Annotated in this window: 55 protein-coding genes and 3 pseudogenes (2 of these 58 cut by a window edge); 56 read left to right on the top strand and 2 right to left on the bottom strand. The window is 39.5% G+C overall.

Annotated elements, in window-relative coordinates:
- The 45 genes and pseudogenes from ACHBIF_RS01915 to ACHBIF_RS01695 form a co-directional block, all read left to right on the top strand.
- Positions 1 to 1,601, top strand: the 3' portion of a protein-coding gene (locus ACHBIF_RS01915; RefSeq protein WP_394718292.1) for a phage tail tape measure protein. 1,258 nt of this gene lie to the left of the window's left edge; 1,601 of the gene's 2,859 nt are visible here — the last part of the coding sequence; the start codon falls outside the window, past its left edge; its stop codon occupies positions 1,599 to 1,601.
- On the top strand, positions 1,598 to 2,320 hold the full coding sequence (locus ACHBIF_RS01910) for a phage tail protein (protein WP_394718290.1): 723 nt from the start codon (positions 1,598 to 1,600) through the stop codon (positions 2,318 to 2,320). The genes ACHBIF_RS01915 and ACHBIF_RS01910 overlap by 4 nt, the downstream gene beginning before the upstream one ends.
- Before the next feature lies 1 nt (position 2,321).
- Complete coding sequence (locus ACHBIF_RS01905; protein WP_394718288.1) at positions 2,322 to 6,803, top strand: phage tail spike protein; 4,482 nt, start codon at positions 2,322 to 2,324, stop codon at positions 6,801 to 6,803.
- Positions 6,804 to 6,815: 12 nt separating this feature from the next.
- The gene (locus ACHBIF_RS01900; RefSeq protein WP_024412681.1) at positions 6,816 to 7,022 is read left to right on the top strand and encodes a hypothetical protein; all 207 of its coding nucleotides are present in this window, start codon (positions 6,816 to 6,818) and stop codon (positions 7,020 to 7,022) included.
- 5 nt (positions 7,023 to 7,027) lie between these two features.
- Entirely contained in the window at positions 7,028 to 7,396 is a 369-nt protein-coding gene (locus tag ACHBIF_RS01895; protein ID WP_024412680.1) for a hypothetical protein, read from the top strand.
- Positions 7,374 to 7,769: a holin family protein gene (locus ACHBIF_RS01890; protein WP_014636353.1), complete on the top strand. Its 396-nt coding sequence runs from the start codon at positions 7,374 to 7,376 to the stop codon at positions 7,767 to 7,769. Before ACHBIF_RS01895 ends, ACHBIF_RS01890 begins: the two co-directional genes overlap by 23 nt.
- 6 nt (positions 7,770 to 7,775) lie before the next feature.
- Complete coding sequence (locus ACHBIF_RS01885; protein ID WP_024412679.1) at positions 7,776 to 9,245, top strand: LysM peptidoglycan-binding domain-containing protein; 1,470 nt, start codon at positions 7,776 to 7,778, stop codon at positions 9,243 to 9,245.
- 223 nt (positions 9,246 to 9,468) lie between these two features.
- Positions 9,469 to 10,710: a recombinase family protein gene (locus tag ACHBIF_RS01880; protein WP_394718285.1), complete on the top strand. Its 1,242-nt coding sequence runs from the start codon at positions 9,469 to 9,471 to the stop codon at positions 10,708 to 10,710.
- Entirely contained in the window at positions 10,673 to 11,965 is a 1,293-nt protein-coding gene (locus ACHBIF_RS01875; protein WP_394718411.1) for a recombinase family protein, read from the top strand. Before ACHBIF_RS01880 ends, ACHBIF_RS01875 begins: the two co-directional genes overlap by 38 nt.
- 107 nt (positions 11,966 to 12,072) lie before the next feature.
- On the top strand, positions 12,073 to 12,624 hold the full coding sequence (locus ACHBIF_RS01870; RefSeq protein ID WP_394718283.1) for a GNAT family N-acetyltransferase: 552 nt from the start codon (positions 12,073 to 12,075) through the stop codon (positions 12,622 to 12,624).
- Between the two features lie 330 nt (positions 12,625 to 12,954).
- Complete coding sequence (locus ACHBIF_RS01865) at positions 12,955 to 13,128, top strand: hypothetical protein (RefSeq protein ID WP_394718281.1); 174 nt, start codon at positions 12,955 to 12,957, stop codon at positions 13,126 to 13,128.
- Positions 13,125 to 13,943, top strand: coding sequence for a replication initiator protein A (locus ACHBIF_RS01860; protein WP_394718279.1), 819 nt, complete (start codon positions 13,125 to 13,127; stop codon positions 13,941 to 13,943). The genes ACHBIF_RS01865 and ACHBIF_RS01860 overlap by 4 nt, the downstream gene beginning before the upstream one ends.
- 149 nt (positions 13,944 to 14,092) lie before the next feature.
- On the top strand, positions 14,093 to 15,448 hold the full coding sequence (gene dcm, locus ACHBIF_RS01855; RefSeq protein ID WP_044981094.1) for a DNA (cytosine-5-)-methyltransferase: 1,356 nt from the start codon (positions 14,093 to 14,095) through the stop codon (positions 15,446 to 15,448).
- Positions 15,432 to 15,860: a hypothetical protein gene (locus ACHBIF_RS01850; RefSeq protein ID WP_044981095.1), complete on the top strand. Its 429-nt coding sequence runs from the start codon at positions 15,432 to 15,434 to the stop codon at positions 15,858 to 15,860. Before dcm ends, ACHBIF_RS01850 begins: the two co-directional genes overlap by 17 nt.
- A gap of 10 nt (positions 15,861 to 15,870) precedes the next feature.
- Positions 15,871 to 16,254: a hypothetical protein gene (locus tag ACHBIF_RS01845; RefSeq protein ID WP_394718276.1), complete on the top strand. Its 384-nt coding sequence runs from the start codon at positions 15,871 to 15,873 to the stop codon at positions 16,252 to 16,254.
- Positions 16,255 to 16,262: 8 nt separating this feature from the next.
- Positions 16,263 to 16,496, top strand: a complete 234-nt coding sequence (locus tag ACHBIF_RS01840; protein WP_001005709.1) for a hypothetical protein — start codon at positions 16,263 to 16,265, stop codon at positions 16,494 to 16,496.
- Positions 16,497 to 16,498: 2 nt separating this feature from the next.
- Positions 16,499 to 17,083, top strand: a complete 585-nt coding sequence (locus ACHBIF_RS01835) for a CPBP family intramembrane glutamic endopeptidase (protein ID WP_394718272.1) — start codon at positions 16,499 to 16,501, stop codon at positions 17,081 to 17,083.
- A gap of 76 nt (positions 17,084 to 17,159) precedes the next feature.
- Positions 17,160 to 17,648, top strand: a complete 489-nt coding sequence (locus ACHBIF_RS01830; protein WP_394718270.1) for a hypothetical protein — start codon at positions 17,160 to 17,162, stop codon at positions 17,646 to 17,648.
- Complete coding sequence (locus tag ACHBIF_RS01825; RefSeq protein ID WP_394718268.1) at positions 17,648 to 19,465, top strand: VirD4-like conjugal transfer protein, CD1115 family; 1,818 nt, start codon at positions 17,648 to 17,650, stop codon at positions 19,463 to 19,465. Before ACHBIF_RS01830 ends, ACHBIF_RS01825 begins: the two co-directional genes overlap by 1 nt.
- A 17-nt stretch (positions 19,466 to 19,482) precedes the next feature.
- Positions 19,483 to 19,725 carry a hypothetical protein gene (locus ACHBIF_RS01820; RefSeq protein WP_001072182.1) on the top strand — a complete coding sequence of 81 codons (243 nt, stop codon included), beginning with the start codon at positions 19,483 to 19,485 and terminating at the stop codon, positions 19,723 to 19,725.
- A gap of 18 nt (positions 19,726 to 19,743) precedes the next feature.
- Positions 19,744 to 20,598 (top strand): conjugal transfer protein TrbL, encoded by an 855-nt coding sequence (locus ACHBIF_RS01815; protein WP_394718266.1) that lies wholly within the window; start codon positions 19,744 to 19,746, stop codon positions 20,596 to 20,598.
- Positions 20,599 to 20,788: 190 nt separating this feature from the next.
- On the top strand, positions 20,789 to 21,142 hold the full coding sequence (locus tag ACHBIF_RS01810; RefSeq protein WP_014636633.1) for a PrgI family protein: 354 nt from the start codon (positions 20,789 to 20,791) through the stop codon (positions 21,140 to 21,142).
- Complete coding sequence (locus ACHBIF_RS01805) at positions 21,099 to 23,450, top strand: VirB4-like conjugal transfer ATPase, CD1110 family (RefSeq protein ID WP_394718263.1); 2,352 nt, start codon at positions 21,099 to 21,101, stop codon at positions 23,448 to 23,450. The genes ACHBIF_RS01810 and ACHBIF_RS01805 overlap by 44 nt, the downstream gene beginning before the upstream one ends.
- A 1-nt stretch (position 23,451) precedes the next feature.
- Positions 23,452 to 26,253 carry a phage tail tip lysozyme gene (locus tag ACHBIF_RS01800; RefSeq protein ID WP_394718261.1) on the top strand — a complete coding sequence of 934 codons (2,802 nt, stop codon included), beginning with the start codon at positions 23,452 to 23,454 and terminating at the stop codon, positions 26,251 to 26,253.
- Between the two features lie 341 nt (positions 26,254 to 26,594).
- Entirely contained in the window at positions 26,595 to 27,230 is a 636-nt protein-coding gene (locus ACHBIF_RS01795; RefSeq protein WP_044684044.1) for a hypothetical protein, read from the top strand.
- Positions 27,231 to 27,389: 159 nt separating this feature from the next.
- A complete protein-coding gene (locus ACHBIF_RS01790) occupies positions 27,390 to 32,285 on the top strand; it encodes an SspB-related isopeptide-forming adhesin (RefSeq protein ID WP_394718258.1) in 4,896 nt (1,631 codons plus the stop codon).
- On the top strand, positions 32,286 to 32,477 hold the full coding sequence (locus ACHBIF_RS01785) for a calcium-binding protein (protein ID WP_011922455.1): 192 nt from the start codon (positions 32,286 to 32,288) through the stop codon (positions 32,475 to 32,477).
- Positions 32,461 to 33,012, top strand: a complete 552-nt coding sequence (locus ACHBIF_RS01780; RefSeq protein WP_012775120.1) for a hypothetical protein — start codon at positions 32,461 to 32,463, stop codon at positions 33,010 to 33,012. The genes ACHBIF_RS01785 and ACHBIF_RS01780 overlap by 17 nt, the downstream gene beginning before the upstream one ends.
- Positions 33,013 to 33,061: 49 nt before the next feature.
- Positions 33,062 to 39,901 carry an SNF2-related protein gene (locus ACHBIF_RS01775; RefSeq protein WP_394718255.1) on the top strand — a complete coding sequence of 2,280 codons (6,840 nt, stop codon included), beginning with the start codon at positions 33,062 to 33,064 and terminating at the stop codon, positions 39,899 to 39,901.
- A 69-nt stretch (positions 39,902 to 39,970) separates the two neighbouring features.
- Positions 39,971 to 40,270 (top strand): DUF5962 family protein, encoded by a 300-nt coding sequence (locus ACHBIF_RS01770; RefSeq protein WP_394718253.1) that lies wholly within the window; start codon positions 39,971 to 39,973, stop codon positions 40,268 to 40,270.
- Between the two features lie 13 nt (positions 40,271 to 40,283).
- On the top strand, positions 40,284 to 40,583 hold the full coding sequence (locus ACHBIF_RS01765; RefSeq protein ID WP_394718251.1) for a DUF5966 family protein: 300 nt from the start codon (positions 40,284 to 40,286) through the stop codon (positions 40,581 to 40,583).
- Positions 40,584 to 40,624: 41 nt separating this feature from the next.
- Entirely contained in the window at positions 40,625 to 41,662 is a 1,038-nt protein-coding gene (metK, locus tag ACHBIF_RS01760; RefSeq protein ID WP_394718249.1) for a methionine adenosyltransferase, read from the top strand.
- 32 nt (positions 41,663 to 41,694) lie between these two features.
- Positions 41,695 to 42,066 (top strand): hypothetical protein, encoded by a 372-nt coding sequence (locus tag ACHBIF_RS01755; RefSeq protein ID WP_394718247.1) that lies wholly within the window; start codon positions 41,695 to 41,697, stop codon positions 42,064 to 42,066.
- A 24-nt stretch (positions 42,067 to 42,090) separates the two neighbouring features.
- Positions 42,091 to 42,456, top strand: coding sequence for an HNH endonuclease signature motif containing protein (locus tag ACHBIF_RS01750; protein WP_394718245.1), 366 nt, complete (start codon positions 42,091 to 42,093; stop codon positions 42,454 to 42,456).
- 107 nt (positions 42,457 to 42,563) lie between these two features.
- Entirely contained in the window at positions 42,564 to 43,007 is a 444-nt protein-coding gene (locus tag ACHBIF_RS01745; protein WP_044762353.1) for a hypothetical protein, read from the top strand.
- A gap of 1 nt (position 43,008) precedes the next feature.
- Positions 43,009 to 43,707: pseudogene (locus ACHBIF_RS01740) on the top strand (hypothetical protein); the annotation flags it as partial.
- Positions 43,708 to 43,816: 109 nt separating this feature from the next.
- The gene (locus ACHBIF_RS01735; protein ID WP_394718243.1) at positions 43,817 to 44,248 is read left to right on the top strand and encodes a hypothetical protein; all 432 of its coding nucleotides are present in this window, start codon (positions 43,817 to 43,819) and stop codon (positions 44,246 to 44,248) included.
- Positions 44,248 to 45,549, top strand: a complete 1,302-nt coding sequence (locus ACHBIF_RS01730; RefSeq protein WP_394718241.1) for a hypothetical protein — start codon at positions 44,248 to 44,250, stop codon at positions 45,547 to 45,549. The genes ACHBIF_RS01735 and ACHBIF_RS01730 overlap by 1 nt, the downstream gene beginning before the upstream one ends.
- Positions 45,531 to 45,653: a hypothetical protein gene (locus ACHBIF_RS01725; protein WP_269088161.1), complete on the top strand. Its 123-nt coding sequence runs from the start codon at positions 45,531 to 45,533 to the stop codon at positions 45,651 to 45,653. The genes ACHBIF_RS01730 and ACHBIF_RS01725 overlap by 19 nt, the downstream gene beginning before the upstream one ends.
- 54 nt (positions 45,654 to 45,707) lie before the next feature.
- Positions 45,708 to 46,151: a hypothetical protein gene (locus tag ACHBIF_RS01720; RefSeq protein WP_394718239.1), complete on the top strand. Its 444-nt coding sequence runs from the start codon at positions 45,708 to 45,710 to the stop codon at positions 46,149 to 46,151.
- 1 nt (position 46,152) lies between these two features.
- Complete coding sequence (locus ACHBIF_RS01715; protein ID WP_394718237.1) at positions 46,153 to 47,502, top strand: hypothetical protein; 1,350 nt, start codon at positions 46,153 to 46,155, stop codon at positions 47,500 to 47,502.
- On the top strand, positions 47,484 to 47,882 hold the full coding sequence (locus tag ACHBIF_RS01710) for a hypothetical protein (RefSeq protein WP_394718235.1): 399 nt from the start codon (positions 47,484 to 47,486) through the stop codon (positions 47,880 to 47,882). The genes ACHBIF_RS01715 and ACHBIF_RS01710 overlap by 19 nt, the downstream gene beginning before the upstream one ends.
- A complete protein-coding gene (locus ACHBIF_RS01705; RefSeq protein ID WP_044693299.1) occupies positions 47,866 to 48,156 on the top strand; it encodes a hypothetical protein in 291 nt (96 codons plus the stop codon). Before ACHBIF_RS01710 ends, ACHBIF_RS01705 begins: the two co-directional genes overlap by 17 nt.
- A 59-nt stretch (positions 48,157 to 48,215) precedes the next feature.
- Positions 48,216 to 48,686 (top strand): annotated as a pseudogene (locus ACHBIF_RS01700) (phage terminase small subunit P27 family); the annotation flags it as partial.
- Positions 48,686 to 49,273: pseudogene (locus tag ACHBIF_RS01695) on the top strand (terminase large subunit domain-containing protein); the annotation flags it as partial. The pseudogenes ACHBIF_RS01700 and ACHBIF_RS01695, both read left to right, overlap by 1 nt.
- Before the next feature lie 28 nt (positions 49,274 to 49,301).
- On the opposite strand, the gene ACHBIF_RS01690 reads toward ACHBIF_RS01695, so the two are convergent.
- Positions 49,302 to 50,189, bottom strand: coding sequence for a tyrosine-type recombinase/integrase (locus ACHBIF_RS01690; RefSeq protein ID WP_394718233.1), 888 nt, complete (start codon positions 50,187 to 50,189; stop codon positions 49,302 to 49,304).
- Positions 50,190 to 50,281: 92 nt separating this feature from the next.
- Here ACHBIF_RS01690 and ACHBIF_RS01685 point away from each other — a divergent pair, with 92 nt between their 5' ends.
- A complete protein-coding gene (locus ACHBIF_RS01685; protein ID WP_394718231.1) occupies positions 50,282 to 50,749 on the top strand; it encodes a hypothetical protein in 468 nt (155 codons plus the stop codon).
- A 58-nt stretch (positions 50,750 to 50,807) separates the two neighbouring features.
- Positions 50,808 to 51,266: a hypothetical protein gene (locus ACHBIF_RS01680; protein WP_394718230.1), complete on the top strand. Its 459-nt coding sequence runs from the start codon at positions 50,808 to 50,810 to the stop codon at positions 51,264 to 51,266.
- On the opposite strand, the gene ACHBIF_RS01675 is transcribed toward ACHBIF_RS01680, so the two are convergent.
- A complete protein-coding gene (locus ACHBIF_RS01675) occupies positions 51,263 to 51,976 on the bottom strand; it encodes a methyltransferase domain-containing protein (RefSeq protein ID WP_394718228.1) in 714 nt (237 codons plus the stop codon). The two genes, ACHBIF_RS01680 and ACHBIF_RS01675, sit on opposite strands and share 4 nt — an antisense overlap.
- Before the next feature lie 131 nt (positions 51,977 to 52,107).
- On the opposite strand from ACHBIF_RS01675, the gene ACHBIF_RS01670 reads away from it, so the two are divergent.
- The 9 genes from ACHBIF_RS01670 to ACHBIF_RS01630 all read left to right on the top strand — a co-directional run.
- Complete coding sequence (locus ACHBIF_RS01670) at positions 52,108 to 52,746, top strand: peptidylprolyl isomerase (protein WP_394718226.1); 639 nt, start codon at positions 52,108 to 52,110, stop codon at positions 52,744 to 52,746.
- 39 nt (positions 52,747 to 52,785) lie between these two features.
- Positions 52,786 to 53,862: a DUF3991 domain-containing protein gene (locus ACHBIF_RS01665; protein ID WP_044980266.1), complete on the top strand. Its 1,077-nt coding sequence runs from the start codon at positions 52,786 to 52,788 to the stop codon at positions 53,860 to 53,862.
- Between the two features lie 53 nt (positions 53,863 to 53,915).
- Positions 53,916 to 54,143 carry a DUF5965 family protein gene (locus ACHBIF_RS01660; protein WP_012775533.1) on the top strand — a complete coding sequence of 76 codons (228 nt, stop codon included), beginning with the start codon at positions 53,916 to 53,918 and terminating at the stop codon, positions 54,141 to 54,143.
- Positions 54,140 to 54,529, top strand: coding sequence for a DUF5945 family protein (locus ACHBIF_RS01655; protein WP_024408868.1), 390 nt, complete (start codon positions 54,140 to 54,142; stop codon positions 54,527 to 54,529). Before ACHBIF_RS01660 ends, ACHBIF_RS01655 begins: the two co-directional genes overlap by 4 nt.
- Before the next feature lie 49 nt (positions 54,530 to 54,578).
- The gene (locus ACHBIF_RS01650) at positions 54,579 to 54,869 is read left to right on the top strand and encodes a hypothetical protein (RefSeq protein WP_394718223.1); all 291 of its coding nucleotides are present in this window, start codon (positions 54,579 to 54,581) and stop codon (positions 54,867 to 54,869) included.
- A 69-nt stretch (positions 54,870 to 54,938) separates the two neighbouring features.
- Positions 54,939 to 55,415 carry a type II toxin-antitoxin system antitoxin PezA gene (gene pezA / locus ACHBIF_RS01645; RefSeq protein WP_394718221.1) on the top strand — a complete coding sequence of 159 codons (477 nt, stop codon included), beginning with the start codon at positions 54,939 to 54,941 and terminating at the stop codon, positions 55,413 to 55,415.
- Positions 55,415 to 56,185: a type II toxin-antitoxin system toxin PezT gene (pezT, locus tag ACHBIF_RS01640; protein WP_394718219.1), complete on the top strand. Its 771-nt coding sequence runs from the start codon at positions 55,415 to 55,417 to the stop codon at positions 56,183 to 56,185. Before pezA ends, pezT begins: the two co-directional genes overlap by 1 nt.
- Before the next feature lie 44 nt (positions 56,186 to 56,229).
- Positions 56,230 to 57,390: a toll/interleukin-1 receptor domain-containing protein gene (locus ACHBIF_RS01635; RefSeq protein ID WP_394718217.1), complete on the top strand. Its 1,161-nt coding sequence runs from the start codon at positions 56,230 to 56,232 to the stop codon at positions 57,388 to 57,390.
- 29 nt (positions 57,391 to 57,419) lie between these two features.
- On the top strand, positions 57,420 to 57,671 hold the beginning of the coding sequence (locus ACHBIF_RS01630; protein WP_394718215.1) for an SIR2 family protein. The gene runs 1,155 nt beyond the window's last position; only the first 252 of its 1,407 coding nucleotides appear in the window; its start codon is at positions 57,420 to 57,422; its stop codon lies beyond the right edge, outside the window.

The raw sequence follows: 57,671 nt of genomic DNA, 5'->3' as shown, positions 1-57,671 counted from the left end.
AGTTAACCCTCCTTCAAATGGTAGAGGACGGCAATGAACTCTCTGGAGCCTTGGGACAAGCTGCAAGGGAATCAGACGGACTGGAAAACGTTCTGGGCAACTTAAGACAGTCTGGAACTAATGCTCTAGCAGCAATCGGTCAACCGATTCTGGAGATGCTTATTCCAGTCTTTCAAAGTTTGGCAGACATTGTTAGTCAACTAGCGACTTGGTTTACCAACTTATCCAGTCCCATCAAGGAAGTCGTCATTATCTTCACAGGTATTTTAGCTGTGGTAGGGATGTTACTTCCTGTTTTCTTGGGCTTACAGGTTGCGGCAGCCGCTATGGGGACAACCGTTGTTGGAATGATAACGGCATTTTTGCCGATTGTGGGGATTATTGTTGGTATTGTAGCCGCCATTACCTTACTGATTGTTGGGTTAAAAGAACTCTGGATGAACCACGAAGGCTTTCGAACGACAGTGATGGAAATCTGGCATAGTATCTATGCCTTTCTGACTATGATCATCCAGCAGATTTCTAGTTTTGTTATGTCCATCTGGGGAACCCTAACCACATGGTGGAGTGAAAACCAACAACTGATTCTTGATGCTGCAAACACAGTATGGAATGCCATTTCATCTGTCATCACTACTGTAATGACAATTCTTGGACCATTGATTCAAGCTAGTTGGGAAAATATCAAACTCATTATCACAACCGCATGGGAGATGATAAAGATTGTGGTTGAGACTGCCATCAATGTGGTGCTTGGTATCATTAAGGCAGTCATGCAGGTTATCACTGGTGATTGGACTGGAGCGTGGGAAACCATTAAACAAGTCCTAGCTACGGCTTGGGAGGGAATAAAGTCCCTGATTTCATTAGCTTTAAACTTCATCGCCCAGTACATCATAACTGCTTGGACAGGTATCAAAAATACCATTGCAAACTTACTGTCCGCCATTAGTTCAGTTGTTTTTTCCGTCTGGACAGCAATCCAATCGACCATATCCAGTATTTTATCTAACATCGGCTCAACAGTCTCCAATATTTGGAACAGTATCCGAAACACGGTCTCTAGTGTCTTGAATGGCATTTCAAGCACGGTGTCATCCGTTTGGAATGGTGTCAAGAATACCATTTCCAATGCCATCAATGGGGCAAAAGATGCCGTGAGTAACGCTATCAATGCCATCAAAAATCTCTTTAACTTCCAAATTCGCTGGCCGCATATCCCCCTCCCTCACTTTAGGGTGTCTGGGTCTGCCAATCCACTCGATTGGTTGAAGGGTGGAATCCCAAGAATCTCCATTGATTGGTATGCCAAAGGAGGAATTTTAACCAAACCAACCGCATTTGGTGTAAACGGCAATAGCCTAATGGTAGGGGGTGAGGCTGGAAAAGAAGCAGTCTTGCCTTTGAATGAACAAACATTGGGGGCAATTGGTCGAGGAATCGCAAAGACCATGACAAGCAATCTACCAACCATTCACATTACCATTACTGGAAACACGGTAAGGGAAGAGACTGACCTTCATCGACTTGCGGAGATGGTTGGAGAGAAATTAGTGTATGAATTAGAACGTCAGCAAGGATTGAGAGGAGTGAAACCATGATTAGACATAATGCATTAACCATTGGTGGGGTGTCCACGGCTAGTTTTCCTTTTAAGGTAATCGTGGAAGATAGCCCTTCTATCACAGTTAGTGAAAGTAAGACGCAATTGATAGAACACCAAGGTCTGTCAGGTGCGGTTCTTCAAACCAATCCTCGCAGAAGTGTCATGGAACTGAGCTATACACTCTATCTTGTTAAACCTAGTGAAGAACAGTTGTTTTCCTTTTTGAAGCTATTTTTGAAAGAAGAATTTTGGCTTGAGAACGCTAGTTTCAAGACCATACGCTTTTGGTGTTACAAGGTTCACCATACTCCAGTTCAAAAGGATAAGCTGGGGGTGTATGAGCTTAAGGTTACCTTTTCTTGTCACCCAACCAAGTGGTTCAAAACGACAACCTCGCAGGTGTTTAGAACCAGTGGTGTTTTGCGATGTCAAGGTTCAGCCATCGCTTTTCCAAAGATTACCATAAGTGGCAACTCGACTAGTGAAACTAGCTTTACAATTGGGGAAGATGTCATCCGCTTGGAGCGATTACAAGAAACACTCATTATGGATAATAATCCTAGTCAGCCAAGTTTTAAGACACAAAGAGGTCAGCCTGTAAAATGGTCTGGTGATTTTCTTTCTATAGATGCAGGTAGGAATGACTCAGTTGGAGTTGTCTTAGGTGCTGGCATCACATCATTAACAATAGAAATTAATTGGGGGTGGGCATAGAGTGCTATCATTATTAGACAAAACGGTTCGAACGGCAAAATGGCATGGGAAACCACTCCCAGAGACCATAAAAGCAAGCGTTAAAGAAACCTTGAATGGGGATTTTGTCCTGAATTTTACCTATCCAATCACAGACAGCGGTCTATTTCGAGAGCTAAAAGAGGACTACCTCGTTCGTAGTCCAGTTCCAGTATTGGGACACCAGTTGTTTCGGATAAAGAAAGTAATCGAAGGAGACACCAGTCTTGAAGTTGTGGCCTATCACATATCAGATGACATCATGACTAGGTTGGTATCTCCATTTAGGTGTGAACAGGTAACCTGTGCAACAGCTCTATCAAGCATGGTCATGGCAAGCAAGTCTCCACTGGGAGATTTTTCTTTTACCAGTGACATTGTCAAGAACAGAACCTATACAACAGACAAGGAACAGACGCTGTACTCCAGCCTGATGGATGGTAAACATTCTATTCTTGGAACTTGGGAGGGTGAACTGGTTCGTGATAACCTTGCCCTAACTATAAAGGGTGAGCGGGGACAAGACCGTGGGGTAGTCATCTCTACTCACTACAATTTGAAGAAGTATCAACGAACCAAAGAAAGTACACAGATTATCACTCGTATCCATGCCACTTCAAGCTTTAAACAAGAGGGGCAGGATAGGGAAACTGTACTTCAAGTCACAGTAGACAGTCCGTTGATAAACTCCTATCCTTTCATCAATGAAGTAACCTATACCAATAATAATCTCAAAACTCGACAGGAGTTAATAGAGTGGGCTAGTAGCAAGTTTCGCTTAGAGGGAATTGATAAACCAAAAGATGCCATCATCATTGAGGCATTTGAGTTAGACGGTCAAACAGTTCATCTAGGCGATACAGTGACTTTAAAAAGCAAGTTACACGGCATTGATGTGAAGAAGAAAGCCATCGCCTATGATTATGATCCTCTAGCTAAGAATTACCGCTCTATCACTTTTGATGATAAGGCAAGTATCGGAACAAGTAAAACTGGCGATAGCTTGACTACCTTAGCAAATAATCTCATTGATGGGAATAAGCGTAGTGAGGATGTTGCCGTTGAAATTGCCCTTGAGAATGCCAATAGAGCCTTTGATGCAGAATTTGAGAAACGTCAAGTAGCCATTGATAATGCAATCCTTCAGGCTCAAAGTCATGGGGAGGTCTATGCGGATCGATTAAAGGCTAGCATTGATAGTGAGCTTTCTTCTATTCACCAACAGATGCTGCAACAAGAAGAGGAACAGCAACGCACAACTCGTGATTTATTGGCAAAGGCTGGGGTAAATACCAACCTAGCCACAGAAGCCAAACAAAAGGCAGTACAGGCTCAAACTGGGGCAACTGAAGCTCTCAGAAGGGCAGAACAAGCCAAGCTCGATGCGATTCAAGAAGCTAACCGCTTGACTTCGACGGAGCGTAGTCAAACAGAGTTAAAAATTGCGACAGCAAAATCACAAGCTATCTCTGAGGCGAGTCGATTGGTTGATGTAGCAAAATCACTGATAGGTGGACAGTTGGCAACTGTCACTACCAATCTCACACAAACCAAGGAGGATATAAAACTACTTGCGAGTAAGCAACTGGTGGATGGTCTGACTGGTCGAGTAATTAGTGCAGAATCCATGATTCAAACGCAAGCAGACCAAATTTCCCAGCGTGTTAAGACTAGCGATTTTAACCAAGCAAAACAGAGAATCGAAACTGCAGAGTCAACGATTACGCAATTGGGGAATCGGATAACAACTGAGATTCGAGAGACCGTAGCTAAGATTCCAGTTGATTTTGGTGGTCGAAATTACATACTAAAAAGTGATACTTATATTACATCCGGGAGTAAGTTTCTAGATAGTGCTTCGGACTTTATCGACTATGCTCAGGCAGGAAAGTTTGTGACGATCAGCGTTGATATCAAGGGGGAAAATCTGTCGCCTGATGAAAGAGGACAGTCTAGGATAGGATGCGAGCTACGCTTGACTTTATCCAATGGCAATCCTCTCTATCTAAACTGCTATAAAGTTGTTTCAGCAACCCAACCTCGCGAGCGAATATACCGAACGGTTCGTATTCCTGATGGTGTATCGGTTGTTAGTGTAGCAAAGCTCAATCTTTTTGTGCAAGTCAGAGGAAATGCCTTAGCTGGAAGACCAAAGTTTGAACTTTCTTCTATGCCTACTGACTGGTCACCTGCTCCTGAAGACTTAATCACAGATCTCAGTCAAACCAGAACACTAATTACTCAGACAGCTGAGGGCCAAACTCAGCTGTCTACAAAGCTTACTCATACTGAGAATAAAATGATGAATGCTGAAACCCAAATCAGGCAATTGTTGGGTGATGTGGCTAGTAAAGTATCTAAAATGGACTATGACAATCTCAAGAGTACAGTTGAGAATCATACGACAAGTATTAATCAAACGACCCAGTCCATTTTACTTAAAGCTGACAAGACCTTTGTGGACGGTGTGAAATCTACGGCAGAAGCAGCCCTTTCAAAAGCAACTAGCAATGCGACAATGATTAGTCAGACCAAGTCTGAGCTAACTATTGCCAATGATGCCATCTCACAGAAAGTCGCAAAGACGGATTTTAATAATTTGAGCGGTCGAGTAGCAAGTGCGGAAACCACTATCCGAACACAGGCTGGGCAAATCGAACAACGACTGACGAGTACGCAAGTTGAATCTGCAATTAACTCAAAAGGCTACCAAACCAAGTCACAGGTCGATTCAAATATTATGGGTCGTGGCTATCTAACCAGCAGTTCTCTCCAGCCCTATGCGACGACAACTAGTGTGCAGAATTTGGTTAGAACCACCTATGATAGTTTTACCCAGCGAATCAGTCAAACGGAAAGCAGAATCCCTACCTCAGTTTCGCATCGCAACTTAATAGCTGGTACTTCAGACAGATGGAGTGCTTATCAGACGATAAATACCAATAGTAACTGGATAGCCTCTTTAGGAAGAGTGCAATTTGGGGATAGTAGTGGAATTTATGTTGGATCAAAAGTTCATTTATATGTTCATGTCTCAGCGGATGAGATTACCTTTGACCCCGCTGTAACGTCTCGTACTATGAAACTTCAAGGTCCAATCTTGGATAGTCAAAATGCCTGGACATGGACCAACTGGAATTTGTATCACCCTTTCTATAATAAATGGAGTAGCAATCTGACAACGGGTAACAACTATCGCTTGATAAAACTGACCGCCACCGTCACTCAAGAGATGTACCAACACTCTAAAGGATTTGAACTTCAAGTCAGAGTTGATGGGGTTAAAACTGGTAAGTTCCATGTGAGAGCCTTAATGGTATCAACTGGTGATATTTTTCCAGACTACTGGACACCGTCATTAGACGACTTTACGACGGTAACCGCCTTTCATGAAGTGCGGGATACTGTAAGTAGTCATACTCGAACAATTGGAGATCACACCAATCAAATCAGTCAGGTTGTCCAAACGGCTAATGGGATTGTGACACGAGTGGGCAATCTAGAAACAAGTCGAGCGACAACGGCGGCAGTTAATGCCATTCAAACTCAGGTTTCAACACTTGCAGGGGCGTGGTCGGTTCGAAATCTGACCAGTGCAGGAACAGTCCTGAGTCAGCTCAATCTCAATAAGGATGGCACAGTCAAGATTGATGGAAAACTCGTCCAAATTACAGGCACAACCTATATCCAAGATGGAGTAATTGCGAGCGGTAAGATTGCCAGTCTTGATGCAGGAAAGATTACGACAGGTATTATCTCTGCAGCTCGAATTGGAGCAGAAGCAATCACTGCGGATAAGTTAAAGGTTGACCAAGCTTTCTTTACCAAGTTTATGGCAACAGAAGCCTATCTTAAGCAGTTATTTGCCAAATCAGCCTTTATAACCCAAGTGCAGTCAGTAACACTATCTGCCAACAACATTTCTGGTGGTATCTTGTCAGCAATCAACGGAGCCATGAAAATCAATCTGTCACTTGGAAACATCAAGTTCTTTACAAACTCTCCATCCATTTCTCGTGAGGTTAGTGGTTATCCTCACCAGTGGGTTTCATTTGAAACAGGTACCTCAAACGGCAAGCCATGTGGTGTAACCATTATCGGTTCCAATCGATGGAACAACTGGAATGCCAATGACGGTGGCTTTGTAGGGATTAGAGCATGGAACGGTACTGATACTGACCAAATTGATGTGGTAGGTGATAAAGTACGTTTAGCTAGTGCTCCATATACCAATCCAGATGGGTGGGAGATTGTAACGTTGCCTAACCGACTGAGTATTGATGCTTTTAAAGCATCTGACCGACCAAGTTCTATTTTGAATATCGGAGATATCCGCATCTATCGAGATGGGACAACCTATGTCAGCTTGAAAGACGTACTTCATCAATTCAATCACAATTTTAAACACTTAGTAAACATCACAGGTCGAGGTGACGTCATCTTGACATGGGATACGATTAAATAAAGGAGTTCACAGATGAATCTAGAACAAATCAACCAATCATTAAAATTAACCATCCAGGAGCTTGTCTCCAAGCTATCTGATGAGATTACCGCTAAGAACCTCATTGCCATCCAATTGGTGGAAAGGGATGAGGAACTTAGCCTATTGCGTAAAGAAAAACAGGAATTGACTGAGCTATTAGAAGTTCAGACAAAACCTGAAGAAAGGAAAGGAGAATAGTTATCATGGCACTTCTCAATATTGACAAAGTAACAGAACCATTTGATTTGGAGACAGCTCTCGCTTACATGCGTAAGAATGGAGAGTTCATTCGTTGTAAGACAGCAGAGCAGGATTTTTACATGTATCTTGAAGAAGTAAGGCGACCTGCCATTAAAAATGGAAGGCGGCAGTTGGTTACAACAGAAACAGTTTGGGCGTTTAATCAGTGGGGTAGTACCACATTAACTCTGAATCTTTCTGATTTATTTCATGAATGTTTTTATCTGATGCGGTTTGATGAGAACGGTCAACCGGATTGGTCAGACCCTACCATTGTGCAGGAAGGCCCAGTAGAAAGTGAGGTGACCGATGAAGGAACTGTTAACTCTTAATAAGATTTTATTTTCCATGATTGGAGGCTTGATTGGTAGTCTATTTGGAGAGTTGGATGGTATCTTATATGCCCTACTTGTCTTCATTATTATTGACTATCTAACAGGAATTTTTGCGGCAGTTGTAGAGAAACAATTGTCAAGTAGTATCGGTTTTCGTGGCATCTTTAAAAAGATAGCCATTTTATTTTTAGTTTCACTAGGTCATCTGATTGATACTGCAATCATCAAGCAGGGTGGAACAATTCGAACCATGGTCATTTTCTTTTATCTCAGTAATGAGGGGTTAAGTATTCTAGAAAATACCGTTCGAATTGGTTTACCAATACCTGAGAAACTACAAGCAATCTTAAAACAAATCAACGAGAGGTGAGAAGATATGGGAAAACATCTAGTCATTTGTGGTCATGGCCAAGGGCGAACAAGCTATGATCCTGGAGCAGTGAATGCCAAACTAGGTATCACAGAAGCAGGAAAGGTTCGAGAATTAGCCAAGTTAATGTCTAAGTACAGTGGACAGCGAATTGATTTTATTACCGAACAAAATGTTTATGATTATCGGAGTATTACTAGTATTGGTAAGGGATACGACTCGATTACTGAATTGCACTTCAATGCCTTTAATGGAAGTGCTAAAGGTACAGAAGTCTTGATTCAATCTTCCTTAGAAGCAGATAAGGAAGATATGGCTATCCTGTCTCTCCTTTCACACTATTTCCAAAATCGTGGCATTAAGAAGGTAGATTGGCTATATAATGCCAATCAAGCAGCAAGTCGTGGATACACCTATCGTTTGGTGGAGATTGCTTTCATCGATAATGAACAAGATATGGCGATTTTTGAGAACAAGAAAGAGGATATTGCGAGAGGTCTTGTGTCAGCAATAACAGGAGTTGAGGTCAAGACCATAGTTCCCTCGACACCCAGTTCAACCGTTGGGAGTTCAGGAACTCCTTCAAAACCAGTCTATCTTGTTGGTGATAGTCTTAGGGTGTTGCCTCATGCGACTCATTATCAGACTGGTCAGAAAATCGCCAACTGGGTCAAGGGGCGCACCTACAAAATCCTTCAAGTGAAGAATATTCACCAGTCCAACAGTAAGAGAGCTTATCTACTTGATGGAATCAAGTCATGGGTGCTTGAGCAGGATGTAGAAGGAACAACTAAAGGCCATAGTGAGCAGACCTATCAAGCACAGAAAGGCGATACGTATTATGGAATCGCTCGGAAGTTTGGTTTAACAGTAGATGCCCTACTTGCGGTGAATGGTTTGAAGAAGTCGGATATCCTGAAAGTTGGGCAAACACTCAAGGTTAACACAGCTTCAAGGACAACAACCGCTATTCCAACCAGTGTTGCCAGTCGTGTGGTTGCGTCAGCATTATCCAAGGTCGGTCAAAAGGTGACCGTTCCATCTAACCCTTATGGTGGACAGTGTGTTGCCTTGGTGGATAAGATTGTTCAAGAGCTTACGGACAAGAATATGTCCTATACAAATGCCATTGATTGTTTGAAGAAAGCAAAATCAAATGGTTTCCAAGTAATCTACGATGCTTGGGGTGTGAATCCTAAAGCAGGTGATTTTTATGTCATTGAGACAGATGGTTTGGTCTATGGGCATATTGGTGTCTGTGTGACAGATTCTGACGGAAAAAGTATTGATGGTGTGGAACAGAATATTGATGGATATTCTGACTATAATAAGAACGGTATCAATGACCAATTAGAAATTGGTGGCGGTGGAATTACTCGTCGTGTGAAACGGCAATGGATGGCGGATGGCTCACTCTACGATTCTACTGGAACAGTTAAACTCGGTAAAGTTGTAGGTTGGTTTAGAATATCATAATTAAGTCTTAAGCCTGGTGGGAACATCAGGCTTTATTTTTTTGCTTTTTTTTTCAATAAGTGCGGAAAAATTACTCCCAAACCTACCTAGTAAGGTAGGAGGAATATTTGTATTCCATGAACTTTGGCATAAATTTATCAGGTCGAATTAGTTTGTCTGATAACTTGACTTATTTTCCCTTTAGAGTGATATATAGTGTGCCATTACATAGGAAGGAGAGTAAATGTCCGTAAAAAAGATTAGAGTCAATAAACAAAAGCACAAGCAGAGGATCTGTGCCTACATTCGAGTTTCGACGACTAATGGAAGTCAGTTAGAATCGTTAGAAAATCAGAAACATTATTTTGAAAACCTGTATTCCAATAGAGACGATATTGATTTTACGGGTGTTTATCATGACAGAGGTATATCTGGTTCTAAGGATAATCGTCCAAATTTTCAAGCCATGATTGAAAATTGTCGTAAAGGTATGATTGATATTATTCATACCAAGTCAATTGCTCGATTTGCTAGAAACACGGTTACAGTTCTTGAAATTAGTCGTGAACTGAAGGCAATAGGAGTAGACATTTTCTTTGAGGAACAAAACATTCATACCCTTTCTAGTGAAGGGGAAGTGATGCTTTCAGTATTAGCTAGTATTGCTGAGGACGAGTTGAGGAGTATGAGTGGCAATCAACGTTGGGCATTTCAAAAGAAGTTTCAACGAGGAGAGCTAGTCATTAACACCAAGCGATTCTTAGGATATGATATAGACGAGAATGGTGAGTTGATTATCAATCCAGAAGAAGCTTTGATAGTCAGAAAAATATTTGCACTTTACCTTGAAGGGTATGGTACTCATCGTATTGCCAAACTGTTAAATGAAAAGGGAGTTGCGACGGTTACAGGTGCTAAATGGCATGACACCACAATCCGTCAAATGTTAAGCAATGAAAAATACAACGGTTCGGTCTTATTGCAGAAGTATTTTCACGATGGTGTGAATGGTCCTAAAAAAATTAATCAGGGGGAACTCGAACAATACCTGATAGAGGATAATCATGAAGCTATTATTTCAATGGAAGATTGGCAAGCAGTCCAGGTAAAACTAAACAGTAGAAGATGGCAACAAGGTAGAAACAAAACCTATAAATTTACGGGGTTATTAAAGTGTCAGCATTGTGGTTCGACTCTAAAGAGACAAGTTTCTTACAAGAAAAAAATTGTTTGGTGCTGTTCCAAATACATTAAGGAAGGAAAAGCAGCTTGTCAAGGGATGCGTGTGCCAGAAGTAGATATCTCAAATTGGACAGTAACCTCGCCAGTAAAAGTGATAGAAAGGGATAGAGATGGGGAAAAGTATTACAGTTATTCCGGCCAAGAAAGTGCAGACCAGCGTTCAACATCAGGTCAGAAAGAAAGTCAATGTAGCCGCATATTGCCGAGTGTCCACCGACCAAGACGAACAGCTATCAAGTTATGAAAACCAAGTTAATTATTACCGAGATTATATCTCCAAACACGAGGACTATGAGTTAGTTGACATCTATGCGGATGAGGGCATCTCAGCAACCAATACCAAAAAACGTGATGCCTTTAACCGCTTGATACAAGATTGTAGGGCTGGTAAGGTGGATAGGATTTTGGTCAAGTCAATCAGTCGCTTTGCCAGAAACACCCTAGACTGCATTAAGTACGTCCGTGAGTTGAAGGAACTTGGGGTGGGGGTAACTTTTGAGAAGGAGAATATTGATAGCCTAGATTCGAAAGGTGAGGTTCTGTTGACGATACTTTCTTCCTTGGCACAGGATGAGTCACGTTCCATATCAGAGAATGCGACTTGGGGGATTCGTAAGAAGTTTGAACGTGGTGAAGTTCGTGTGAATACCACTAAGTTCATGGGTTATGACAAGGATGAGAATGGTAGACTTATCATCAATCCAGAGCAAGCAGAAACTGTCAAATTTATCTACGAGAAATTCTTAGAGGGGTATAGTCCTGAGTCCATAGCTAAATATTTGAATGACAATGAAATACCTGGTTGGACTGGAAAGGCTAACTGGTATCCAAGTGCTATACAGAAAATGCTTCAAAATGAAAAGTATAAAGGTGATGCCCTATTGCAAAAGACTTTTACGGTTGATTTTTTGACTAAGAAACGAGTTCAAAATGACGGTCAGGTTGACCAGTACTATGTAGAAAATAGCCATGAAGCTATTATTGACAAAGACATTTGGGAATTAGTACAGTTGGAATTGGCAAGGAGGAAAGCCTACCGAGAGGAGCATCAGCTCAAGTCCTATATCATGCAAAATGACGATAACCCTTTTACAACTAAGGTGTTCTGTAAAGAATGTGGTTCAGCCTTTGGTCGAAAGAACTGGACCACCAGTCGAGGTAAACGCAAGGTTTGGCAATGTAACAATCGATATAGGGTCAAAGGACAGATTGGCTGTCAGAATAACCATATTGATGAAGAAACGTTAGAGAAAGCCGTAGTAATGGCTGTAGAACTATTGAGTGAGAACGTGGATCTGTTGCATGGGAAGTGGAATAAGATTATAGAAGAAAATCGTCCGCTAGAAAAGCATTATAGTACAAAGTTGGCTGATATAATAAACAAGCCATCCTGGGAATTCGATTCGTATGAGATGTGTCAGGCATTGGATAATATTACAATTTCAGAAGATGGACAGATAAGTGTAAAATTCTTAGAGGGGACTGAGGTAGATTTGTAAGTGACTGTGGCCGAAAGGTTACGTTTTTTTGTTTTTAGTGATATAATAAGTTGTTCTACTATCGCGTGAAATAACCTAATAAAGGCTGATTATGGAGGATAAATGCAATGAAATTAAAAACGGATCGATTAAGTATTCGCCCCTTTGTTGAAAATGATATAGAGGATACCTATGAGATTTATTCAGATGAAAATGTTTGTAAATATTTGCTTGAAGATAAATGGAATCAAACTGATAAAGATAAGGAATTTAATAAGAAAATTAATAATAATGTACTTTGTCAGGGTTCCTCTTTAAGTTTAGCTGTTTTACTAAATGAAAAGGTAATCGGAGATATATCAGTTTGGTATACAAATATGAAGCAAACAGTTGAAATTGGATTTGTTTTCAATCCAAAATTTTCCAAGAAAGGGTATGCTATGGAATCTGTAAAAGCAGTTATTTTTGAGCTGTTTGGGAAATATAACATTCACAGGATTCAAGCAAATTTAGACTCTAGAAACACAGCATCAGCAAATTTATGTAATAATCTTGGCATGAGGAAGGAAGCGCATTTTATTAAAGATTATTGGAATAAAGGTGAGTGGACGGATAGTTATGTATATGGAATGTTAAAAAATGATATACCGAATAACGATAAAGAACAAAGACTTTATTAGAATAGTTTCGTTCAAAAGTATAATCAAAAATCTGACCAACTTTATTTCGTTCCATAATATAGGTAAGACCTATCAGCACACGTGGAGTGCGTAGTGTTGCTACAACGAAGCAAAGGGTAAAAATCCTTTATTTTAAGCACTTTTTCAAACATTTTGTCTTTATTGAAAAGAGTGATTTTGACATAAAAAAGGTTCAAAAAAAGTACATTGATGTGAACGTCTGTTTGGATGTCGACTGCGTAGACAAAAAATAGATACGTCATAAAATATAATAGTTTAGCGAGAACAATTTAATAAGTGTTCTCGCTTTTTTAATTTCAGGAGGAATTCATGAAAAAGAAGGAACAATCATCGCGTCAAATGGTGATGTGTCATCTCGTGGCTATCTTGGGAGTTGATGTTGAGAAAGCAACTCAGCTAATTGATGAAATGGAACAAGTAGGTATAATCCGATTTGATGAATTTGGAAATGTTGGAATATTAGTCTTGGGGGGACAATCATGAAACGTATTACCGCTAATCAATATCAGACATCAGAGCGATATTATAAACTCCCTAAAGTTTTGTTTGAGAGTGAACGGTATAAAGACATGAAGCTGGAGGTTAAGGTAGCCTACGCGGTTTTAAAAGATCGGTTGGAGTTATCTTTGAGTAAAGGTTGGATTGATGAAGATGGGGCTATTTACTTGATTTATTCCAATTCAAATCTGATGGCACTTTTAGGCTGTTCAAAGTCAAAATTACTCTCTATCAAGAAAACCTTACGTGAATATGGCTTAATTGATGAAGTCCAACAGTCCTCTAGTGAAAAAGGTCGAATGGCAAATAAGATTTACTTGGGGGAATTAGAACATGAACCTACCCCAGTCTTAGATTCAAACGGGGCTAGTGTTAAAAAAATACTAGGGGGGTCTCAAAAAAAGACGGGGCCGGTCTTAAATTCAGCCCCTAGTGAGACTGAAGGAAGTGAGACTAAATATAGTGAAACTAAAAGGAGTGATTTCCTTATTGAGGACGAGGAGGAGAGGCAGCTAGTAGATGACAAACAAGGAGAAAACTTTACTCCAAAAGTAGATGATGTGACTAAGTACGATCGAGACTATATTTGGGGTTTGGTTCATGACCAGTTAAGACAGACAGGTCTATCTCAGTCGGCTAGTGACTATGCCATGATCTATTTCGGTGATCGTTATCAGTACGCATTGGAACATATGAGATTTGCTCGGTCAGCAGAAGTGATAGCTGAATATGTGTTTAATGGAGTGCTGTCAGAATGGACCAAGCAACTGAGACGACAAGAAGTAAAGGGAGGTGATTAAGATGATTTGGTGGATACTAGGTGGAATCTATCTGATTTCTATCATCATTTTGATTGTTGAAATCATCCGAGCACCAGAAATGGATGATTATATATAGGCAAGAGTTTTACAAATCGTAAGGCTCTTTTTTACTTGGAAAGAGAGGAAAAATGAAATTTTTAGATTTATTTGCTGGGATAGGCGGTTTTAGGCTAGGAATGGAATCACAGGGTCATAAATGCCTGGGCTTTTGTGAAATTGATAAGTTCGCTAGAACATCTTATAAAGCCATGTTTAACACAGAAGGGGAAATAGAATATCATGACATTAAAGAGGTCACAGACCATGACTTTAGACAATTTAGAGGGCAAGTGGACATCATCTGCGGGGGATTTCCTTGCCAAGCATTTTCACTCGCAGGCAGACGATTGGGATTTGAAGATACTCGAGGGACTCTCTTTTTTGAGATTGCTCGAGCGGCCAAACAAATCCAACCACGTTTTCTATTTTTGGAAAACGTCAAAGGCCTACTCAATCACGACGAGGGACGGACGTTCGCCACAATCCTCTCCACGTTGGATGAATTGGGGTATGATGTCGAATGGCAGGTGCTTAACAGTAAGGACTTCCAAGTCCCGCAAAACAGAGAGCGGGTCTTTATTATCGGACATTCTAGAAGATACCGTCCCAGATTCATATTTCCTCTCAGAAGAGAAAACAGCCCAGCTCATCTTGAAAGGCTAGGAAATATCAATCCCTCTAAACGTGGTTTGAATGGTGAAGTCTATCTGACGAGTGGACTTGCTCCTACACTAACAAGAGGTAAAGGAGAGGGAGCTAAAATCGCCATTCCAGTCTTAACACCAGATAGACTAGAAAAACGGCAACATGGTCGTCGACTTAAGGACAATCAAGACCCTATGTTTACTTTGACAAGTCAAGACAGACACGGAGTTGTTGTCGCAGGAAATCTGCCGACTAGCTTTGACCAGACTGGAAGAGTATTCGACACTTCTGGCTTGTCACCGACTTTGACCACCATGCAAGGTGGAGACAAGGTGCCAAAGATTTTGCTGAGGGAGGAGCTGCCATTTCTGAAAATCAAGGAAGCCACAAAAACAGGGTACGCAAAGGCAACTCTTGGAGACTCTGTCAATCTGGCTTATCCAGACTCAACCAAACGTAGGGGACGTGTGGGAAAGGGAATATCCAATACTCTGACGACTTCAGACAATATGGGAGTGGTGGTTGCTGCTTTGGAATATCGACAGGATAAGTGGTATGAAGTCACAGGCATTGTCTTAGAGGGGAAACTTTATCGCCTGAGAATAAGACGACTGACACCAAGAGAGTGTTTCAGACTTCAAGGCTTTCCTGACTGGGCTTATGAAAGAGCAGAGGGGGTTTCTAGTAAGAGCCAACTATACAAACAGGCCGGCAATAGTGTGACTGTCACAGTTATTGAAGCCATTGCGAGAGAACTTATAAGAATGGAAGAGGAAGAAAAACATGAACCTACTACATAAGAAAAGTATCCTAGATTGTACTGAATTAGAGGAACGTATTCACCAAGTTGAAACCAATCAGTTATTACAAAAGATACTGTCGCTCCCCAATTTTGATTGTGACTTTGAGGTGACTTTTGAAGATGATTACCACAAAGAGATGAATGATCCCCTATTCTACGAATCCAATCTTCATCGGATTTCGGATTTTATGGAAACTAGGGATATTAAAAATGGTGTAGATACACTATTGACGAAAGACAATCACCTGGCCTTTCGTGCCTTTGGTGAAAATTATTCTGCTAGGGGAAAGGAAGGCATTTTAACGACTTTGGTGACGGTCAAGTGCTTTAGTGAAGGACGGATGCCTATTGATATGAGTCGCTATTTCTCAACTCCCGAACCAACAGTTGAAAATAGCCTAACCCTATAAGGAGGAGCCTATGCTTGAGGTATATCTAGGAAATAATGCCAATACAAATCAAGATTTACTAACTATTTTGACGACCTATGGTGTGACTTATCGTTGTATAAATGCGTGTGATGTAAACCGTGAAATCTTACTGTCACTCTTTGCCAAAACCACGGATTGTTTTGAGTTGCTGTCGCCACGATTTCTTCGCTTTAAACGTCAATATTCGATAAGTTTGAATGAGATGATTCAGCTCATTCTACAAAAGCCAGACCAAAACCTTCGTTTGCCTCTCATTGTCTGCCAGAATCATGTCTATCCAGCTATTGGGTTAGATGAGGTGCGAACCTTTCTTCCCAGACAGGTAAAAGAAGAGTTGTTTCAGGCCAGCTTGATGAAACAAGTGACAGAGTAGGTGTGAAGATGAATGAACGATTTTGGGACAATTTAGAAATCATTCTGGCAGAAAAAGAACTCACTTGGGCAGAACTAGCTCGCAAAGTATTCAAAGGTCAATATGTTTATCCAAGTGAGTTTAATCGCCTCTATCAAAAATTACGGCATTACAAATCCAATCGTCTAATGCCACAAACAAGATGGGTTGAGCGAATTGTTTTGGTATTAGATATTGATTATGAAGATTTATTCAAGAGGTGACAATGATAAGGATAGTGATGTTTTATCTAGCCATACAGCTTAACGGTCTTCTGGTGAGTTTATACCTGAAAGAGTATCTGACAATAGAGGGTATAGTCTTGCTACAATTGGTCCTATTAAGTGTGACTTGCTTAGAGATTGCCCGTCATAAAACTGTTCGAGCAAAAAATATGACCATACAAAATCGCCTAAGATGGTTGCTTCTTGGTTTTGTGGTTATGGTTGCTTTTGCTGCCTTCATTAGTTTTCTATTTCCAGTTCAGACTAGGAATCAATCGGTACTAGTTGAAGTAGGAAAGCAGGTTCCTCCTATTATCTTTTTATTATTTCTAGTGAATGCAAGTGTCCTTGAAGAGGTAGTTTATAGGCAACTGCTGTGGGAAAAATTGACATCCCCTTTTGTACAAATAGGAGTGACCAGTTTTCTCTTTGCTCTAGCCCATGGTCCTATTCAGTTAGGGAGTTGGCTCATCTATAACTGTCTTGGCTTGACCCTGGCTGTTGTTCGATTGAAAACAGATTGTATGACGGCAATCGCCTTACATTTACTTTGGAATAGTTTGGTTTATGTCTTGACCTTCTTGTGATACCAAAATCAAGAGTGCTTCCGTATTATGGAAGCACCTTATGTTTGATAGGGAATCCAAAGAAGAGGAGGTCACCATGTCATCTGAACAACAAGAGCGTCAAGCAATGCAATACGTAGAAAGAAGTAGTTTATTGACAGTCAGAACCCTCTTAAAGCTCTTAGAATGGTCGGCTAGACAAGCTTTAGCTCAAGATTCAGCTTATAAGATTGGAGTTCAAAAACTGGAAGAACTCCTTCAAAGCCCTTACGCCATTGAAGGGATTAATGTTAGTAAAGACATTTTAGATAAGCCAATTGATGTGGAGAAATTCAAGGAGTTGATGGAGTCAGAAAAACTGCCAATCGCTATTAGTTGGCAAAAAGACTATCTCTACTTTTATGCCAAGGACAAGACCTTGCTTGATCATCACTTAGATGAATTGTTGAAGAAACTGATGTCTAATCCAGAAAAGTTACAAGGGCTAACTTTTGATAAAACATTGGATCAAGAGATAGAACTGGCTAAAGAGAAAATTAGAGTGACAGAACCTTCGGCAGTCAAGACCAAGGAGGTGACCTTGTAATGTATTCCAGGCAAAAAGCATTTGTCTTTGGCCTCTTGGGTCTCGCCTTTGGCTATTTCTGCCATCGTCTAACCCTGCTCTATGATAGTTTAACCAATGCCCCACCTATGGAACGTTTTGCCTACCTCTTAGGAGAGGGGCTAAATCAAGTCTTCAATCCTTTATGGCTTTTTACTTTTACTCAAAAGTCTCTTCTTGCCTTTGTCCTTGGGGTTCTATCGATGACACTAGTCTATCTTTATGTATCGACAGGACAGAAGGTCTATCGAGAAGGGGAAGAATACGGTTCTGCACGATTTGGAACCAGTAAGGAAAAGCGGTTCTTTTATAGCAAGAATCCTTTCAACGACACGATTTTGGCTCGTGATGTTCGTCTAACCTTGTTGGAAAAGAAGAAGCCCCAGTTTGACCGAAATAAAAATTTGATTGTCATTGGGGGTTCTGGGGCAGGTAAGACCTTTCGCTTTGTGAAACCCAACCTTATCCAGCTTAACTGTTCCAATATTGTCGTGGATCCTAAAGACCATTTGGCTGAGAAGACAGGTAAACTCTTTTTGGAAAACGGTTATCAGGTCAAGGTTTTAGATCTGGTTAATATGACCAATTCAGACGGTTTTAATCCTTTTCGTTATGTAGAAACAGAGAATGATTTGAACCGCATGTTAACGGTCTATTTTAATAATACCAAAGGAAATGGTTCTCGTAGTGATCCATTTTGGGATGAGGCTTCCATGACATTGGTGAGAGCGATTGCCTCCTATTTGGTGGATTTTTACAATCCTCCAGGAAGTTCCAAGCAAGAGCAGGAAGCAAGACGTAAGCGTGGCCGTTATCCAGCCTTTTCAGAGATTGGGAAACTCATCAAACACTTATCAAAGGGAGACAATCAGGAAAAAAGTGTTCTTGAAGTCCTGTTTGAAGATTATGCTAAAAAATACGGTCACGAAAACTTTACTATGCGAAATTGGGCGGATTTCCAAAACTACAAGGACAAGACCTTGGATTCGGTGATTGCGGTCACAACAGCTAAATTTGCCCTTTTTAATATTCAATCGGTGATTGATTTAACGCATCGAGATACCCTGGATTTGAAAACATGGGGAACGCAGAAAACTATGGTCTATCTTGTTATTCCAGACAATGATACGACCTTTCGTTTCCTATCTGCTTTATTTTTCTCTACGGTTTTCTCCACTTTGACCAGACAGGCTGATGTTGACTTTAAAGGGCAACTACCGATTCATGTTAGAAGCTATCTGGATGAGTTTGCGAATGTCGGAGAAATCCCAGACTTTGCCGAACAAACCTCAACAGTTCGCTCTAGGAACATGAGTTTAGTTCCAATCTTGCAAAATATTGCCCAACTCCAAGGACTTTATAAGGAAAAAGAAGCTTGGAAAACTATTCTGGGGAACTGTGATAGCCTCCTCTATTTGGGTGGAAATGACGAGGAAACTTTCAAATTCATGAGTGGTCTTCTAGGTAAACAAACTGTTGATGTCAGAAGCACCAGTCGTTCTTTTGGGCAGACGGGTTCAAGTTCGACCTCTCACCAGAAAATTGCCCGTGACTTGATGACGGCTGATGAAGTCGGGAATATGAAACGAGATGAGTGCCTCGTACGCATTGCAGGAGTGCCAGTATTTAGATCAAAGAAATATTTTCCACTCAAACATAAGAATTGGAAATGGCTTGCAGATAAGGAATCTGATGAACGCTGGTGGCACTACCACATCAATCCCCTAATCACTGAGGAAGAGATAGATTTGTCAGGCCATACAATAAGGGATTTAAGCACAGAAACGTCACTACATTAATAGAAATGAGGAAAAATATGAATCAAAAACTAACAGGCTTTGTTTACGGAGTGGACGCCAGCTCCATGTTCTCCCAAGCCATGTCTCTATTACAAAAAGGCTTAATTGCAGTGGGAGCTTTTCTTGTTGTCATGGGCATTATCAACCTTTCAACCAACATTAAAGATGGTGGTCCAGGTGTCCGAAATGCTATTCTAGAAATTGTTGGTGGTGTCATGGTGGGAGCTGCAGGTGCTTTTGTGACACAGATTACCATTTAGAGGAGGTCAGAACATGACATGATGATGAATTTTACGTCACCTTTTGTATTTCTAGCCTCTGAAAAAGTATCTAGCGATAGCCTTTTTGAAGGGTTTCAAGTGGATTTAGAATCAACCGCCAACTTGGTTAAATCACTGGCAGACTTTAATCCGACGGTGTGGTCTTATATGATAGCCATTACCAAGGGGATTATGCAGCCCTTGGGAGTAGCTATTCTTGCGGTTGTTCTCGTACTCGAATTCTCAAAAATGGCCAAGAAAATCGCAAACTCAGGTGGTGCGATGACCTTTGAAGCTATGGCACCTATGATTGTCAGCTACATCATGGTCGCGGTCGTAATTACCAATACGACGGTTATTGTGGAAGCCATTATTGCCCTTGCCTCTTATGTTATTGAACAAGTGGCAGGGCTTGTCACGACTGGTGGTGCTAATTACGATACCATCACAGGTATCAAGGGATCTGGAATTGTAGGAAAAATGATTATTGGCTTTTTTGCGATTCTCATTTGGTTGGTACGAATGGCCAGTATCATGGTTGTCAATATCTTGATTACCATTCGCTTTATCCAACTTTATCTGATGATTCCTTTTGCCCCTGTTACCATTCCGACCTTCCTTAGTGATGACTGGAGAAGTGTTGGGATTGGTTACCTTAAAAACATCATGGTCTATGCCGTTCAAGGTATTTTGATTTTTCTAATTGTATCGCTTGTTCCCTTGTTTGAGTCGGCTGGAAAGATTGCCGTATCAAATGGAGCTGGAGTGATGGAATCACTCGCCATTATGTTTGGTGGCTTGGTACAAGCCATATTGTTAATCATTGCCTTAGTTGGTAGTCAACGAACCGCCCGAAGTATTTTGGGGATGTGAGAGTAGGCCAGGAATCGGAACTGCTTTGCAGTCGATTACGTCGTCCTACCTCCGCAAGGACGACTAGAACTGTCATAGCTAGGAACTAGCGTAGAGAGTTCAGACGTCTACTGCGTCAAAATCATGAAGCAATTCAAACTGGACTGAGATTTTCATCTTAGTCCTTTTATCAAAGAAGGAGCTATTATTTATGAACACACGTGTCTTTAAGGACATTTCAAAGGTTCAACACAGGGCATGGTTAGGATTTACAACTAGACAGGTTATTTTTGTATTTCCAGCCGTCGCCATAACTATTTTGGTATTGGGCTTGAACCTATTTTACTGGCAATTTGGGGATTGGTTTGTCTATGGTTTTGTTTTTAGCTTTACCATTCCACTCATGTTATTTGGGGTCTATCGCCCTAATGATTTACCATTTGAAACCTATCTCAAGTACCGTTTTCATTATGAACTAACGGTGCCAGATCGTACATTTACTGGAAGAAAAGGAGACCAACGTGAAAAAATTAAAACACTCAATGAAACCAAAGACCTCTTCTAATGACAAAAAGCAAAAGACGAAAACACAGAAGCAGGAGATTAGACCTTCTACCGTAAATACGCTAGCCTATCAAGGGCTTTTTCAGAATGGCCTTATGCAGGTCAGTCCAAGCTATTTCTCACAAACCTATCTTTTAGGTGATGTCAATTATCAAACAGTTGGTTTAGATGATAAGGGAGCTATTGTTGAGAAATATTCCGATTTAATCAATTCACTGGATGATAAGACCAATTTCCAACTGACCATTTTCAATCAAAAGGTCAATCTGGAAAAATTCCGTAAGAGTATTCTCTATCCCTTACAGGAAGATGGGTTTGATGCTTATCGTGATGAATTAAATCGCATAATGAATGCCAACTTAGAGGCGGGCGAGAACAACTTTTCGGCTGTCAAGTTTCTTTCATTTGGCAAGAGCGACCAAACACCAAAACTAGCTTTTCGGTCTCTGTCGCAAATTGGGGAATATTTCAAGAGTGGCTTTTCAGAGATTGATGTATCTCTTGGTCTGCTTGGTGGAGAAGTGCGAGTGAATGTCCTTGCGGATATGTTGCGAGGTGAAAATCATTTACCGTTCTCTTACAAGGATTTGACCCTCTCAGGTCAATCCACCAAACACTTTATTGCCCCAACCTACCTTTCCTTTAAACACAAGAATCATATTGAATTGGACGATAGATTATTACAGATTGTCTATGTTCGTGATTACGGTATGGAGCTAGGGGATAAATTTATTCGTGACCTGATGCAGTCTGATTTGGAAGTGATGATTAGCCTACATGCTAAAGGCTCCACCAAGTCTGAGACCATGACCAAGTTACGAACCAAGAAAACCTTGATGGAATCACAAAAAATTGGGGAACAACAAAAGATGGCTCGGACTGGCATCTATTTGGAGAAGGTCGGCCATGTTCTTGAAAACAACATCGATGAAGCAGAAGCTCTTCTTCAAACCATGACCCAAACAGGAGATAAACTGTTTGACACCGTATTTCTGATTGGTGTGCTGGCAGATACTGAAGACCAACTCAAACAATCTCTTGATATTATCAAGCAAGTAGCAGGGTCTAATGATATGATTATCGATAATTTGACCTACATGCAAGAAGCTGCTTTTAATAGTCTCTTGCCATTTGGGAAAAACTATCTTGAAGGTGTTTCTCGGTCTCTATTGACTTCAAACATTGCCGTGAATGCACCTTGGACTTCCGTTGATATTCAGGACAAGGGTGGGAAATTTTATGGCATCAATCAAATCTCAAGTAATATCATCAGTATTGACCGTGGCAAGTTAAATACTCCGTCAGGTTTGATTTTAGGGACTTCTGGAGCTGGCAAAGGGATGGCGACAAAACATGAAATCATCTCTACTAAGCTCAAGGAAGTAGATAGTGATACTGAAATTATTATTGTTGACCCAGAAAATGAGTACAGTATTATCGGTCGAGCCTTTGGTGGGGAGAGTATTGATATTGCCCCAGATTCCACTACCTTCTTAAATGTCTTAGACCTATCCGATGAGAATATGGATGAGGATCCGGTCAAGGTCAAGTCCGAATTTCTCTTGTCCTGGATTGGAAAGCTCTTGGACCGCAAAATGGATGGTCGTGAGAAGTCCTTGATTGACCGTGTGACACGACTCACCTATAAGCATTTTGACACACCCTCCTTGGTCGAATGGGTCTTTGTCTTATCTCAACAACCTGAACAGGAAGCTAAGGACTTGGCACTCGATATGGAACTCTATGTGGAAGGGTCGTTGGATATTTTCTCACATCGGACCAATATCAAGACAGATAGTCATTTCTTGATTTACAATGTCAAAAAGCTAGGCGATGAATTAAAACAAATTGCCCTTATGGTTATCTTTGACCAAATTTGGAATCGGGTGGTGAAAAACCAGAAACTAGGGAAGAAGACCTGGATTTACTTTGATGAAATGCAGCTTCTTTTATTGGACAAATATGCCTCTGATTTCTTCTTTAAACTCTGGAGTCGTGTCCGTAAGTATGGTGCGATACCAACTGGCATTACTCAAAATGTGGAGACTCTTCTTTTAGATGCCAATGGCAGACGTATTATTGCCAATAGCGAGTTTATGATTCTATTAAAACAGGCTAAGAGCGATCGCGAAGAATTGGTGCATATGCTTGGACTTTCCAAGGAACTGGAGAAATACTTGGTCAATCCTGAAAAAGGGGCTGGACTAATCAAGGCCGGTTCCACCGTTGTCCCATTCAAGAATAAGATTCCACAACACACTGAGCTCTTTGACATCATGAGTACGGACCCTGAAAAAATGAGGACATGAGATGAAAGAGGATAAAAAGGTAGTCAAACAAGCCAGGCAAAACTTTCGAAGCAACTTAAAATCAGCTCGTATGCATTATCGGAAAGAAGTTAGAGCCTTAAAACAGACTGTTCCTAATAAAGGACGATTTCGAAAACCAGCTCAGAATTCTCTTTTTCAGGAAAAGAAAACAGAGTTAAAAGAAAATCTACTCAGTAGCCAAAAGGAAGCAGATGAGAAGTTTCTAAAGGAAATTACCTATGTGTCTCCTAGACTGTTGAAGGTAAAGGAAATCAAGAACTATCGACTTCCACATGCCCAAGAACGTTTGCGGACGGCAAGAAAACATTTGTCAGAAGTGAAACTAAGTGAGAAACAACAGGCAGTTGATTCCAAGTTTACTTTCCAAAAAGAAACTACTTCCTTGAAGTCTCGCTTTCAATTTCACCAAGAAAAGTCATTTGATCGACTCAGTGCAGAAAAAGAAGTAAGTTCTGCCAAACGTGAGGTCAAACAACTCAAGAAAGTCCAAAAGTCTAAGAAAAACTCCACCAAGTTCAAAGCTGGATTAGGCTTAGCTGCCTCTGAATCGCTTGACCTGGTGGCACAGGATGATGATTTAGATGGTCTAAGAACCTTAAAGGATACTAGTTTGAAAGCCAGACGCTATGGCAGGTTTACCTATCAAGCAGGTAAAGTGGCGGTGAAAAGTGGACAGACTGGTGTGCGTTTTACAAAGACGAAAGTGGCTCATGGAAAGGAACGATTCCAAAACTTCAAAAAGGGAAAAGGATTCATACGGCAGAAACCTCTTAAACCACAAAGACGCTACCGAACCTTTTTAAAGCATGCCAAAAAGCACAGTCTAGCAGGAGTTAAGGGGATTGCCCAAGCCATTAAGGGAAGTCTGACCTTCTTTTCTGCAATCGCGGGAAATCCTTTGACTTGGATTGTCTCAGGCCTTCTCTTGATACTCCTTTTGATGATGAGCTTTTTCATGAGTGTCTCAGGAAGCGGTGTCATTCAACAAGATGAGATGGAATTGACCAAGGCCTATACCCACATGACGTGGGAAGATGCGGAGCATACGAGAACTAACGAAAAAGGGATTACCTATTACACCAAGATTGATGAGGTCATGGTTTACATGAATCATCAATACCAAGACTACAAGCTTGACGATGTCATGGAAACAGGTGGTGCGACCTACAAAGTATTTCTCAGTCAAGTCTGGACGGACTTAAATGGTGGAGACTCTATTAAATCCATGTCTGACTTGTATAAAGAACCTGCTTACAAGCTGTCAGATGAGGACCAAGAAGAGCTAAAGGAATTGACCGAAGAAGGCAACTATTTAGTCCTTCAAGAATTGGACAATCCCTTCCAGGGACAGACCGATGAAGATAGTTTAAGTATGTTATACCGATATGGTTATGAGGTCATTGATGAAAAACCAACGCTTCATCACCATATCATCTTAGAAGCAAAAGAAGGTCAAGTCATTGTGGCTCCGATGGATGGCAAGGTATCTCTTGATGGGGAGAACGTTGTTTTGACATCTGGTAAGGGAGTCAATAAGACTAAACTAACCTTGTTTGGCATTCATTCAGGTCGTGTGAGTGAACATCAACAAGTCTTGGCAGGAGACATTATTGGTCAGACCAAGGATGGAACTGGTCTAAAAGTCACCTATCAAAAGGTTGATGATGACACGGATAAGTTGGTCTATGTCAATCCAGCTTTCTACTTTCCGAATGTGATCCAGGTTCAGACCACCATTCTTCCAACTATCGGTCAATTTGGTGGCGACGAGTTCGAGAGAGCAAAGGCTATTTATGACTATCTCAAAAGCAAAGGTGCGACAAATCAAGCTATCGCAGCCATTTTAGGAAATTGGTCGGTAGAATCCTCTATTAATCCCAAGCGTGCAGAGGGCGACTATCTATCTCCCCCTATTGGTGCGACAGACAGTTCGTGGGATGATGAGGGTTGGCTTTCACTTAATGGTCCAACAATATACAATGGACGTTACCCAAATATTCTTAAACGTGGTTTAGGCTTAGGACAATGGACAGATACCGCAGATGGTTCACGCAGACATACCTTATTGCTCGAATATGCCAAAGGAAAACATCAAAAGTGGTATGACTTGGGGTTACAACTGGATTTCATGTTGCATGGGGATAGTCCTTATTACACTAACTGGTTAAAGGACTTCTTCAAAAATTCAGGAAGTCCAGCTAGTCTTGCCCAACTCTTTCTCATTTACTGGGAAGGAAATTCAGGGGATAAGCTACTTGAGCGTCAGACACGAGCAAGTGAGTGGTATTACCAAATTGAAAAAGGCTTTAGTCAACCCAACGGTGGGACTGCACAAAGCGATCCAAAAGCACTTGAAGCTGTACGAGGAGATCTTTTTGAAAACTCTATTCCAGGAGGTGGTGATGGTATGGGCTATGCCTACGGTCAATGTACGTGGGGAGTCGCAGCCCGTATCAACCAACTGGGTCTAAAACTCAAAGGTAAGAATGGTGAGAAGATTCCAATTATCAGTACCATGGGCAATGGCCAAGATTGGGTACGAACAGCCGCAAGCCTCGGTGGTGAAACAGGCACGACTCCGAAAGCAGGAGCTATACTCTCATTTGCGGGTGGTGGGCATGGCACACCAACAGAATACGGGCATGTGGCTTTCGTCGAAAAAGTCTACCCAGATGGCTCATTCCTTATCTCCGAAACCAACTATAATGGCAATCCAAACTACACCTTCCGTAAATTATCTGGGGTGGATAGTAGCTTGAGTTTTGCGTATACGACGAAATAAAAATATTAGAATAATTGTCTTCTTGTCCCAAATATTGTATGATATTTAGGACAAAGTGGTCATTTCATCTAAACTTTAAGCGTGAACATAGGTGTTGACAAATAAGGAATTATCCTGTATAATATTGATAAATAAAGATTATAAATTACTTGTGGGCTAGTGGATATGGTCTGCACCCGCCTGTGGGCTCCGCACTCAGTTCAAACTGTTTGTTGAGAAAAAGAATAGCAGGACTGCCTACCCTTGAGGAATAGATAGGGCATATCTAGCGTGAGGTGAAACTCAATACGTGGAAGAGAAGGAAGCACCTGCTTCCTTCTCTTTTTTAGGAGAAAATTAGAATGACATATACTTTGGAATGGCTCGAGACCTTTGATGGAGAGATTGATATTCTCAATGTCGATATGTCTTGTTTGGCCAATACTATTGAGAAATATGTTTCTCAGTACAAATACGTTTATCAGACAAATATGGAGGACTATCCTAAAATTGTTCTCTCCGTCCCAAATTCCTCTATTCCCCATCTATTAGGATTATCAAGAGATCATCATGTCAATTTACCAACTAATAATGCAGGGAGTATTTTTGAAGGATTAAAGGATGATTGGACATTGCAGCGTCTAAATAAGGCTGATAATGGATGGTTTAACGAAAATAAATTCAAAATCGTTGGTACATTACTACTTTATCAAATGTTACATGTGATGGAATGTAAATTTTATACAACGGATGGTATTTTGAATAGAAAAGTTGGTAAACGATTTAGAAGAGATAATATTTATTTTGTGGTCTTCAAATTAAGTAATGGTATTAGTTACACCGTTGAATTATCACATGAACAAGGAAATCAATACTTTCCAAGAAGTCTTAAAATCAACGACACCTTAATTACAAATTGTAGAGAAATAGAGCTGAAACTTGTTGACAAGAAACGCTTTAAGACTGCTAAAGTTAGAAAGGTTAATTGGCCGTCTTAATGTAAAAATTGATTTGGTGATAATCAGGTCATCCACTTTTATGGGTGGCTTTTTTCTTTTCCCTGAATTGATTGTGATAACAAAATCAAGCCTTCTTTTTTATGATGAGGAAAGAGTGACAAATTGTTGCTAGAGAATAAAAGAAAAGAAGGACACTTTATGACCAAAACATGTAATCATCACTTTCTTGTCAATCAGGAAAAAGGCGAGAAACACGTCTTTCGCAAGAGTAAAAAACATCGAACGCTATGTTCGGTTGCCCTTGGAACTATGGTGACTGCCGTTGTTGCTTGGGGAGGCACGGTTGCACATGCAGACGAAGTCACATCATCAGTTGACACTACCATTCAACGAACGGAAAATCCAGCCACGAATTTACCAGAAGCACAACCAAACCCTGTATCTGAACAAACTGAAAGTTTAGGGTCAACTGGACAATCTAATGGTGCAATCGCTGTCACCGTACCACATGATACGGTATCACAAGCAGTTGAAGTGGCCAAGGCTGAAGGTGTTTCTACGGTTGAAGATAGCCCAATGGATTTAGGAAATACAACTTCTTCGTCAGAGACCAACCAACATATTTCTAAAGCAGAAGCAGATGCCCAAAAACAAGTTGAGGTTATCAATGAAGTTACTGAAACCTACAAAGCTGATAAAGCAACATATGAATCGAATAAAGCCCGCATTGAACAAGAAAACAAGGAGCTGTCACAGGCCTACGAAGGGGCCAACCAAACTGGTAAAGAGACAAATGCTTGGGTTGATGCCAAAGTCAATGACCTAAAATCCCAGTATTCAGATGCTGACGTGACAGTAAAAGAACAAGTAGTTTCATCAAGAAATGGGACATCTGTACTTGACTATACAAACTATGGCAAGGGTGTTGAAAGTATTCAATCAACTAACGAGCAAGCTGTAGCGGATTATCTAATAAAGAAAGCCAAGGCAGATGATATTGTTGCGAAAAACCAGGCCATTCAAAAAGAAAATGAAGCTGGACTTGCTAAGGCAAAGGCAGATAATGAAGCCATTGAAAGGCGTAATCAGGCAGGTCAAGCAGCTGTTGATGCTGAAAACCGTGCAGGCCAAGCCGCAGTTGAACAGGCTAATCAGGAGAAACAACAATTAGTTTCAGATCGAGCAGCTGAGATTGAAGCCATTACAAAACGCAATCAGGAAAAAGAAGCCGCAGCTAGAAAAGAAAATGAAGCGATTAATGCCTACAATGCCAAAGAAATGGAACGCTATCAACGTGACCTGGCCGAGATTTCAAAAGGTGAAGAAGGTTATATTTCTGAAGCCCTTGCTCAAGCCCTCAATCTCAATAATGGTGAACCCCAAGCACAACATGGGGCTATTACCCGAAATCCTAATCAGATCATTTCAACTGGCGATGCCATGCTTGGGGGCTACTCAAGAATTTTGGATTCAACAGGATTCTTTGTCTATGATAGCTTCAAAACAGGTGAGACCCTTAGTTTTAACTATCAAAATCTTCAACATGCACGATTTGATGGGAAAAAGATTAGCCGTGTGACTTACGATATTACCAACCTTGTATCACCAGCTGGAACCGCTGCCGTGAAGCTGGTTGTACCAAATGATCCTACCGAAGGCTTTATCGCCTACCGAAATGATGGAAATGGTGACTGGCGAACGGATAAGATGGAGTTTCGCGTAGTTGCTAAGTATTTCTTGGAAGACGGTTCGCAAGTTACCTTCTCCAAAGAAAAACCAGGTGTCTTTACACACTCGTCCCTCAATCATAATGACATTGGTCTAGAATATGTTAAAGATTCATCAGGGAAATTTGTGCCGATTAATGGCTCAACCGTTCAAGTGACTAATGAAGGTCTAGCCCGTTCTTTGGGTTCCAACCGTGCAAGTGATTTGAACTTACCTGAGGAATGGGATACCACATCAAGTCGTTATGCTTATAAAGGAGCTATTGTCTCAACGGTCACATCAGGCAATACCTATACAGTCACCTTCGGTCAGGGCGATATGCCACAGAATGTTGGATTGTCTTACTGGTTTGCCTTAAATACCCTACCAGTGGCACGTACAGTAACACCTTATAGTCCCAAACCTCATGTAACGGTGGAACTTGAACCCGTTCCAGAACCGATTACGGTAACACCTGATGTTTATACACCAAAAACCTTTACACCAGAAAAGCCTGTAACCTTCACGCCAAAGCCTTTGGAAGAAGTGGTGCAGCCTAGTCTAACTTTGACCAAGGTAACCTTACCTGTTAAACCTATTCCAAAAGAACTTCCAACACCACCACAAGTACCGACTATCCATTATCATGCGTACCGTTTGACGACAACTCCAGAGATTATGAAAGAAGTGATCAATAGTGACAAAGCTAATCTTCATGATAAAACTGTCGCAAAAGATTCAACGGTTATCTATCCCTTAACGGTCGAAGCTCTATCTCCTAATCGTGCCAAAACGACTAGTCTCATGTTTGAGGACTACTTGCCTGCAGGGTATCTCTTTGATTTGGAAAAAACACAGGCTGAAAACGGGGGCTACGAAGTGACTTTTGATGTATCTAAAAACTTTGTGACCTTAACCGCAAAGGAAAACTTGTTGCAGGAGGTAAATAAAGATTTAACCAAGGTTTATCAACTGACCGCTCCAAAACTCTATGGTTCTGTTCAAAATGATGGGGCAACCTATTCCAATAGCTACAAACTCCTTTTGAACAAGGGCACAACCAATGCTTACACAGTCACTTCAAATGTTGTGACGGTTCGTACACCAGGTGATGGGGAGATAACCACACTCATTACACCAGATAAAAACAATGAAAATGCGGATGGTTTCCTCATTAATGACACGGTCGTAGCCCTTGGCACAACCAACCACTACCGATTGACTTGGGATTTGGACCAGTATAAGGGAGATCGTTCTGCTAAAGAGACAATTGCACGAGGCTTCTTCTTTGTGGATGATTACCCAGAGGAAGTGCTTGATGTGGTGGAAAATGGGACTGCTATCACAACCCTTGACGGTCAGAAGGTATCAGGAATTACGGTTAAAAACTATGCTTCCCTAAATGAAGCCCCTAAAGACCTTCAAGATAAATTGGCTCGTGCTAAGATTACACCGACAGGTGCCTTTCAAGTCTTTTTGCCGGATGACAACCAAGCCTTTTATGACCAGTATGTTCAAACAGGAACTTCTTTAGCTCTTTTGACCAAAATGACGGTGAAAGATAGTCTCTATGGTCAAACTAAGACCTATACAAACAAGGCTTATCAAGTTGATTTCGGCAATGGCTATGAAACCAAGGAAGTGACCAACACCCTTGTTTCTCCAGAACCTAAGAAACAAAACCTCAATAAAGAGAAATTGGATATCAATGGGAAGCCAATGCTAGTGGGAACTCAAAATCACTATACTCTCTCATGGGATTTGGACCAATATCGAGGGATTAAAGCTGACAACTCTCAGATTGCACAAGGATTTTACTTTGTGGATGATTATCCAGAAGAAGCTTTATTGCCGGATGAAGCAGCTATTCAGTTTGTCACATCTGATGGCAAAACAGTTTCAGGAATCACGGTGAAGTCTTATTCTCAATTAACTGAAGCTCCTAAAACGCTACAAGTAGCCCTTTCGAAACAAAAAATTCAGCCTAAAGGAGCTTTTCAAGTTTTCATGCCTGAGGCCCCACAAGTCTTTTTTGAATCTTATGTGACCAAGGGGGAGAATATTACCATTGTCACTCCAATGACGGTTTTGGAAACCATGCTTAATTCAGGGAAGTCTTATGAAAACGTGGCTTATCAGGTGGACTTTGGGCAAGCCTATGAAACCAACACGGTGACCAATTTTGTCCCTAAAGTAACTCCACATAAGTCTAATACCAATCAAGAAGGTATTTCAATTGATGGAAAGACTGTTCTTCCGAATACGGTCAATTATTACAAAATTGTCTTGGATTACAGTCAATACAAGGACATGGTCGTGACGGATGATGTTCTTGCCAAGGGATTTTACATGGTAGACGATTACCCAGAAGAAGCCCTTACCCTAATTCCTGATGGCATTCAAGTTTTGGATAAGGCTGGCAATCGTGTATCTGGTATCTCTGTCAGCACCTACGCTAGTTTGTCAGAAGCTCCGGAAGTCGTCCAAGATGCCATGGCTAAACGTCAGTTTATACCTAATGGAGCCATTCAAGTTCTTAGTAGCGATGATCCAAAAGCCTTTTATGATACCTATGTGAAGACTGGTCAAACCTTAGTTGTCACGCTTCCGATGACGGTAAAAAATGAGTTGACCAAAACAGGTGGTCAGTATGAAAATACAGCCTATCAGATTGATTTTGGCTTGGCCTATGTCACGGAAACAGTGGTCAATAATGTTCCAAAATTAGACCCACAAAAAGATGTGGTGATTGACTTATCTCATAAAGATGAGAGCCTTGATGGGAAAGAAGTGGCCTTGCATCAAATCTTTAACTATCGCTTAGTTGGAGCGATGATTCCAAGTAATCGTGCGACAGAAATATTTGAATATGGTTTTCAAGATAACTATGATGAAAAGCATGATGAGTACAATGGTGTTTATCGCAGCTATCTGATGACGGATGTTACCCTCAAAGACGGTTCTGTCTTAAAAGAAGGAACGGAAGTCACGAAATATACCTTGCAGCAGGTAGATACAGAAAATGGACTCGTGTCAATTTCATTTGATAAATCCTTCTTAGAGACTATCTCTAATGATTCAGCCTTTCAGGCAGATGTTTACCTTCAGATGAAACGGATTGCGACTGGTCAAGTGGAGAATACCTATCTCCATACAGTGAATGGCTATGTCATCAGCTCAAATACAGTTGTAACACATACACCTCAACCTGAAGAACCAAGTCCAAATCAACCCACACCACCTCAACCACCAATTGAGACTATTGAACCGCCTGTTCCAGCAAGCATTTTGCCAAATACAGGGGAACAGGAATCCCTTTTGGGCTTGATTGGAGCTGGTATTCTACTTGGTACGGCTTATGGACTGAAGAAAAAGGAGGAGAAGTAGATGAATCCAAAAACTATTTATGAAAAGGATTCAGACCAAGATGGTTTGACAGATGCTCAGGAACTAGCTTTGGGAACCAATCCGCAGTCTGTTGACACAGATGGTGATGGTCAAGCTGATTTAGAGGAGCTACAATCTGGAAATTCACCACTAGTCCCACAAAAGGAGTTGTGTGATGGCTTGGAACTTTGACACCATGAAAGAGGCTTTGTCTGAAATGGAGAAGGTCGATTACCAAGAGTTTATCAAGGCCTTTCTCTCTTTGGAATTAAGTATTTCTGATAGAACAATCCTCAATCAGGTTTATCAAGATTATATGGATGAGGATGACCTATCCTTGATTAGTGATGAGCTACGAGTTAAAGTTGATAGTTATCAGGATGAAGTACAGGTAGATATGACTGACATTCTGGAAAAGTTGTACCGAACAGGTGAAGGCTCTAATTTTATTATGGATTTAATGTCCTCAAATAGTCTTTCAGACACCTTGGAACAGTATGAGGTTTTGGATAGTGACGATTATTCACTACTTAGCCTTGAAACCTTACAGGCCATGATTCAACAGGACTTGGCTATTTCTAGTCAGGATTATTTTGGAGATTTGGTTCGCCTTGCCTTGCAAAAAGATTTACTAGACCAGAAAAGTCATTTCTTACAACACTATGTGGCAACTGTAATGGATGGTATTCCACAAGAAAGAGACCAACGAGCCTTGGTCCTAGATTAACACAAAGGGCTGAGAAACACTCTCAGCCTTTTTAAAATGGGAGGGAATAATGAATCAAGAAGTCTTACTACAAATGATGAGAGCAACCATTCCTCGTGATAGAGCCTTGCTTGAAGCGTTTTTATATTACCAAGCAGAGCATTTTGATGAGGAGTGGGATAGTCTCGTTTATCAGTTTATGACCAATAGGCAGGGAATCAAAAGATCTGTTCAGGTACTTCACTTTGAGACAGATGTTTCAGCTTTTGTCCAGGCTAGTCCTTATGATACTGCTCATGATCTATTGACCTATACACAAGTTTTCGGCCAAACTGGTCTCCAAAAACTCGACAAACTATCGCCGTCTGAAAAAGACTTGGTGATAGAAGTGGCCTTGTTCAATCTGGCTACACGTTTTCAATTATTGGATTCCAATGGACACTATCAAACTATTTCACCAGATTCTCTATTACAAAAGAGTAGGGGAGCTAATTTGGTCAATGTTTATCGTGTGGCAAATAATTTAGCGGATCGGATTAGTCGAGATATTGAACAGTTTCTCTTAACTTACGAGCCTGAGCTTGAAATAAAAGTAGATGAAACAGTTCTAGAAAATGAAGAAACTGGTGATGAGCACAAAGCTAGTGTTCATCAAGCAATATCATTTAGAGAAGATGGCTCTCTCATCATTGCTAGTTTGGATGTAGATTTGTCTCAACTAGATGTTCAAACAGGAAAAACAAGTCATCTGCCAGCTTATGAAGCGTTATCTTTACGACGTAAATTTGAGATTCTAACATATTTTGACCAAATTCGAAATGAACGTTCCAAAGTCCCAAGTTTTAGACGAGGTGATTTTGATACTGAGACGGAAATGACACCAGTCTTTGAGGGCGAGGAGTTACTTACCTATCTAGAAGCTGATGGCACTCCCTATGAGCTGAAACGAACGCTGACCACAGTCGAAGAAAAGGAATTAGAAAAAATTGGACAAGCCATTTGGATAGAAAATCAAGAAAAATTGACTCAGCTAGGGATTGAGCTATCTCAGTTTGAATCAGACCAAATCGGTATTTTATTGGATGCCGCAGGTCGTTTTCATCTGAAAAATGCGGATCTTGCATTATTAGGTGGCTATCCAAATGCCTCTGTAACTCAACTAGCCCTTGCGACAGAACTACTCCAAATGGGATTGAGTCATGAAAAAATTGAATTTTTCTTTGGTAGCCAGCTTTCCATTGAAGAGCTGCGACAAGTTGCCTACGCCTTTTTACACCAAGAACTTAGCATAGAAGACGCGGAGCAATTTGAAAAAGATAAAGGCAATCAGCCAGATTTAACCCTCAGAGATTGGAAGAACAAGCTAGAGAAAGCTGAGGGAAAAGAAGTAGTTGATGAAGCGTTTGAGGTAAATCCACTTGTTCAGATGGTTTTGGACAACTATCCGCTTGGGACGTTGGTTTCCTATAAAGGACAGGACTTTGAGGTCGTTTCGGTCAGCGATGCTCGATTGAACGGTTTGATTCGGATTGAGTTAGTCAATGACTTTTCGGATATTATTGAACAAAATCCAGTTCTTTATTTGAGGACCTGGGAAGAAGTTAGTCAGGCACTTCATCAGCCAAAGGCAGAACCACAAACAGAGTTAGACGATGAAGACCAAGAATTAAACCTTTTTTCATTTCTGGAAGAGGAAACAAGTCAATCCGTTAATGAAGCTGTTCAGAACATTGGAGTTTTGGATCCAGAACAATCGGGAGAAGCTAGTCATGACAGTGAAAAGCCAACCATTTATGTACCAGAAGAAGTGCTTGTAGAATCGATTCCAGATATTCCAGCAACGGCTTTCTACTTCCCAGAAGATTTGACGAATTTTTACCCTAAAACTGCTAGGGATAAGGTTGAGACAAACATAGCTGCTATTCGTTTGGTGAAAATACTTGAAGCAGAACGCCGTCAAGCAAGTCCGAGTGAACAAGAATTGCTGGCCAAGTATGTAGGCTGGGGTGGACTTGCCAATGATTTCTTTGATGACTATAATCCAAAATTTTCTATGGAACGAGAAGAACTGAAAAGCCTAGTCACTGATAAAGAGTATTCGGATATGAAACAGTCCTCCCTGACAGCCTATTACACAGACCCTGCCCTGATTCATCAGATGTGGGATAAGTTGGAAAGAGACGGCTTTACAGGTGGCAAAATCCTAGATCCTTCCATGGGAACAGGGAATTTCTTTGCGGCTATGCCCAAACACTTAAGAGAAAAGAGTGAGCTATATGGCGTAGAGCTAGATACCATTACAGGAGCCATTGCCAAGCACCTTCACCCGAATAGCCATATTGAAATTAAGGGCTTTGAGACGGTGGCTTTTAACGACAATAGTTTTGATTTGGTGATTTCAAATGTGCCGTTTGCCAATATACGAATTGCGGATAACAGGTACGATAAGCCTTATATGATTCATGACTACTTTGTCAAAAAGTCACTTGATTTGGTCCATGATGGTGGACAAGTAGCGATTATCTCTTCCACAGGAACCATGGATAAGCGAACAGAAAACATCTTACAAGATATTCGTGAGACAACTGAATTTCTTGGAGGGGTTCGATTGCCTGACTCTACCTTTAAGGCCATTGCAGGAACGAATGTTACAACGGATATGTTGTTCTTCCAGAAACACTTGAACAAGGGATATGTGGAAGATGACCTAGCCTTTTCAGGTTCCATTCGTTATGACAAGGATAGTCGCATTTGGCTCAATCCTTACTTTGATGGAGAATACAATAGCCAAGTGCTAGGAATCTATGAAGTTAGAAACTTTAACGGTGGAACACTTTCAGTTAAGGGGACTAGTGATGACTTGTTTGCAAGTGTCCAAACTGCTCTAAATCACGTTAAGACTCCAATAGAGATTGATAGAAATATGGTCATCATTAATCCAAATGTGTTGACCAAACAAGTCATCGATACCTCTATTCCAGCTGAAATGAGGGAGAATCTGGGTCAGTACAGTTTTGGTTACCAGGGTTCTACAGTTTACTATCGAGACAACAAAGGCATTCGAGTCGGAACCAAGACGGAAGAAATCAGTTACTATGTCGATGAAGAGGGCAACTTCAAAGCATGGGACACCAAGCATTCTCAAAAACAGATTGATCGCTTTAATGCCTTAGAAGTGACTGATAGAACTGCTCTGGATGTTTATGTGACCGATGATGCAGCAAAACGTGGTCAGTTTAAGGGTTATTATAAAAAGACAGTTTTCTATGAAGCTCCTTTGTCTGATAAAGAAGTGGCACGGATTAAGGGAATGGTCGATATTCGCAATGCCTACCAAGAAGTTATTGCCATTCAACGCTATTATGACTATGATAAGGAGACCTTTAACCACTTGTTAGGCAAACTCAATCGTACCTATGATAGCTTTGTCAAACGCTATGGGTATTTGAACAGTGCAGTGAACCGCAATCTTTTTGATAGTGATGATAAGTATTCGCTTCTTGCTAGTTTGGAAGATGAAAGTCTGGATCCAAGTGGAAAGTCTGTTATCTATACAAAATCCCTTGCCTTTGAAAAGGCTCTAGTGCGTCCCGAAAAAGAGGTTAAAAAGGTACATACTGCCCTTGATGCCTTAAATTCCAGCTTGGCTGACGGACGTGGTGTTGATTTCGCTTATATGATGTCTATCTATCAGGTTGAATCGAAGATGACTTTGATTGAGGAGCTAGGAGACCTCATTATGCCTGATCCTGAGAAGTATTTGAATGGGGAACTGTCCTATGTTTCTCGCCAAGACTTTCTGTCCGGTGATGTCATTACCAAGTTAGAAGTGGTGGATCTATTCGTCAAACAAGACAATCAGGACTTTAACTGGTCACATTATGCAGGACTTCTAGAAACAGTCAAACCAGCACGCATTACTTTAGCAGACATTGATTATCGAATCGGTTCACGCTGGATTCCTTTGTCTGTTTACGGAAAATTTGCCCAAGAAATCTTTATGGGGAAAGCCTATGAACTGTCAGACCAAGAAGTAGCAACAGTCCTTGAAGTCAGTCCCATTGACGGAGTTATCACTTACCAATCTAAGTTTGCCTACACCTATTCCAACGCAACGGATAGGAGTTTAGGTGTCCCTGGTTCACGCTATGATAGTGGCCGTAAAATATTTGAAAATCTCCTGAATTCCAATCAACCAACGATCACAAAACAAGTTGTCGAAGGGGATAAGAAAAAGAATGTGACGGATGTAGAGAAAACAATGGTCCTACGTGCCAAGGAAACACACCTACAAGAACTCTTTCAAGATTTTGTAGCAAGGTATCCAGAAGTCCAACAGATGATTGAAGACACCTATAACAGTCTCTATAATCGTACAGTATCAAAGACCTATGATGGTAGCCATTTAACCATTGATGGACTTGCCCAGAATATCTCCTTACGTCCCCACCAAAAGAATGCCATTCAACGGATTGTGGAGGAGAAACGTGCCCTACTAGCCCATGAGGTAGGCTCTGGAAAGACCTTGACCATGCTTGGAGCAGGATTCAAACTGAAAGAATTAGGAATGGTGCATAAACCTCTCTATGTGGTCCCTTCTAGTTTGACTGCTCAGTTTGGTCAAGAAATTATGAAGTTCTTCCCAACCAAGAAAGTCTATGTGACCACTAAGAAAGACTTTGCCAAAGCCAAACGCAAGCAGTTTGTGTCTAGGATTATTACAGGGGATTATGATGCCATTGTCATTGGGGATTCACAATTTGAGAAGATACCGATGAGTCGTGAAAAACAGGTCGCCTATATCAATGACAAACTCGAGCAACTCAGAGAAATCAAGCTAGGAAGTGACAGTGATTATACGGTGAAAGAAGCGGAGCGTTCGATTAAGGGGCTAGAACACCAGTTGGAAGAACTCCAAAAACTGGAACGAGATACCTTTATCGAATTTGAAAACCTTGGCATTGATTTTCTCTTTGTGGATGAGGCTCATCACTTCAAGAATATCCGTCCAATCACTGGACTTGGAAATGTCGCGGGAATCACCAACACCACTTCTAAAAAGAATGTGGATATGGAGATGAAGGTGAGACAAGTTCAGGTAGAGCATGGAGATAGAAATGTTGTTTTCGCGACGGGAACACCAGTCTCGAACTCCATTAGTGAACTTTTCACTATGATGAATTATATTCAGCCCGATGTCTTGGAACGATACCAGGTATCAAATTTTGATTCGTGGGTTGGGGCTTTTGGGAATATCGAAAACTCTATGGAACTAGCCCCGACAGGTGATAAGTATCAACCTAAGAAACGGTTCAAGAAATTTGTCAACTTGCCCGAACTAATGCGTATTTACAAGGAAACCGCCGATATTCAGACTTCTGATATGCTTGATTTACCTGTACCTGAAGCTAAGATTATTGCGGTGGAAAGCGAGTTAACGCAAGCTCAGAAATACTATTTAGAAGAACTGGTAGAGCGTTCAGACGCTATCAAGTCAGGTAGTGTCGATCCAAGTAGAGATAATATGTTAAAGATAACCGGGGAAGCTAGAAAACTAGCCATTGATATGCGGTTGATTGACCCTGCTTATACCTTATCAGACAATCAGAAAATCCTTCAAGTCGTTGATAATGTCGAGCGGATTTACCGTGAAGGAGCTGAAGACAAAGCCACTCAGATGATTTTCTCTGATATTGGAACGCCTAAAAGTAAGGAAGAAGGATTTGATGTTTACAATGAACTTAAGGACTTGCTTGTCGATCGAGGGATACCAAAAGAAGAAATTGCCTTTGTGCATGATGCCAATACTGATGAGAAGAAAAATTCTCTCTCACGCAAGGTCAATAGTGGGGAAGTACGGATTCTCATGGCATCTACGGAAAAAGGTGGAACGGGTCTAAACGTGCAATCACGCATGAAAGCTGTCCACCACTTAGATGTTCCATGGCGTCCTTCTGATATTGTCCAGCGAAATGGACGACTGATACGTCAGGGAAACATGCACCAGGAGGTAGATATTTATCACTATATTACAAAAGGGAGCTTTGACAATTACCTCTGGCAGACGCAGGAGAATAAGCTCAAATACATCACTCAGATTATGACTTCAAAAGATCCTGTGAGATCAGCAGAAGATATTGATGAACAAACCATGACCGCATCAGACTTTAAGGCTTTAGCCACTGGTAATCCCTATCTCAAACTCAAAATGGAATTGGAAAATGAACTGACAGTGTTAGAAAATCAAAAACGAGCTTTTAATCGCTCAAAAGATGAATACCGTCACACTGTTTCCTATTGCGAGAAGCATCTCCCTATCATGGAAAAACGGTTGAGTCAATATGATAAAGATATTGCCCAATCTTTGGTAACAAAGTCGCAAGATTTTGTCATGAGATTTGACAATCAAGCAATGGATAATCGTGCAGAAGCAGGGGACTACCTGCGAAAACTCATTACCTATAACCGCTCAGAGACCAAGGAAGTCAGAACACTTGCCAGCTTTAGAGGATTTGATTTAAAAATGACTACACGAGGTCCTAGTGAGCCTTTACCAGAGACCGTTACTTTAACGATTGTAGGCGATAACCAATATACAGTCGCTCTTGATTTGAAATCAGACGTGGGAACCATTCAACGAATTAGTAATGCCATCGAACATATTATAGATGATCAAGAAAAGACTGAAGAAATGGTTAAGGACTTACGAGATAAGTTAAAAGTAGCTAAAGTTGAAGTTGAGAAAGTCTTTCCAAAGGAAGAGGAGTACCAGCTTGTAAAGGCCAAGTATGAAGTTTTGGCTCCCTTGGTCGAAAAAGAAGCTGAGATAGAGGAGATAGATGCGGCTTTGGCCAAGTTTAATGAAGGCAGTCAACTTCAACAAGAACAACAAATAGCACTTGAAATTTAAGAAATAGGCTGACAAAAATTTTTGAACGCGGTAAAATGAAGTCAAGAAATCACAAAAGGAGAATAGATCATGGCTCAAACACTAGAAGAAATGCGTTATCAACTAGAAGAATGGTTGACACAAGGCTTTACTAGTTCAGAAGATAGGGCAAACTACCAAATTTTAAAGGAACAGTATGAAGATGAGACCTTTGATTACAGTTTTTCAAAGCGTGAAATTACTGGACAGCTGGAACTCATCATCACGAGTCGTGAGAATGATTTTCCAAGCTTAGATGAGGTTACGAAGGCAGAATACCTTGATTTGATTGCTCAACTAGATGAACTTGACCAGGAACAGGCTGACTATTATCGCAAGCAATTAGCCTAGAAAGAGGTGTAAGATGTTGGAACAAATTCTACAAAGCTTTCTGATTATCATAGCAATAGGACTGATGTTGCTTGTCCTTTATCAGATTGTGAAAGTTTCAGGTGCTTTATTTCTTATCGGACTCATCAGTGGATTATTCTTTATTGAAATCTATGGAATTTACCTCTTTTTTACAGAAAGATACCTTTATACAGAAGATTTAGCCACCAATAGTATTTGGAGTTTTACAGGATTTTTTATTATTTTTAATATTCTGCTAGTGCTTGGACTTATGACCAACCTCGTGAAAAGTAGAATTACGGAATACAAATAGGGCTACCTGATTAAAGGTTGGGCTTTTTGCGTGGAGGAATTATGATTATTTCTAGTGAACAAGTTTCAGTTGGACACCCAGATAAAATCTGTGATCAGACTTCAGATGCCATTTTGACGGAATGTCTAAAGTATGACAAATCAAGTCGTGTGGCAGTTGAGACTTTAATCAAGAATAACCAAGTTGTGGTAGCTGGTGAAATTTCAACTAGACATTACTTTAATCTCGAGAACATTGTTCGTCAGGTTGTCGAGCCACTTGGTATGAAGAATGTTCGGGTAACTAACCTACTTGGACTCCAAAGCGCAGATATTGCACAAGGAGTAGATAATGGAGGTGCTGGTAATCAAGGAATGATGTTTGGTTATGCGACAGACGAAACACCTGAGTACCTGCCACTTCCTTATGTTCTAGCAACCCGAGTCCTTGAGAAACTGATGTCGCTTTGTCACCCCTTACTTGGAAAGGATGCGAAAGCACAGGTATCCTACGACTATGAGAAGAAACGGATTGATACCTTTTTAGTTTCCATCCAACATACTGAAATAGCCGACCTTGCCAAAGTGAAACGAATTGTGACTGAAACTATGATGGCAGTAGCACTTCGTTACCGTCAGAATATAGATTTCAAAGTTCTAGTCAATCCGACCGGACGTTTTGTTCTTGGTGGTTCGTTTGCGGATGCAGGAGTTACTGGTCGAAAAATTGTGGCCGATACCTATGGTGGTTTTGCACATCATGGTGGAGGTGCCTTCTCTGGAAAAGACCCAAGCAATGTGGACCGCTCAGCAGCGTACATGGAACGAAAGAATGCTAAGGATATTGTTAGAGAAGGCTATGCGAAACGATGTGAAGTACAATTAGCCTATGCCATTGGAGTAGCAGAACCTGTGTCGGTTTACGTAGAAACCTTTGGAACCAGTCGCTACACCGCAAAACAACTGGAAGGAATGATTCGTGAGCGTTATGATTTAACACCACGAGGTATCTTTAAGGAACTTAATCTCTTGAATGTAGACTACACCAAGACAACTTGCTTTGGGCATTTCACAAAAGGTTATCTTCCTTGGGAGAAATAGTGATATAATTGAGAGAGTAAAGGAGTGTTCATATGCCCAATCCTCAAGTATCCTCTATAACCGTATCACTTTTTAGTTTCATGTTGCCGATGATTTCAATTGAAATTAACGTAAAAGAAAAATTCGTAAGTATCCAAAAATTTCCTGAGACAGAAGCAGAGATAATAACAATCTCCAATCACCGATTATTTTTCTTCTTAAATCAATTAAAACGTGTGAAACTGTCTGAATGGAAGGAATATTATTCAAATGAGATGGAGATTTTAGATGGTACTCAGTGGAATGTATCGTTTGTCATTAATGGAAGAACCTACAATTGCTCGGGGGATAATAATTTTCCAAGAGAATGGATGTTATTTTGTAGGGCAATAAATAGATTAGTAAAGTACAATTACCTAGAATAATTGTACTTTTTCTTTGGAGGGAAAATGCCAAGAAGACCATGCACACCTTGTAAACAAAATGGTTGTCCTAACCTAGTACCTTATGGTCACAAGTATTGTGACAACCATAAAGCAAACTACCAACTGGATACCAAGTCAACCAAAGCCAAAGGATACAATGCCCAGTGGAACAAAGAACGACTTCGTTACTTAAAAGTTCATCCACTCTGTGTTCAATGCAAAGTCAAAGGTCGATTGACCAAGGCAATAGTGGTTGACCATATTACACCCCACCGAGGTGACCAAGAACTCTTCTGGGACCAAAACAACTGGCAAGCTCTTTGTAAACCCTGTCACGATAGAAAGACCAAGACGACTGATCGATATGTGGAATATACTTATCGATTATAATGTTTGAGTTTCGTTCCAAAAGTATGTATGTTTTTATTTATACAAACATTAAGAAAACCCTCTCAATACTAGAGAAATAGTGTACAATAGAGTAAAGGAGGTCAGCTATGACAGGTAAACGTTTATTGTCTATTATCGTGGGTATTTTAGTAGTAGGAGGATTAGTGATGTTTTTTAGTTTGAATGGAGATAATCAACTTTCTAAGGAGGAGCAGCAATATCAGTTAGAAGTCCAAATTGCCAAGATGTTGGTAAATGATTACGAAGACGTTGAAACGATTGAGTTTCATGGTTGGGGACATTCAAGAGAAACAGGGATGTGGGGAACAACTGTGATTGTAAACCATTCAAATGAGCTAGGCTTTTCTTTTTCTAGTTTATCTGGTTTAGATGAAATTAGTGGCATTGTTTTTTCTCCTTCAGATAATGAGTTAATCGAGAAATTATCAAAAAAAAATATGCCTAAACTAAAAGATAGGATATCAGATATTCATAAAGTCTCATTAGATGATTTAGTAATCCATTATTCAAAGGATAGCAGGGAAGATTAATATGACGATACAAGATAGTGGTTATAAAAAGTTTGCTGAGGAAGTTTATAATGTTGAACCCAGTAAAGCTAAGTCTAATGATACTCCTGTAATTGTTAAAGACAGTAAGATTGAAGATCCGATGACAGGTCAACAGTACAAAGTCATAGCTGTTCAAGACAACAATAATGATGTTGACAAAACAAATGACAATGGCATGCAGGCTATGGCGGTTGCTCCTTATGTTAATGGAAAGGCTGACACTAGCCAGATTGTTATTGCTTATGCTGGGACGAATTTCGCAGATATTAGGGATGTTGACACGGATATTCAAACGGTTATCTTTGGGAGTAAGGATACTTTAGTTCAAGGAAATGTGCAACAAGGAGAACTTCCAAGGTTCACAGATAGCCAATTGATATCTGCTCAAAAATTTTATGATGATATCAAAAAACAGTACCCCGATGCTGTGTTAACGACTACTGGCCATTCTTTGGGTGCCTATATTGCTTTAGTCATAGGTGCAGAAAACAGAGTTCCTGCAACTACTTTTAATGGCCCCGATCCTATTAGAGTGATGTCTGAGGCGGCGATAGAGTGGGTAAAAGCTAATAATCAAATGTATAATAATTACCGAATTAGGTACGATGTTATTGGTAATGCAGGTGCTTATTTTAATGAAATATTTGGCACAGATGAGTTAGAGATTTCACGGAACGTAACAATTAAGGATAAATATGTTAACAGAAACATAGAGAGTAATAAGGACTTAAAAATTATTACTACACTTTAAAAATAATGTATAATAGAAGTACAAGGAGGTCTATCAGATGAAACGACTGATTAGTATTGTAGCTAGTATTTTAGTAGTGGGAGGATTAGTGATGTTTTTTAGTTTGAATGGTGATAAGCAACTGAGTAAAGAAGAACAACGTAACCGTGAGTATGAAGTGAGCCTAGTTAAGGCCTTGAAAAATAGTTATCAAGATATTAAAGAAATTCGTCTCAGTGAGCCGTATTATTCTGAAAAGCCAAGATCATGGTCTTGCACTGTTCATATTATTTTTGAAGATGATAAATCAATCACATATGGAATCAATCATAATTTGACATACGATAAAAATTTCGACGGAATAATGTATAGTGATAAAGATGAGGAGATTGATGCATTATGGAAGTTTTTGAATTCTAGAAGAGGTCAGACACAAGCAGACAATAAAGTAAGAATAATATTTTCTAATGGAGAGAGTGGAGTTGAATAATGACATTTGAGTATACAGATGAACAACTAAACAAATTGAATTGGGATAAAAATGTTTATAGTGTCAATAAGGATTTTTCAAATCGTAACAAGACGAAGCAAATAGTCAAGGAACCTAAGAACTCTGACCAAAAAAATATCATTGAGATTAGTTCTCAACAATTTCAAGTCGTTGATACAAAAGTTGATTCAAAGACTGGCTTCGATGGTATGGCAGTGGCGCCTATAGTTAACGGTAAACCTGATAATAACAGCGTAGCGGTGATTGTGGCTGGTTCTGATCCAAATGCAAAGGATATTGGAATATCTCGTATTCATGTAGATCCGATAGGGAATTTAAAAGATTCAGAATATAAAACATCACGTGATTTAATAACAGCTGGTATCGCTACTTTTTCCAAATCTGGTTCACCACAATATAGTGTTTTAGATGGCTGGATAGATGAGCTACAAAATAAAGAAGACTACAATATTATTAAACTATCAGGTTATAGTCAAGGGTCCTATGTCATAAAAGCAGGAGCTAAGTATGGTATTCCAACAACGACGTTCAATGCGTGGTTTCGGTATAGTTCTTTAACAGTAGAAGAGCAGGAGTTTATCCGAACACATCCTGAATTATTTATTGATTATCGTAGAAGAAAAGACAGTGTGGTAGCTTGGAATGATAGTAATGATCCATATATTACAGGATATGATGATAGTTTTGGCACAATTCGCTGGTTAGATGGAGATGATCATAATATAAAGGCGTGGGAAGATGATCTTGATTCAAATACTGGCCGAGTTATAGATTCGAAGACGGGTAGGCCTCTTGTTGAAACTACGATTAGTGCTCTTCAATCCCATTTTTGGGCGATGCAATCTTTTAAAGGCCTCCAATCTAAATGGTCGACTAATAATTTTAGTTTCGGAGGGGAAGAACTTTTCCTTGATGTTGCTCAAAGCTATGTGATTGGTAAATCCATGGCTGGTGCGGCTAAGGCGGGTTTGGATGAGATGACCGCTCTCAAGACCAAGGCGGACGCTGAGGTAGCATCTATTTGGTCCAAGGTTGATTTTTCTATCTACTCTGAGCTGTCAGCTTGGGAAGTCAGAGATATCTTTGCTTCACATGGTGTGACTCACCAAGAAATTGTAAGTGACTTTCATGATTATACGCAGAAAAAAGTCAAGAAGATGGAAAAACTGTCTACGGCATTTGACACCTTAAAAACCAAGCTAGATGAGGCTGTTGAGTCAAAGAAAGCTTTAGATGGTAAATTGGCAGGAGAGTTTAGCGCATGGCACGAGAGTCTGTAGAAGAACGAACACTTATTATCCGTCAAAAAGAGCGTGAATTGATGGAGATCGTGGATAACAATCAGATTGTGACGAAACTTCGACAGGAAGCTTTTTTTATTTAAGAAAACCCTCTCAATACTAGAGAAATAGTGTATAATAGAGTAAAGGAGGTTTTTATGACACGTAAGCGTTTATTGATGGTTATCATAGGTATTTTAGTATTGGGAGGATTAATGATGTTTTTTAGTTTGAATGGAGATAATCAACTTTCTAAGGAGGAGCAGCAATACCAATTAGAAGTTCAGATTGCCAAATTAATTGTAAGTGATTATGAAGATGTTGAAACGATTGAGTTTCAAGGTTGGGGCCATTCTTTAGAAACTGGCATGTGGGGAACGACAGTTGTGGTTAATGGAAGTAATCGAATGAGTTTTTCTTTTTCGGATTTAAAAGGTTTAGAAAATATTAGAGGTATAAGATATAATTTAGATAGCTTTACCTTAATAGAAAAGTCTGAGACTAAATCAAAATTAAGAATTATGGATAGAATAGATGAAATACTGACAGTGTCTATTACTGGAACAACAGTTATTCATTCAAATCATAGAGATGAGGAATAGTATGACTATAACTATAACAGACAGTAGTTACAATTATTTGGCAGGTCAAGTCTATAATGTCGAGCCAAGTAAGGCACAATCAAATGATGAAGAGCCCGTTGTTAAGAAGGATTTGTTAACTGACCCAGTTACAGGGCAACAGTATAAAGTTCTCTCCGTTCAAGACAATAACAACGATGTCAATATTACAAACGATAATGGGATGCAGGCCATGGCAGTTGCTCCGTATGTTAATGGAAAGGCTGATACTAGCCAGATTGTTATTGCTTATACTGGGACGAATTTCGCAGATATTAGGGATGTTGACACGGATATACAAACGGTTATCTTTGGGAGTAAGGATACTTTAATTCAAGGAAATGTGCAACAAGGAGAACTTCCAAGGTTCACAGATAGCCAATTAAAAACCGCTCAGAAATTTTATGATGATATCAAAAAACAGTACCCCGATGCTGTGTTAACGACTACTGGCCATTCTTTGGGTGCCTATATTGCTTTAGTCATAGGTGCAGAAAACAGAGTTCCTACAACTACTTTTAATGGCCCCGATCCTATTAGAGTGATGTCTGAGGCGGCGATAGAGTGGGTAAAAGCTAATAATCAAATGTATAATAATTACCGAATTAGGTACGATGTTATTGGTAATGCAGGTGCTTATTTTAATGAAATATTTGGCACAGATGAGTTAGAGATTTCACGGAACGTAACAATTAAGGATAAATTGGGATTACTACAAAAATTATACTCATTAGATCCCAGAGATAGATTTGAGATTATCCTGCAATTACATGGGTTAGACGCCTACCCTATCAATGAAAAGGGGCAAATTGTAGATAGTAAAGGTAATGTTGTCGGTAGCGAATACTTAACATCTAATGCCTACAAGCATCTACTTTCATCGGCTGGAGGTATAGTATCGTTCCGCATTTTACAAACCCAATGGTCTGGTGGAGGTATTAATTCTGATGAAGAACTTTTCCTTGATGTTGCTCAAAGCTATGTGATTGGTAAATCCATGGCTGGTGCGGCTAAGGCAGGTTTGGATGAACTGACCTCTCTCAAGACCAAGGCGGACGCTGAGGTAGAATCTATTTGGTCCAAGGTTGATTTTTCTATCTACTCTGAGCTGTCAGCTTGGGAAGTCAGAGATATCTTTGCTTCACATGGTGTGACTCACCAAGAAATTGTAAGTGACTTTCATGATTATACGCAGAAAAAAGTCAAGAAGATGGAAAAACTGTCTACGGCATTTGACACCTTAAAAACCAAGCTAGATGAGGCTGTTGAGTCAAAGAAAGCTTTAGATGGTAAATTGGCAGGAGAGTTTAGCGCATGGCACGAGAGTCTGTAGAAGAACGAACACTTATTATCCGTCAAAAAGAGCGTGAATTGATGGAAAAAGAAGAAGGTTATTATCGTCATAAGCGACTACTGGAAGAACGCTCGGTTGATGTAGACGACCGCCACCGTCGACTCTCTCATTTACTGGAACAGGAGAGAGAAAAGATGAGCTTGCTTCTGAATCGCTATCAAGCTCATCCTGATGAAGCCAGTGATTTTTATCGAGACCTTCAAGGATTAGCAGAAGCATCAGAACAGGTCTATAGGCAATCGATTCAAAACTTAGAGGAAGAAAAGCAAGCAGCAATGCGTCGTTTCCATTTAGAAAAATATCAACTAGAGACAGAATTACAAGGTTTGAGGAGGGAAGAAGATGACGACACTCACTAGTTACTATACACAAGATGATAGTGATGCGGAATTGCGTGAGCTTATTCGCTCATTGCAAAAGCGTGCTGCCCATGTCCAAGCCAGTTTGATTCGTGGTGATTATAAAAAGGTCAAAAAACAGTTTAAGGCAGATGGCAAGGATATTGTTTTGAACACACAGACGGCTTTGAACACTATCAATTCTCAGATTGATACAGCAATTAGAGGTCAAGCAGGGACGGCACTCCAACAAACCGTTGAGGAGACTCTGCCAAAGTATGAAGATGTTTTTTAATAATAGGTATAAGGCTTCAAAATTGGGGCCTTTTCTTTTGTCCTAAAGGAGGTGAGTATGTGGCACAAAGAGGACGCAAACCAAAACCAACACCTCTAAAGCTCTTAGAGGGAAACCCAGGCAAACGCCCTCTGCCACAGGGGGAGGTTAGACTAGCCTCAAAAGCCCCACGTTGCCCACAGTGGCTTGAAGTTGATGCAAAGAAGGAGTGGAAACGGGTGGGAAAAATTCTCGAACAAATGGGAATTTTAACCGAAATGAACATGACTACATTTGCAGGATATTGTCAAGCTTACGCTCGCTGGAAAGAGGCGGAAGAGTTTCTTACCAAGCATGGCTCCATTATCAAAACCCCGAATGGTTATCTCCAACAAGTCCCTCAAGTCTCTATCAGCCAAACTAACCTCAAAATCTTGCTTAAATTCTGTGAACAGTTTGGTTTAACACCTTCGGCACGAAACCGTTTAGCGACTATGGATGCGGAAGTTGGTACTGGTAATGAAATGGAAGATTTGTTAGGAGGAATTTTATTAGTTATCATTATGAACCAAGTCCATTCATGCTTCCAACCTCACACTATGATAAGGCAAAGGCCGATAGGGCAGTAACATTTATCAATAACTTCTCCCATACCAAAGGCAAGTGGGCAGGAAAGCGTTTTGATTTGTTACCGTGGCAGGAACAGATTGTCCGTGACCTATTTGGAATTGTCAAGGAAGATGGCAATTGCCAATTCCTAACAGCCTACATAGAAATTCCAAAGAAGAATGGTAAGTCTGAGCTAGCAGCAGCTGTCGCTCTTTATCTCCTATATGCGGATAATGAAGCCAGTGCGGAAGTTTATGGTGCCGCTTGTGACCGAAACCAAGCGTCAATCGTGTTTGATGTGGCCAAACAGATAGTACAGATGAGTGGACCGCTAGAGAAACGCTCTAAGATTATGGGGGCAACAAAGAGGATAGTGAATTATTCCAATGCGGGATTTTACCAAGTTCTTTCTGCAGAGACTGGGACAAAACATGGGCTAAACGTTTCTGGCTTGGTCTTTGATGAAATCCACGCTCAGCCAAATCGTCATTTGTATGATGTATTAACCAAGGGGTCAGGAGACGCAAGGGTAGTCTTTTATTTTTGTATGTTTTTGATTAAGTGTAGATAGATGAAATTGGATTACAGGAACTTAGTATCTCTTTTTGTCTTGATTGTGATACGTGTGTATATATTTGAGTAATCGAAATAGAACTGTGTCCAAGTATCTGCTGGATGTAACGAATATCGACATCATTATCTAATAACATAGTAGCAAAGCTGTGGCGAAACATATGAGGTGTAATAGTTGTAGTGAGTCTGGTTTGTATTTTGGCTGTTTTTAGAAGCAAACGAACACTTTGTTCTGTCAGTGGTTTTTGTAGGATTTTTCCAGGAAATAAATAATCGTCTGTATGAATGCAATAACAAGTAATATAAGCTTTTAATAACTGAAAAGTTCGTTCATCCCCAATAAAAATCATACGCTCTTTCTTACCTTTTCCTAGAATTTGGAGTGTTTGTTCAGTGAGATTGATATCCTTGATTTGAATATGACACAGCTCAGAAATCCGAATGCCAGTAGAAAGTAATAAGGAGACAATTAACAAATTTCTTTCAGCTTTCTGTTTTTGATAAATAGTTTTGGCTGAGATAATCTTCTTTTGTAGATAGGTATATAGGATTTTTAAACTATCATGAGGGATTGTCTTAGGCAAAGTTTTTTCTGCTCGAAATTGAAATCGTAATTGATCAAAGGGATTGTCGGTAATAACATTTTTCAATTGAAGATAGCCATAGAACACTTTTAAACTTGCGATTTTTCTCCGTAAAGTACTAGTCTTTAAGTTTGAATTTGTTAAACCTTCAATATAACTTACCACACATTCGTTATTGGAATTGTAAAATTGCATTAAATCGTTTTTATAAGCCCGCAGGGTGTGTGTACTCAAGCGTTTATGAGCTTTACAATAATCCAAGTATTTAGAAATAATAGTATAATCCATGATAGTCTCCTTTAACGATAATGACGCTATTATAGACTGATTTTGACGCTTTGTATAGTGATAATAAATTGTTATCGGTAGGAGATTGAAAAATGAGCAACCAATATCTTGAAAATAATTACAAAATTAAGTTAATTAAGTCATCATCCGATATCGACTATATTGATTCTGTTAAAATTTATTCAAGAGTTACTCCTTCAGACATTAGAACAAACACAAATGAGCTAACCTATTGGTTAGATAATAAAACTGTAGAATTTGAGAGCTACTTTTTCTCTCTCTTCCTAAACGATACAAATATTGGTTTAGCAATGTGTACATACTTAGGATCCACTAAAACAGTCGTAATTGAGTATATAGCTGTTGAAGATGCATACAGAAAAAATAATACTTATCTAAGCTATTTAAATGAACTGAGAATGTTTATATCCAATTTATTAGAGGTCACATATTTCATCTGTGAAATTAGTAATAAGAATAATGGAGTTGAAGTTGACGATGAGAGTAAAATATTTAAAACTATTCTTTCAATAGAGAATTTTTTTTACTATAGACGCTGATTACAATACACCACCTCTAGGGATTAATAATGAGTTCAGTAGCTTTGAAGCTAAATTAATGATTAATTCAAATACTAACATAAAGACTATTCCCAAAGAAACTTATATTAGAATTGTCCAATCTTTATATTTTGAATACTATATAAATTGGTATACACCATTTTTTAGTGAAAGTGAAAGACTTCGCTACAATAATCAAATCCAAAATACTTTTGCTAGTATTCAAAATAAACTTGAAGAGTTACCTGAACCATTGCAGTTTATTGAAGTTAATAAAGATAAACTCAAAAGTGCAGGTAGCGTTGAAAAGTTACCTGCACCTAAAAAGAAACTAAACCATAATTTAACATCTATGTTTATATCAATATTCGCTTTTCCAATTATTATCATTGTGTATTATAAAGTATTTAATTTTTTTGGAATTGATACAACTACAAACTTTACCCCAATAATTGGTGGAATTTCTAGCATAATCGTTGGCATACTCCCTTCCTTACTAAAAAAAGATACTGTCTAGTGAATTTTAGTACATTTCAAAATTATATTACTAGAACAGTTTCTGATTCCTGGAAAAAATTTAAAAATCTTATCTAGTCCGGTGAACTTTGCTGCAAGATCGTAGTTATTTGTTATTCTCAGAATAATAGAACTTATTATATGAAATTGCTGTTTTTTATTAATTTGAAATCCTTGTGATTTCAATAAGTTTTCAATATATTTAATGGAAAAAATCCAATTACGATGTTTAGTCTTTAAGTAATCCGTTTCAATTATAGAAACGGATTTTTTAAATTTATTACTTCCAAAATACTCAAAACTATTGCTAGGTTCAAATTCTAAATACAAAGTACCATCAACCTTTAACACACGCTCAAATTCACTAATTACTTTGCTAGCATCACAATAATTTATCACAGAACCTACACAGATGATATGATCAAAGTACTCATCGCTAACAGGAATATTCTCTATATTTCCAATAATTTTGTTAGAAATTGTACTTAATGTTTTTTCAGCAATATCCATATGGATTGTGTTCCCTGATAGCCCATAAGTATTCCCTCCAGATCCTGCATTTAGAATAATTCCATCATTAGAAAAACTACAATTTTTCTGTAAAAATAATTCAATTGATTTATTGGTATATCTATACCAACTGTTATACCAGATAACTTCATGTTCATTATAAAACTTTTCTATTTCAGCTAAATCTACTTTATCATTCACTTTCAATCTCCTACCGATAACAATTTATTATCACTAGTATACCATAATTTGTAGTTAATCATATTTTCTTGTGATAAAATTTCCAACTAAATCTTGATATGATGAGGCTATCATTAATAAAGGAGTAAGCCATGTTAAATAAAGTGAAGGCTAGTTTTCTGATTGGAGTTGGAGGTATAATCGCAGTCAGTTTTATGGTCATGATTGGCTACACGATTGGCTCACAATCCGTTTCAAAACAAACAGAGAACCAAATACGAGCAGAAGCCAATAAACTTGTGACAAAGGAAAAGCAGGAGGAAAAAGCAACCGTTTTATCAGATGAGCTTGTCAATGAATTTCTCACTCAATATTTCACCAAGGTTCAGCTGGGTGAAAATAACGCTCGTATCAAGCCTTATATGACAGACTCGGCATTTTCAGAAGAGGAAGCAAATCAGAATAAAGCGATCAATCAAGTTTATAAAGATTATATGCTTGATTACCGATTTGAATCAGCCAGTATCTATGTCAATACAGAAAGCAATGTTGCACTTGCGGAAGTTACCTATCAAGTGACCTATGTTTCTGATTTGAGTGAGCAACAACAGCGAACCACTCAGACAGAAATCAAGACGGTTATGTTATCCTACTCCAAAGTTTCCGACAAGCTCCTGGTTAATCAGTTGACCATTTGGAATGGGAAACTGGAGGACATGAAAGAAGCCACAAATGGTGCTAATTCCAGCATACCAACGATCCAAGGAACTACAACAAGTGAGAACAACTAGCAGGAGACAGTCTTCTGCTTTTTTTGATAGGGAGACAAGATGACACGAATTAAAATAGTAAAACAAAAGGCCATTTTAGATGTGGCTGAAAGTTTAGGTTATTCCTTCAGACGTTTATCAGGACACATTTATGAACACCCAGACCATGATTCCTTTCGGATTTTTGCCGATACCAATACTTTCAAATGGTTTTCAAGAGATATACAAGGGGATGTGATTGACTTTGTTCAATTAGTGGCAGGTGTTACTTTCAAAGAGGCTGTATCCTATCTTGAAACTGGAGATTTTGAACAGGCTACGGTAATAGAAGAAACTTATCAACCGTTTCAATATTATTTGCATGAAGAGCCGTTTCAGCAAGCACGTACTTACTTGAATGAAGTTCGTGGCCTAAGTGATCAGATTATCAATACCTTTGGTAGACAAGGATTGCTTGCTCAAGCTACTTATCAAGCGGAGTCAGTTTTAGTGTTTAAAAGCTATGACCATAATGGTGTCTTACAGGCCGCAAGCCTTCAAGGTCTCGTCAAAAATGAAGAAAAACACGATCGAGGTTATCTCAAAAAAATCATGAAAGGCTCAAAAGGCCATGTTGGTATTAGTTTCGATATTGGGAATCCCAAGAGACTCATTTTTTGTGAATCAGTTATAGATATGATGAGTTATTATCAACTTCACCAAAAGCAGCTATCAGATGTTCGCCTGGTGTCAATGGAAGGCTTAAAACTTTCAGTGATTGCTTATCAGACTTTACGTCTAGCAGCCGAGGAACAAGGGAAATTGGCATTTCTAGATACAGTAAAACCAAGCAGACTTAGCCATTATCTTCAGGCAATACAAGAGACGACAACCTTTTTTCAAACTCATTCAAACGTGCTAACATTGGCTGTTGATAACGATGAGGCAGGAAGAGAATTTTGTCAGAAACTGTCAGATAAAGGACTTCCAATCACCAAAGATTTACCACCATTGCAGGGACTGGAAACAAAGTCAGATTGGAATGATATTGTGAAGCAACAGAAGGAAATATCCTTAAGCAATCTTATTCAGTCAGCCCAGATACAAGCCATTAAGAATCATCCTCCACCAAAACGAGAGCGTGCTATGGAATTGTGATAACAAAATCAAGTCCGCTATCATAATCTAGAAAGGGACAAGGAGGACACCCTATGAGTGTGATTGAACGTCTGGCTGAAAAAGTAGCTAGGCAAGAAGAAAAGGTCTCACGTGAGACAGAGAAATTGGAACACTATCGTGACCAACTACAAACAGCTATGTACAGTACCTTTATCAAACGGCAACAATCTAGTCAGTTGTCATTTCATGAAGCACTAGAGCAAGCCTTTGGTAAAGAAACCACACTACACTCAAATTACAGAAATGAGGATACAGAATGAGTAAAACATGGAATTTTGATCAGCCACTAGACGATGTGAAACCAACATCGTCCCATGAAGAACGAGCTAAAATCGCAGCACTCTTCCATAAACAGGATGAAAAACCAATTGAAGAAGTAGACTATGTGGCTGCTTTTGAACAACAACAAAAGGAGTCAAAATATAAAGATGACCAAACGCTCGCATCAACCGTTAAACAAAGTCAGCCGAAGAAGGTAAATATCACAAGTGACTATAAACAACACTTGGCTGATACCATTGCACAAAATAACAAGGATATTTCAGCCTGTCAAAAGCAAATTGAAGAACTTCATCAATTGATTGATGAAAAGAAAATCCAAAATAAAAAGTTGCAGGCTATTTCAGTAGCCATTGATGATTTATAAGTCAGGTAGTCCTATGCGGACTACCTTTTTACAATGTAAGGAGAAGATAATGAAATTTTTTCAAAAGAAAACACAGAATCAAGACCGATTTAGACAACTGATTCATCGATTATCAGAGATGTCAGATAGTGAATTAACTAAAGTAGAGCAACTCCTAGACGTGGTTTTTGATACAAGTTTCAAGTCTGATAGGAGAGTTGAAATATCTCAAACCGTTATTACCGATGAGGAACAAAGTCTTGATAAGTCGATTCAGGAAGCGAAAAATAAACTGAATACTGAGCAGTTGGAGAAGCGAATAGAGCAGTTTAAGCAATCGAAGAAACCTAAAAACGGATAACGCACCAAATATGGTGCGTTATCCGTTTTTTATGGTATAATGAAAGCAAATATGAGGAGGTCTTTATCTATGATCGGAGACAATATTAAATCACTACGCCAGACACACGATTTAACACAACCAGAATTTGCTAAAATGGTCGGTATTTCACGCAATAGCCTGAGTCGTTATGAAAATGGAACTAGTAAAGTTTCAACAGAACTTATTGATCGCATTTGTCAGAAATTTAATGTCTCTTATATCGATATTGTAGGGGAGGACAAGATGTTAACACCTGTTGAAGATTACCAATTGACTTTAAAAGTAGAAGTGATAAAAGAACGTGGAGCAGCCATTTTATCACAGCTTTATAGATACCAGGATAGTCAAGATATTGCTTTTGATGATGAAACAAATGCTTGGATTCTCATGGGCGATGATTTGGCTGAATTGATCAATACGCAAATTTATTTAGTTGACACCTTCGATGAAATTGAGCGTTACAATGGCTATTTAGACGGTATAGAGCGGATGTTAGATATGGTGTATCATCGGGTGGTGGCTTAATGAGGTTGGAAGAATTTAGTGAGACTGCATTTCAGAAGGCCTTGCAGCGAACCATTCGGGCTTTAACCCGAGGAAAGACGATTCCAGATAAACCGAAAGCTATCTTGCTTGGTGGACAAAGCGGAGCAGGTAAGACGACTATTCATCGTATCAAGCAAAAGGAATTTCAAGGCAATATCATTATCATCGATGGTGACAGCTACCGTTCTCAGCATCCCAATTACTTAGCACTGCAAGAAAAGTATGGCAAGGACAGCGTGGACTATACCAAGGGATTTGCAGGAAAAATGGTAGAACAGTTGGTTGATGAACTCAGCACGCAAGGCTATCATTTGCTGATTGAAGGAACCTTGCGAACTACTCAAGTTCCTCGTCAGACTGCTCAATTATTAGCTTCTAAAGGATACCAAGTTTCTTTAGCTGTAATTGGTACCAAACCAGAGCTTTCTTATCTCAGCACCTTGATTCGTTACAAAGAACTTTATGCCATCGATCCTAATCAGGCTAGAGCAACACCAAAAGAACACCACGATGGGATTGTTGAGAACTTAGTTGATAACCTAAGGGAGTTAGAAAGCGAACAACTCTTTGACCGCATCCAGATTTATCAAAGGGATAGGAATTGTATCTTCGATTCTGAAACTGATGAAGGTTCCGCAGCAGAAGTGTTACAAGAATGCCTCTTTGGAAAATGGAGTAAAGTCGAGAAGGAGATGATGAAGGTGGGGAAAGTGCGGTTGAGGGAGTTAAGTAAGTCAAATACGATATAACCGAATATTGCAAGTCTAATTACTTATTAGGAGAATTATTGAACATGGGCATTGTAATGAGGCAGTATAATGATTTTTATATAAAATTTCAAAGACAGTTTAAAAAAGCTCATGAGCAAGTTATAGAGACACTGCCAGTAGAATTTTCAAAGAAAGATTATGTGGAACGATTTAAATATATGTTTCCTGATAAAATATTGCAGATAGAGAAGCAAAGAGATTATTGGTATGGTAAACATATTATTAGAAAAAATCTCTCAAAAATTCAAAGTCGGGGGATGTCTTTAGAAAATTATGATTTCATACTTGCAACTTCAAAACATATCAGGAATCGAAAGAGGGAGAAAATAGCTAGTAATGAAGAGAGGCTAAAAAAAATAGATACAGTTCGAAAGTTATCTTTAGAGAGGCTAAAAGTAGAGTCTAGGCATAAAAAGAAAGTATTAAATTATATTCAGAAAGTTGATCCTCCATATCTGAAGAATTATAGGGATAAATTTTTTAAAACTCATGATTTACATGAAAGGTTAGAAATTATAAGAGAGCTTTCTAAATACAATTCACAGGAAGTTCAACGCTTTTTCTATGCAATAAATGGGCATATTCGGAACCAGTCATTAAAAATTGAAGTTCAGTCATATTTTCAAAATTTATATTTACCTTTTAGATTAAGTAGAAAAAAGAAAGGTAAGAAAAATTTCATTGATAATGAAATTGTTAAAAATCAAAAAGGACCAGATGAGTTGAAGAAAAGATTATATATTAGCGATTTAGAAAAGATAAAAAAGTTCGACGTGTTTTTATCGCATAATTCCAGAGATGAGGAAAAAATTATAGAGTTCTATAAAAAGTTCAATAAAAAAGGACAGGTGGTTTATATAGATTGGATAAATGATAAATATGATTTAAGGCGTGAATGGTGCAATGCCTCCACAGTTGATATTATCAAGGAGCGTATAAAACAATCAGATGTTTTTGTATTATACTTTTCAGGAGAAACTTTGAATTCCCAATGGTGTACTTGGGAATTGGGATATGCTGACGCATTAGGGAAAAAGATATGTGTTTACTTCTCAGAAGATATAAATAGAAAAGGTATTCCAAAACTCTATGTAGCTTATCCTGAATTGCAAATGTCAAAAGATATATATGTCAAAATTAAAGGGAACGAAGATATTTTGCTTGAAGAGTGGAAAAAATTATAGGCTTATAATAAATTAGAAGTGAGGGTAATATGAGACAAGAAGTATTTATAAAAAAATTTTCGAAAGCTATACAAGAAGGAAATGCAGCAGTGTTTGCTGGTGCAGGAACATCGGTCGATGCAGGATTTGTTAACTGGAAAAAACTTGTAGCACCGTTTGCGGATGAAATTGATTTAGATATTGAAAAAGAAACGGATCTTGTAGGACTTACTCAATATTATATCAATAAAAAAAGAAATAGAGGTTCGGTGAATCAAGAAATAATTAACCAATTTTCTAGT

The sequence above is a fragment of the Streptococcus sp. A11 genome (assembly GCF_043674225.1).
GTDB classification, from domain to species: Bacteria; Bacillota; Bacilli; order Lactobacillales; family Streptococcaceae; genus Streptococcus; species Streptococcus suis_V.
Note: the sequence above shows the minus strand (reverse complement) of the source record. Positions and strands in the feature narration are given on the sequence as shown.

What these genes read in the sequence shown, in the direction of transcription:
- ACHBIF_RS01665 (WP_044980266.1), top strand. Translation starts at nt 52,786, where the DNA reads ATGACACGAATTAAAATAGTAAAACAAAAGGCCATTTTAGATGTGGCT.
- ACHBIF_RS01680 (WP_394718230.1), top strand. Translation starts at nt 50,808, where the DNA reads ATGATTAATTCAAATACTAACATAAAGACTATTCCCAAAGAAACTTAT.
- ACHBIF_RS01635 (WP_394718217.1), top strand. Translation starts at nt 56,230, where the DNA reads ATGGGCATTGTAATGAGGCAGTATAATGATTTTTATATAAAATTTCAA.
- ACHBIF_RS01845 (WP_394718276.1), top strand. Translation starts at nt 15,871, where the DNA reads ATGCTTGAGGTATATCTAGGAAATAATGCCAATACAAATCAAGATTTA.
- ACHBIF_RS01810 (WP_014636633.1), top strand. Translation starts at nt 20,789, where the DNA reads ATGAACACACGTGTCTTTAAGGACATTTCAAAGGTTCAACACAGGGCA.
- ACHBIF_RS01750 (WP_394718245.1), top strand. Translation starts at nt 42,091, where the DNA reads ATGCCAAGAAGACCATGCACACCTTGTAAACAAAATGGTTGTCCTAAC.
- ACHBIF_RS01825 (WP_394718268.1), top strand. Translation starts at nt 17,648, where the DNA reads ATGTATTCCAGGCAAAAAGCATTTGTCTTTGGCCTCTTGGGTCTCGCC.
- ACHBIF_RS01790 (WP_394718258.1), top strand. Translation starts at nt 27,390, where the DNA reads ATGACCAAAACATGTAATCATCACTTTCTTGTCAATCAGGAAAAAGGC.
- ACHBIF_RS01885 (WP_024412679.1), top strand. Translation starts at nt 7,776, where the DNA reads ATGGGAAAACATCTAGTCATTTGTGGTCATGGCCAAGGGCGAACAAGC.
- ACHBIF_RS01860 (WP_394718279.1), top strand. Translation starts at nt 13,125, where the DNA reads ATGAAACGTATTACCGCTAATCAATATCAGACATCAGAGCGATATTAT.
- ACHBIF_RS01870 (WP_394718283.1), top strand. Translation starts at nt 12,073, where the DNA reads ATGAAATTAAAAACGGATCGATTAAGTATTCGCCCCTTTGTTGAAAAT.
- ACHBIF_RS01800 (WP_394718261.1), top strand. Translation starts at nt 23,452, where the DNA reads ATGAAAGAGGATAAAAAGGTAGTCAAACAAGCCAGGCAAAACTTTCGA.
- metK (WP_394718249.1), top strand. Translation starts at nt 40,625, where the DNA reads ATGATTATTTCTAGTGAACAAGTTTCAGTTGGACACCCAGATAAAATC.
- ACHBIF_RS01785 (WP_011922455.1), top strand. Translation starts at nt 32,286, where the DNA reads ATGAATCCAAAAACTATTTATGAAAAGGATTCAGACCAAGATGGTTTG.
- ACHBIF_RS01670 (WP_394718226.1), top strand. Translation starts at nt 52,108, where the DNA reads ATGTTAAATAAAGTGAAGGCTAGTTTTCTGATTGGAGTTGGAGGTATA.
- ACHBIF_RS01770 (WP_394718253.1), top strand. Translation starts at nt 39,971, where the DNA reads ATGGCTCAAACACTAGAAGAAATGCGTTATCAACTAGAAGAATGGTTG.
- ACHBIF_RS01705 (WP_044693299.1), top strand. Translation starts at nt 47,866, where the DNA reads ATGACGACACTCACTAGTTACTATACACAAGATGATAGTGATGCGGAA.
- ACHBIF_RS01835 (WP_394718272.1), top strand. Translation starts at nt 16,499, where the DNA reads ATGATAAGGATAGTGATGTTTTATCTAGCCATACAGCTTAACGGTCTT.
- ACHBIF_RS01820 (WP_001072182.1), top strand. Translation starts at nt 19,483, where the DNA reads ATGAATCAAAAACTAACAGGCTTTGTTTACGGAGTGGACGCCAGCTCC.
- ACHBIF_RS01795 (WP_044684044.1), top strand. Translation starts at nt 26,595, where the DNA reads ATGACATATACTTTGGAATGGCTCGAGACCTTTGATGGAGAGATTGAT.
- ACHBIF_RS01755 (WP_394718247.1), top strand. Translation starts at nt 41,695, where the DNA reads ATGCCCAATCCTCAAGTATCCTCTATAACCGTATCACTTTTTAGTTTC.
- ACHBIF_RS01710 (WP_394718235.1), top strand. Translation starts at nt 47,484, where the DNA reads ATGGCACGAGAGTCTGTAGAAGAACGAACACTTATTATCCGTCAAAAA.
- ACHBIF_RS01775 (WP_394718255.1), top strand. Translation starts at nt 33,062, where the DNA reads ATGAATCAAGAAGTCTTACTACAAATGATGAGAGCAACCATTCCTCGT.
- ACHBIF_RS01720 (WP_394718239.1), top strand. Translation starts at nt 45,708, where the DNA reads ATGACACGTAAGCGTTTATTGATGGTTATCATAGGTATTTTAGTATTG.
- ACHBIF_RS01890 (WP_014636353.1), top strand. Translation starts at nt 7,374, where the DNA reads ATGAAGGAACTGTTAACTCTTAATAAGATTTTATTTTCCATGATTGGA.
- ACHBIF_RS01725 (WP_269088161.1), top strand. Translation starts at nt 45,531, where the DNA reads ATGGCACGAGAGTCTGTAGAAGAACGAACACTTATTATCCGTCAAAAA.
- ACHBIF_RS01815 (WP_394718266.1), top strand. Translation starts at nt 19,744, where the DNA reads ATGATGATGAATTTTACGTCACCTTTTGTATTTCTAGCCTCTGAAAAA.
- ACHBIF_RS01780 (WP_012775120.1), top strand. Translation starts at nt 32,461, where the DNA reads ATGGCTTGGAACTTTGACACCATGAAAGAGGCTTTGTCTGAAATGGAG.
- ACHBIF_RS01735 (WP_394718243.1), top strand. Translation starts at nt 43,817, where the DNA reads ATGAAACGACTGATTAGTATTGTAGCTAGTATTTTAGTAGTGGGAGGA.
- pezA (WP_394718221.1), top strand. Translation starts at nt 54,939, where the DNA reads ATGATCGGAGACAATATTAAATCACTACGCCAGACACACGATTTAACA.
- ACHBIF_RS01865 (WP_394718281.1), top strand. Translation starts at nt 12,955, where the DNA reads ATGAAAAAGAAGGAACAATCATCGCGTCAAATGGTGATGTGTCATCTC.
- ACHBIF_RS01880 (WP_394718285.1), top strand. Translation starts at nt 9,469, where the DNA reads ATGTCCGTAAAAAAGATTAGAGTCAATAAACAAAAGCACAAGCAGAGG.
- ACHBIF_RS01730 (WP_394718241.1), top strand. Translation starts at nt 44,248, where the DNA reads ATGACATTTGAGTATACAGATGAACAACTAAACAAATTGAATTGGGAT.
- ACHBIF_RS01830 (WP_394718270.1), top strand. Translation starts at nt 17,160, where the DNA reads ATGTCATCTGAACAACAAGAGCGTCAAGCAATGCAATACGTAGAAAGA.
- ACHBIF_RS01745 (WP_044762353.1), top strand. Translation starts at nt 42,564, where the DNA reads ATGACAGGTAAACGTTTATTGTCTATTATCGTGGGTATTTTAGTAGTA.
- pezT (WP_394718219.1), top strand. Translation starts at nt 55,415, where the DNA reads ATGAGGTTGGAAGAATTTAGTGAGACTGCATTTCAGAAGGCCTTGCAG.
- dcm (WP_044981094.1), top strand. Translation starts at nt 14,093, where the DNA reads ATGAAATTTTTAGATTTATTTGCTGGGATAGGCGGTTTTAGGCTAGGA.
- ACHBIF_RS01660 (WP_012775533.1), top strand. Translation starts at nt 53,916, where the DNA reads ATGAGTGTGATTGAACGTCTGGCTGAAAAAGTAGCTAGGCAAGAAGAA.
- ACHBIF_RS01650 (WP_394718223.1), top strand. Translation starts at nt 54,579, where the DNA reads ATGAAATTTTTTCAAAAGAAAACACAGAATCAAGACCGATTTAGACAA.
- ACHBIF_RS01690 (WP_394718233.1), bottom strand. Translation starts at nt 50,189, where the DNA reads ATGGATTATACTATTATTTCTAAATACTTGGATTATTGTAAAGCTCAT.
- ACHBIF_RS01685 (WP_394718231.1), top strand. Translation starts at nt 50,282, where the DNA reads ATGAGCAACCAATATCTTGAAAATAATTACAAAATTAAGTTAATTAAG.
- ACHBIF_RS01910 (WP_394718290.1), top strand. Translation starts at nt 1,598, where the DNA reads ATGATTAGACATAATGCATTAACCATTGGTGGGGTGTCCACGGCTAGT.
- ACHBIF_RS01850 (WP_044981095.1), top strand. Translation starts at nt 15,432, where the DNA reads ATGAACCTACTACATAAGAAAAGTATCCTAGATTGTACTGAATTAGAG.
- ACHBIF_RS01895 (WP_024412680.1), top strand. Translation starts at nt 7,028, where the DNA reads ATGGCACTTCTCAATATTGACAAAGTAACAGAACCATTTGATTTGGAG.
- ACHBIF_RS01655 (WP_024408868.1), top strand. Translation starts at nt 54,140, where the DNA reads ATGAGTAAAACATGGAATTTTGATCAGCCACTAGACGATGTGAAACCA.
- ACHBIF_RS01765 (WP_394718251.1), top strand. Translation starts at nt 40,284, where the DNA reads ATGTTGGAACAAATTCTACAAAGCTTTCTGATTATCATAGCAATAGGA.
- ACHBIF_RS01900 (WP_024412681.1), top strand. Translation starts at nt 6,816, where the DNA reads ATGAATCTAGAACAAATCAACCAATCATTAAAATTAACCATCCAGGAG.
- ACHBIF_RS01715 (WP_394718237.1), top strand. Translation starts at nt 46,153, where the DNA reads ATGACTATAACTATAACAGACAGTAGTTACAATTATTTGGCAGGTCAA.
- ACHBIF_RS01840 (WP_001005709.1), top strand. Translation starts at nt 16,263, where the DNA reads ATGAATGAACGATTTTGGGACAATTTAGAAATCATTCTGGCAGAAAAA.